This window comes from Aeromonas sp. TECH754 (genome assembly GCF_056279295.1).
The window spans coordinates 3,876,217-3,933,887 of sequence record NZ_JBWBRA010000001.1 but is presented as its reverse complement, the minus strand read 5'-3'; the positions used below and the strand labels follow the sequence as shown (position 1 = coordinate 3,933,887).

Sequence of the window (57,671 nt, the reverse complement as noted above, 5' to 3'; positions counted from 1 at the left end):
CACTGCCAAACAACGCGAAGCTGCCGACCCGGGTCAGCGGCTGCTCGCTGGACACACCCTGCGCATCGAGCACCTTGCCGGTGAACTGGGCAATCCGACCAGACTCACGGATCTCTTGCAGCAAGGTGGCGGGCAACAGGGCGAGGGCGGTGCGATCCGGTACCTGCTTGTCCTGCGCCAGCGCCTTCAGTGCGATCAGCCGATCCGGGTATTGACCCTGCACCGAGGAGTCATTCAACAACTTGACCGCATCGCTCGCACCCTGGCGAGTCACCGTGAAGATCTCGTTCATGTCGCCGGAGGCCTGCTCCCACTGGCCGTTCAGCGCCACCAGTTGCTTCTCGTTGTCGGCGAACTGGCTGGCCAGCTGTTTACTCAGGCTCTGGGCGGCGGCCAGCTTGGCGCGAGCACTGCTCAGTTCGGCCGAGACCGATGCCAGATCCTGCTGCGCCTGTTGCTCACGCGCCTGCTCCTGCGCCTGCCAGTCTTCATTGGCCAGTGCAAGCTGGGAGCCGAGGGAGAGGGAAATCAGAAGGGGAAACCATTTCATGACTGAGCCTCCTGGCTACGAGCGACAGACAGGGGCAGTTGCAACAGTTGCGGGACTCTCTTGTCGGCTGCCATCTCCAGCCCGTCGGCGATGGGAGAGAGCCACTGGCTGTCGAGAGCTTGCCATTGCCTGGCCTCGGCAGACCAGCGCCAGGCCTGACTGCGATCGGCCGTCATGGCCAGCAGGGAAACACGGCCAAGGGCCAGCACGTCGACCCGGCGCGAGACGCCATCCAGTTCCAGCTGGGCGGGATAAGTGTCCATCCGGCTGCCGTATTCGGCTTCGATCTGGTAGGCCTGCAGCAGTTGGCGGAATTTCTCGGCCTCGCTCACATCGGCGCGGGCCATGGTCAGCTTGAGCTGGGCGAGCCGTGCCAGGCGATCGTCCTTGCGCAGGGGAATGTCGTCCTGCACCAGTTGTTCCAAATCGGCCTGCATCTGCAGCATCAGCGGGATCAGCCCTTGCCGGGTCTGCTCCACTGCCGCCAGTTGCCGGGTCAGCTTGTCCAGCTCATTTTGCTGATCGGCCACCAGTGACTGCATGTAGCGGTTGTAGGCATCCAGATCGCGCAGTTGCAGCTGCGCATTCTGCAGCTCGGTCCTGGCCAAGACGGCCGCATCGGCTGCCTTTTCTACACGTTGTTGGGAGGATTTTCCGTCAGCGATGCTGTTTTTCAGTGCTGGTGCAACCAGCTCGTCGGCATTGGCGACGAAATGAACGGCCAGTGGCAATAAGGCCAGACCCCAGAGCTTTTTCATGGTACATAATCTTAACAATGATAACTATTCTCATTGTCTCAAACTGCAGTCTCAGAGGCAATCAGATGATTTTCTTGGCCTTCTGCCGAAAAAACAGGATAATTTTTAGACAAACACGGGATTTACTGGCGTTGGTTGTCACAACACCATACTAAATAACTAAAAAATATCTTTTCGATCAGGATGATAGAGGTCGAAAAAGGAGAGTGACATGTTTAACGATGCGATCTGGGAACACATAGATCGGTTCACCAAGGCCAAGAAGACCAGCGATATCCAGCAACAACTGGAGCGGTTCAGTCATCAGATGGGGTTTGATTATTTCCGTTTGCTGATTATTTTTCCCATCAGCATGCAAAAATCCCACGTAGCACTATTTAACAATTGCCCAACCAGCTGGTTCGAAGCCTATTCGGAGCGGCACTACCTGACTCAGGATCCGGTGGTCTTTCTGGGCCTGAAGCAGACCCAGCCCATCTTCTGGAACAAGCTTGACTGCGATTCTCCCTGGCTGCCCAGCGCCAGCCGGGAGGTCATGAATCTCGCGGCCGACTTCGGGGTGAGAAATGGCGTCTCCTTCCCGCTGCATACCCCGCAGGGGGAGCACGGCATCCTCTCCTTCATCAGCAAGGAAAGATCCAGTTCCGACCTGATGTTTGAAAACGTTCCCTTGCTGTCATTTTGTGCCAGCTACATCTTCAACTCGGCGCTGCAGCTGATAAAGAGCAGACCGGACCTGATGAAGCACCTGGCTGAGCTGTCGGATCGGGAGAAGGAGTGCCTGTTCTGGGCCAGCGAGGGCAAAACCTCCTGGGAGATTGCCACCATACTCGGCATCAGCGAACGCACGGTGAACTTCCACCTCAATCAGGTCACCAACAAGACGGATTCCAAGAACCGCAATCAGGCGATCGCCAAGAGCATCTCCAGCGGCATCATAGTGCCCTCACTGGATGATGTGACCATCACCAACCTGCGCCTGTCCTAGACCGCAGAGGGGGAAAAAAAGAGCCGCAATGCGGCTCTTTTCCATTCTGGGGCCATACCACCAACCATCTAATGCAAGCATCCGGTTCATCCTCGTTTCCAGATCAGCCCTCCAGCAGAGCCAGGGCGGCATCGAAGTCGTAGCGATCCACCTGTTGCGCGACCCGGGCCAGGCGCTCGGCCAAGACAGGCGCCAACGCGAGTGATCGCAGCTCAAACAACAGATCGACCGCCTCGCTGTCGCTGTCGGCCAGCAAACGGCCAAGCCGGATCAAACGCAACTGGAGGTCGGGATCGGGCGCTTGTACCGGCGGCTTAGGTGCAGAGTTCTCCTCTGACAGGCCGGCCAGCGCGCCGAGTACCAGCCCCAGGCTTAGCTCCACCTCGGCCAAGCCAGCCTGGATCAGCTCACCCGTCGCCCCTGTCTGGCAGAGCCGTTCCAGCTCGGCCGCTCTTTTCGCAACCTCGAGGGCGCCGATATTGCCGGCCGTCCCCTTCAGGCTGTGGGCGAGTCGGGCCGCCGCCGCAGGATCGGGGTCGGCAACTGCGACCTCGAACTGCTCGGCAAAGCCTCGATAAGCGGCAAGGAACTTGTGCAGCAGCCGCAGATAGAGCTCGGTATGCCCCTGACAGGTCGCCAATCCGGCGGCCTGATCGATGCCATCCAGCTCGGCGGGCAAGATGATGCCAGCATGCAATGCAACCTCTGCTACCTTAGCCGCCGGCAAACGGGCTCGCGGCCTGATCCACTTGGCCAGAGTGGCGAACATGGTGGCCACATTGAGCGGCTTGGCGATGTGGTCGTTCATGCCGCAAGCCAGTGCGCGCTCGCGATCCCCGCTGATGGCGTTGGCCGTCATGGCGATGATCGGCAGGGTGGCGAAACGTGGCTGCTGGCGGATCAGCCGGGTCGCGGTGTAACCGTCCATCACCGGCATCTGGCAATCCATCAATACGCCGTCGAAATCGGCGTCGTGCTCCAGCACGTCGAGCGCCTGCTGACCATCAAATGCCTGATACAACTCTATGCCCACCCCCTGCAACAGCTCGTTGACCAGCTCGCGGTTCAGCTCGTTGTCCTCCACCAGCAGCAGGCGGGTACCATGCAGGCTGGCGGTGGCGGTGGCGCTCTGCTCGCTGCGTTCTGCCATGCGGGTATCGAGTTGAGGCGTCTTGCCGAGTGCGCGGCCCAACGCCTCCAGCAAGGTGGAGGGAGTCACCGGCTTGGTCAGCACCATGGGTAACACAACACTGTGTTGTTCGGCCTGCTCGCGCACCTCCTCGCGACCAAAGGCGGTGACCATGATCACCGAGGGTGTTTGGACCAGATTGACCCCATGCATCTGCCGCACCGTCTCCACCCCATCCATGCCCGGCATGCGCCAGTCCATCAACACCAGGTCATAGGGCAAGTGCCTGCGCTCGGCCTCCACCAGCATCGCCAGGGCCATCCGGCCACTGTCGGCCACATCCACCTCGACCCCGAAGCTACTGGCCATGCCGTACAGGATCTCGCGGGCGCTGGCGTTGTCATCGACCACCAGCGCCCGCACCCCGCGCAGCTCATCCAGGGTAAACATGCGCCTTGGCAACAGCTCGCCCTGACGGCCGAAGATGGCCGTAAAATGGAAAGTGGAGCCGAGTCCCGGCACGCTGTCCACCCAGATGCGTCCCCCCATCAACGCGATCAGGCGTTTGGAGATGGATAGCCCCAGCCCGGTTCCCCCGTATTTGCGGGTGATCGAGCTGTCGGCCTGGCTAAAGGACTGGAATATCCCCTCGCACTGTTCGGTGTTCATGCCAATACCGGTATCGCGCACCCAGAAGTGCAGCGCCAGCCTGCCATCCTCTTCACCGATCAACTCGGCACCGACCACGATTTCGCCGTGCTCGGTGAACTTCACGGCATTGTTGCCAAGGTTGATCAGTATCTGCCCCAACCGCAGCGGATCCCCTACCAGCGCGGTCGGCAGATCGATGGCGGTGTTGAACAGCAGCTCAAGGCCCTTATCCTCGGCACGCAGGCCTATCATGTTGGCAAAATTATCCAGCACATCCTCCAGATGGAAGGGGATCAGCTCCAGATCCATCTTGCCGGCTTCGATCTTAGAGAAGTCGAGGATATCGTTGATGATACCGAGCAGGTTCTCCGCCGAACGATGCACCTTCTCGATGTAGTTGCGCTGACGGCGATCCAGCTCGGTACCCAATGCCAGATGGCTCATGCCGATGATGGCGTTCATCGGGGTACGGATCTCGTGGCTCATGTTGGCGAGAAAGGCGCTCTTGGCCTGGGTAGCCTCCTCCGCGACAGCGCGCGCCTCGGTCAGCGCCGTGACGTCGATGTTGACCCCGGTTGCCCGCAATGGCGCCCCTTCCGGGGTGCGGGTGAAGCGACACAGGGACTTGAAGGTGCGCACCGCCCCATCCCGCTGCCGCTGGATACGAAAATCGATCTCGAGTCGGTCATCGCCGTTGGCGATCGCCGTCTCGAAGGCAGTGCCCGCAAGCGCCGCATCGTCGGGGTGCAGCAGCGCCTTCCAGTGATCCAGGGTACCGCCGAAGCCGCCCGGTTCCAGCCCGAACATGTTCTCCAGCTGGGGCGTCCAGTAGCCATGGCCGGTCACGAGATCGATATCGAACAGACCTATGCCGCCAGCCTCCTGCGCCAGCGTCAGGCGCTCGCTGGCCGTGCGCAGCCTGGCCCCCAATGCCCGCCGTTCGCTGACATCCCGCACCGAGGCACAGACACAGGTGCCACGTCCGGCCAGCGTGGGCAGGTGGGACAAGCCGATCTCCACGGAGAACAGGCTGCCATCCTTGCGTACCCCTTGCAGATCTTCGATGTTGGCCCCCATCTGGCGGGTGCTGCCGTGAGCGATGAAATCATCGCGCAGAGTCACGTGAGAGCCACGGCCGCTCTCCGGCACCAGGCATTCGATGGACTGACCGATCAGCTCACCGCCGGCATAGCCGAACAGCTTGTCCATCTGCGGATTGGTGAGCAGGATGCGGCCATCGGCACCGATCACCAGCATGCCGTCCGGCGCAGCCTCTATGATGCCGCGATACCAGGCCTCGGTGGCACGCAGCGCCGTCTGCTGCGCCTCCAGTTCCACCGCCTGACGCTCCAGTTGCAGGGTTTGTGCCCCCATCTCGTCGGCCTGGCGCCGGGTCTCCTGCAACAGTGTCAGGGCGGCCTCGCTACGCTCCATGATGGTCATGGCGCTCGCCAGTCTGGGCAACACCTCCTGCAACAGCAGGGTCTCTATCTCCCCCTGTGAGCGAAGGCCGGCCAGTTCCAATACTCCGAGCAGGCGATCGCCACGCATCACGGGTTGCACCAGCAGATAGCTGGCTGGCGCGCCTCCCAACTGGGATCGCACGTGCCAGAATGACTCGGCCAGCCCCTCCAGCTGGCGCGGCTGGCGATCGACAGCACACTGGCCCAGCAGCCCCTCGCCGAGGGCAACCCTGGCAGCCAGTGGATGGGCAGGATCATTGGCATAACCGCCCAGCAGCTGCAGGCTGTTCGAGCCTTGATGCAGGCTGTAGAGTCCCCCCTGGCAGGTGCCCAGTGATGGCGCCACGTGAGCGAAGAACACTTGTGCCAGCTCTTGCGGGCTCTCTGCCTGCTGCAAGTCGACCTGCAAGCGCGAGACCAGGGTCTTGACCGTTCGCTGGCGCTCGAGCTGGCGCGCCTCAAGCTGCAAGGTGGCAATGGCTCGCGCCAGATCACCGGTCTCGTTATGCATGTCGGTATGGGGGATGGATTGATCCAGCTGCCCGGCGGCCAGCTGGTCCACCGCCTGGCGTACTCGCCTGAGCGGGTTGCTGATCGACTTGCTGACCAGCCAGGCCAACACCAGCGCCAGTGCCAGACCGCCCAGCAACAGGATGTAGGTGAGCACGCTGCTTCGATCGGCATAAACGGTGATCTGGGTAACCAGATCCCGCAGCGCGTTCTGCTTGAGCTGCGCAATTTGCTCCAGGATCGTATCGGCACGGGTATGGAGCCGCTCAAAATCGGTGCTGTTGAGCAGCAACTGTGCCTGCTCCTGATCACCCTGCTCGGCCAGCTGCAGGACTTGCTCGCCGATCTGCTGATGACGCTCGAGCAAGGATTCGAGCTCCGAGGAACGGACAAGGTTCTCGGTACGCCAGAGGGTTGGCTGGGCTAGGGCCAGTTGGTCCTGCAAATGCTGCCGGGCAGTCTGCACCAGCTTGAGTGCATCGAGACGCACGTGGGCGTCGTCGGTGTCGATGGCTTTATGCAGCGCCAGCACGATATGCGGCAGCTGCACCCGCGCCTCATGCAGATTGAGGGCTCCCACCAGCTCCTGGGTATAGAGATACTTGAGATCGCTGGCGAGCCTGGCCTGGGTACGCAGGCTCTGCACCCCGAGCGCCAGTGCCAACGCCAGCAGCACGGAAAATCCCAGTGTCAGTTTGTGCCGCAGCGCGAGGCGCTCGAGCGGGGTGAGCAGGCTCATCGAGGGCTCCTTGTCGGGATCTCAGGGTTGCTTGGGTGTAGGTGTCATGGCCGCCGGCAATTTGGCCATGTCCTGATCGCTGTCGGTAAAACGCTCGGCAATGGCGTGAAATTGGTCGCTGGAAGACAGGAAGGCAGCGCAGATGTCCGGATCGAAGTGCCAGCCACCGCCCTGACGGATGATATCCACCGCCTCTTGGTGAGGCATGCCCGGCTTGTACACCCGGCGGCTGATCAGCGCATCGTAGACATCTGCCACCGCCATCAGGCGGGCGCTGATGGGAATGGCATCTCCGGCCAGGCCCTGCGGGTAACCGCTGCCATCCCACTTCTCCTGATGGCTGTAGGCTATCTCCTTGGCCAGACGCAAGAAATCCACCGAAATACCCAGTTGATCCTCGGCCCGCTGGATGGCATCACGGCCCAGAGTGGTGTGAGTCATCATGATCTCGAACTCTTCTACCGTTAAACGGCCGGGTTTGAGCAGAATATGGTCCGGAATGCCGACCTTGCCGATGTCGTGCAAGGGCGCTGACTTGAACAACAACCCTATGGTCTCCTCATCGAGGAAGTGGCTAAAGCGCGGATGGGTGCGCAGCTGTTCGGCAAGCAGCCTGACGTAGTGCTGAGTGCGACGGATATGGTTGCCGGTCTCGTTGTCGCGGGTCTCCGCCAGCGAGGCCATGGCCTGGATGGTCACGTCCTGGATCGCCATCACCTCGCGGGTGCGACGCCGGACCTCCTGCTCGAGAAAGTCGTTCTGATCCCGCAGGAAATCGGCGGCCGCCTTGATCTTCAGCTGGGTATCGACCCGGGCCAGAACCCGTGACGGATTGATGGGCTTGGTGATGTAATCGACGGCACCCAGCGCCAGCCCCTGGATCTCGCTCTCCACGGCAGTCATGGCGGTGAGAAAAATGATGGGGATATCGCGGGTACGGGGGTCTTGCTGTAGCCGCTCGGCCACCTGATGGCCGGAGAGCCCAGGCATCATGACGTCGAGCAGGATCAGCTCGGGCAACGGATCCCCTTGCAGGATGCGCAACGCCTTCTCACCGCTGTTGGCCACCTTGACCCTGTACCTCTCCTTGAGCAAGGCGGCCATCAGCATCAGGTTGTCCGGGGTGTCGTCCACCACCAATATGGTTGCGGGCTGACGAAGAGCTTGGGGGCGACTCATGATGATCGGCACTCCTGCCAGATGATGAGCGGCGACCTTGCCACTCTGACTAGAAGCAGCTTACAAAACAATCGAGTAGCTTTCGAGAACCGGCTCCACAAAAAAGCCGGTGCGCCAGCCCGATTTGATGGGCATGGCAGACACCGGCTCGTGCGGACCATGAGATGAAGATCTCATCTCATGTGGGATAAAAATAAAGTGTCATCCTAACTAACGGCAAAAGCCGCCTGAATCGGTGGTTTTTTGTTCGAAACAAGGGGTAAAGTATCATCCTAAACCAGAGGCCGGGCGCACCTGCCGGTCGGATCCGTAGAAATAAAGTTTCATCCTTAGCGCTAAGAAAGCCTTAACGGCATACTGGTACGCCAACGCTTGGTACTACTTAACCTGCTGTTTGGCGCAGTCAAGCTCCTGGCTGCCGACAATGTTAAACGTTTTCAGGCCGCCCCTAAAGGTAAAATCAACCATCGCTAAATCTGTTAGGCAGAAGCCCTTGAATCAATCACACAAAGGCTGCTGTAACCCCAGCAGCCATGTTTGTGGCAAATAGTCTGAGAGCTCCCGCCCTAGAAATCAGGCGGCTCTCGATCTGAATGCCCACGATTTGCACGGCATCCACCACAGCCTTTTCAAAGACAGTGCACGCCCCTACGGGCTGCGGGGCATCGCCTGGTTGTGCTGGATAGGCTAGTGCCACTAGGTTGCATCCAGTAGCCTTGGAGAAGGCTAGGGCTTCGTAGATGTCAGCTTCACTGATGCGAAGCTGTCCCTTCTCCACGTGGCCCTTGTACTTGGCATCCAGCAGCATCCTGGGCCTTGTTCCATCGGACTCAATCACACAGTCTGGGTACACTGAAAGCTTGCTCACAGCACCGGTACTCATCCTGATCTTAGTGCCCAAGGGATAGCCCTGTTGGGGCACTACGGCACTGCGACCAAAGCCCAATCGTGCAGCCACCGTTAACAGATCTTCCCACACGCGCCAGGTATTCACTAAGTAACCAGGTGCATGGGCCTGTCCCTGCTTGTAGTTAAGCCCCAGGCCTCCGAGCACATCGATAGACAGCTCATGCAGTGGCTTCCACGCTCGGTGCCGTGCAGGAATGGGGTTTCGACGGTTAACAGCAACGTTCTGAGGCGAAAGGTCTTCAATCAAACGCACCAGCGAACTTGCGGCTGACGGGTCACTTACTTCAGGGAGTAACTCCTTGGCCGCTGCCACGATGTCTCCGTTCCAACCGTTCTTGCGATCAAAGCGAATGAGCTCTTGCTCAAAGCCATCAGGTGAAGGAAAGATGAGATCCACCGGATCAGGATCCCCATCGATGAAGAAGTCTGCTTCACGCACCCTACGATAGCTGCGCAGTGGCCGACGTTTACGGGCCTCGTACATGCTCGTGATAGAACGAGCTACTAGCGTAGACAAATCCCTTGGAGTACCACCTGATGCCGATAAACGTTCGGAAGCCAAGAGCCGCCCATGACGTGAAAGCGTGGAGAGGAAAAAGAAATCTTCGCGCCACGCTGCATCTGTGTCGTCGAGCCCCAAAAACTTGGGAGCAACTTCCAGTTCCAGTGAAGGTGCCAGGCGAATAAGGCCCGCAAAATCGATGGCACGTGTGCCCTTGGCATCCACACTGATAGGGTTGTAGCTAAGCCTCAAGCTCGACGCAGCCCGGCTCCCAGCCTCCAATAAAAGGCTGTTGGCCTTCGTGCGATCCACCCCAATCGCGTCAGCAATCGCACGGCTCAGGTCAACGGGTGTACCGTACTCAACAAGGGACAGCCGTGTTCGGGGGTTCACCACGTGTTAACCCCTCGGATTGGCAAATGCCCTGAGAGCCGCATAGATATTGTTCTCAGCAAAATTCGTGGGCCCTTCAAAACGAAAGCGTAAATCATCCGCAAAAGTTGTTTCGGTGAGCTTGAACGGATTAAAGGCTGGCCCATCGAGCGCATTAAGAGCCGCTGCAATTCCTCGTGTGTCCCCGAAGAACACCTCTTCCACGTGTGCACGCACCTTGGCCCACCCTACACACAGCGTGCCCAAAGCTTCATTAAGGCCCAATGTTTGCGGCTTCACATCCGACATCAGTACACCATGCCCGATCTGAAACTCGGGACCACGGCCCAGAGCAATTTGCGCGTTTATAGCAATCCAGGCACTCACCGAAGCCTCCAAGGCATCGTTCACGCTGGCAGGTACATCAGGCAATGCATTGACACCCTTGGCACCCAGACCGTAAAACGTCCGCAAAGCCGCTTCATCGGGCTCCAAGCGCATAGGTTCCCAACGACGCAAGAACGCGACATCCAAGGGCTCCACAGACGCATCGGCCTGATTCATCGCAGCCAAGATATAGAGGTCATGGGGCAGTGCGTATTCGATCACATCACCAGAGGCGGGATCGAGCATTTCAAAGAACTGCGTTTCAGCACGTTTGGCCCCATCAGAGGCCAAGCGTTTATCGGACTCAATGGCCACAATGGCACCACCGAACACCTGCACCGCAGGACCTCGGTTAATCTCATCAATGATCAACAGTGCAGCCCCATTGGCACCCTTCGCATGCTCACTCGCACGGTACAGAGTCCCCTTCACGATGGTGAAGTCTGGGTCTCCTGCTGCCTTGTTGACCGCAGGCGTGATGCCCGATAAGAAATCGCGGTACTTGGAGTTTTGGTGGAAGACCGTCCGAAAGACTTTGCGGTCCATCTTCATGGGAGCAGGAATGCCTTTAACAGCCCCAGCAGCAGGAGGAATCGGGATGCCGCCCATGGGATTGAGCTGCGGTGGGCTATCTGCAGGAGCAAGACCAAAGGCTGTTTCAAAGGCCAAAGCAACTTCGGCCAAGAGCTTGGACTTGCCCGTGCCAGGTGCACCAGACACCAGCACGTTGCGCGAACGTGCGAGTAGCTTTAACACCTGTTTGCAGTTTTCACTTGCCATTACAGTACTTTCCATGGTTAGTGAAGTCTCGGTAGCCTATCACTGCGCGATTAGCTGCACGTTTGGCATCCAAACAACCCAGTAATTCAGCAGCCACAACGGCATCCCATTTGCCCTGGATACGTAAAGTTTGTTCCTCTGCATAGTGAGGCCAAACAGATCCATCGTTTAACTGAATTAGCAAAAGCAAAACGCGGTTGCCTTCGCCACCTTTGGGTACTCGGCTGGTGTCAAAACAGCCGTATTCATGTACCCGAGCAATGCGACCTTCGGATGGCCGCACATCAGTTGGAGGCTCAAAGAACGAATCCTTACGCATAACCTGCCCGCTGGAGTCGTGCCAGAAAAACTCACCTTGGAACACGTCAATTTCTTCAACTACACCATCGCGTTTACGCTTTTCTTTGGCCTTATTAGGAAACATCAGCGTGATGACAGGCAGCAGTGTTCTAAAGGAGCCAAAACGAAAATCGCGGGCACCACCACCAGTCTCTGAATCATTTGACTGGGCAAGAATTTTTCTTAGGTCCCCAGCGACAATTTCTTTGTATAGAATTCGGGCAACATGCCCAGCACCACTAGCCATTACTTTTAGCTCCTTCTTCTTCCATTTCTTCACCTCCAAGGGCGAGCTCGGAGGGCACATAAGCTAGCGCCCCCAACGCACGAGCATCTGCCACACGATGCGACCAAACAGTTGACATGTTTCCAGTACGTTTTGCCATTGCAGCCAACGCACTATCCCGGGTTATTGTGGATTTTGCCTCACCTGGCAGGCACATTTGGCCCCGATCCAAAAGCGGGAAGTCTTGGAGCACTAACTCCATGTCCTTTAAATCGAGCCCATAGGCCACGGCCACTTCCGCATCAATCTCCCCACGAAGCTGCGCCATGCGCTCGTAGGTTTCACGAGTAGCCCCCGCACTGTCGAGTGTGCGCAATTCGCGTGCAGCACTCACCAGCCTCTTCCATGGCAAACCATCTTTGGCGAGTTTTGGCATGGGCACGCTTTGCAGCAGGAAGTAATTCACCGTCGTAGTGAGCACACGCCGAAGCATCCAGTCAAAGGCAAAACTGTTGGCGATGGACACCCACACCAGCAGCCGTTCTTCCGATGGGTCCTCAGGGAAAAGGATCGTGGGCACCTTATTGCCACAGACCACCCCAGCAGGAATTAACGAGGCCATGAGCGAACGCTCATTGGTCTGACCCGCAATGTCGCAAAAGCCCACACGCAGCACATCCGCACGGCGCTGGTTAGCACGGGGCACGTCGGAGGGGTGAATCCAAAACTGGGGGGCAAGGCGTGAGCCTCCGATGGCATAAGCCTCCCACAACGCACGGCGACCAGTGCCAGACACGTACCCTTTTACACCAAAGCGATGCGCCTGCACCATTCGACCTTCCACCAGTGGCAAAGCGCTAGGCGTGGCACGCCCCAGGAACTTTGGACGCTCCTTGGTCATATCAACTTCACGGCAAAACTTCGGGGTCCAGCCATAACCAGGCTCTTCCCACGAAACACCTGCTTCTCCGATCTTTGAGAAGAGCGTCCACTCAGACACGTTACGAACCTCGGGAAGGCTCAAATCGCCCCGAACACCCGCAAGTGCTGCACGCCCAATAGTGGCAGTTCCCGTAATCTCCAAGCCCGTAGGGGTGCCCCGCTCATGCATGAGAGTGATGGGATCACACTTGCTCTTTTCAGAGCCAGCCTTCGTGAGAGCCACGGCCAGGAACTTAAAGCGTGTGTCGATGGCAAAGAACCGTGCACGGTTATCAATGATCGACATGGACACGCTTTGGCTCGCATCAAAAATTTTCTGCCGCATGGCGCGGGTACCTTGCGAGCGAATGAGCCCACCGGGAATTAGTGCAGCCACCACACCCTGCTCTTTGCAGAGTTCAAAAAAGAGGTCCGTGAAAGCAATGTATAGGTCTGGCTCTCCATTACCCAAATCGGGATAGCGAGCCAACAGGCGACGAGAGTAGTTCGCTACCTCATCGCGCTGCTGGGCAAACAGCTCCTCATCAAGCCCATGAATTTGGGCCCCGTAGTGGCGCTTGGTGCCTGAGGACTTCAAGAATTCGTGCCGTGAGAGCTTGACCTTTTCCCATGGTGGGTTGCCGATCACCGCATCAAAACCCTCAGGGACCATGGCAGTCCAAACCTTGCGATCTGCCATCAAGCTATCGCCACAGTACCAACGTGCACGCATAGCTTTAAGAGTCGACACATCATCAGTGAACGAAGCAAGCGCAAGCAGTGCCGCACGCAAAGAGTTACCCGAAAGATCCGCTGCATACACACCGTGAGCCAACCAATGCGCAGTCTTGGCTCGATCCATCCCACAAACTGCGTGAGTCAGCGCTGCTAGCAAAATTCCTGCGCCGCAGGCAGGATCAATCACCTTGCTCTTGTGTGTGAGCTTGGGGGCAGCGAGCTTCGCCAGTCGTGTAGCTAGGCGAAAGTCCGTATGGTAGGCGCCCGTGCTTTTTCGGTCCTGCTCATGCAAGACCTCACGCGCCAGGACACTCAGTGCCAAAGCAGGGTGAATAGGTGAACGCTCGATGGCACTTGCTACAGGTGCCGCAAGCTCCAAAAGCTCTGATGCTGGGCGCTTGCTCTTGACTCCAAAAGCCTCGTGAAACGCCGTTAGGTCAAACCCGCCAAAACGCGCTGACGCTGCCTCCAAAACTTGAAGCCGAAGCTCAAAGCTAGTTGGGCCATAGTCCCCTCCCACAGCCCGAGTGAGTGCCGCTTCTGCTGGGGCTAGGTACTCTGCTTCAACAGGCCGAGGAGCACTCATGCATAGCTCCCCACGAGAACGGGTTTGATGGCTTTAACTGTTTTTGACTGGGCTTGGGGAAGCTGTGCCATGGACCTCTTCACGACCACCAAAAATTCGTTCACATCGGACGCCGAGCTACTGGCAACCTTGTTTGGGCGATATCGACCAATGGCGCCCAAAGGGTACATTGTGGACGAGCCGATCTTAGAAAGCTCAGCCTTCATGTCCTGCATGCAGATGTGTCCTTCACTACTGTACGAGAGCAGTACCCTTTGAGCCTTCAAGCCATGCACCAGACGCGAGAGTGTTTTGAGAGCACGGCTCTTGTAGCAAAAGTCAGAAGCCAAGGCCTTCCATGGACGAAGTCCCGCAACACCCTCCACCACAGGCTCATCGCCAAGAGCCACCGTTTCAAGGATGTGGTAATAGCTTGCGTATTGACGCTTGGTGTATGGGGGGTCCAAATACACGAGGTCGTGTGCAACATTCGGAACGTCGAACACATCACCCACGGTAGCCTCAACGCACACACCAGTTTCTTTGAGATCACGGCAACGCATGGCAATCTTGTTTTGAGATTGGCTTGTCCATTTGGAGAGGAAGCAGCCAAAAGTGCCCGCAATGTTGGCAACGCGGTTCAGTGCACCAAAGAGATCGGCAATCAACAGCCTCTCCTCAATTTCGTCAATATATCCGGCACCTTTCCACTCAACAATCAAGCAGCGCATAGCGTCGATCCGAGCTGCATTTTCTTCGGTGAAGTACCTACGCTCAATTCCACACGTATCGATCGAAGCGGGGCTATAAGTGCGCCACATAAAACCATGCAATGGCTTAACTGCGTTTAGCTTGCTAACAGCACCAGAGTACCCACCAAGTTTTTTGAAGGTCACCTGATCATGGCTAATAAGACGTGCTCCAGCAGAGATAACAGCTGAGTGCAAGCTATCATTAATCCGCACATTCCAACCATGCTCCGCAGCGGCCTCAGCTACAGCTCCAGTTCCACAAAAAGCATCCACAAAAAACGCGCCCTCTCTAGGCGGCCCAATGTGGGATGCTATCTTGTCGATGAGTCTAGATTTGGAGCCAATATAGCGAAAAGTCATATAGAAACCCCTACGTTTTTTTTACGGCCAGTTACTGCTCGACCCTGACCAAGTTCTTGGCTGGCTTCTGGGCTTGGCAACACAATACCTTTGCGGTCGCAATAGTCACAAAGGAGTACCTCAAGCATATTCACCATGCTCCGCTGCTCATGCTCCGCTGCCTCCTTTAAGGCCTGTTTGAACTTTCTGGAAACTCTTAGATTTAAGGTCTCACTTTTGAGGTCAGTGAATCGCATGAAAACGCCACGCATATGTCTGTGCAATTGCGTTATTGTATATATATACATACTGAATAGATACATTATGACAGGGATTCTAAACCTTACGTACAATGCAGCACTGTTTACTCGCGGACCAGACGGGATCCTTCATGGTTTCTCCTACTCCGAAGGCGAGCTATAGGGAAACCTGACTGCTTTAGCAATACATCTATCCAATTTTCGACGTATCGCGAGTCTTACCATCATGAGCGCACACACAGCAACAGGCGTTGTAGCCAGCTCTGTTGCCTCACAGTGAGGTTGTTGAAATCTTCTTTGGGATGATGTATTGGTTCATTGACATCACAAAACGTTTCGATACTCGCCGGCCATCGCAACGAGGCCTGTACTGTGTATTTCAATATCTGCAAGATTGCTTGGGAGGGATTAACGCCCGGCCTCATCCTGACGATACGTGTAGACAAGCGCTTCTTGTTATCGCTGGTATCCACCTCCAGCAAAAATTTTTCTTGCCCATTCTTTAACTTGAAGTGGGCTTTCAAGTAGCAACGATGAGACCCATCCTCCATCTTGTGATAACTACGATGGAGAACCTGTGGTAATGGCCCCACCTCCATCGCTACCGACTCGATGTCTGGCTGCTTGGCTATCTGCTTGATGATTTCTTTTAGTGACTCAAAGCGGTTGGGGAAAACTTCCGCCTCCTGCTGTTCTTCTTGTTGCCCTTCCAGTTGCTGGAACTCGACAGGGCTTATCTCCCCACCAGTTACGTCATCACACACCCCCAAGAGAGCGCCATTGCCAGAAAGTGCCTCACCTTCCAGTTTCTGACCAAAACGGCTTGCTCTCTGTCCTTGGTAGACGGCCCGCGTATGCCGCTGCCCACGGAAGGATACCCCTTCCATCGATAGGTCCAACAGTTGGCGGTCTTTATCCTCATTCGTATCCTCCTCACCATCCAATATGATGTCATCATTAGATGAACTTGGATTTCTGGTTCCTCCCCCCTCTCCACTAACTGAGAGCTTGAGTGCTGGGTGATGGAACGCTATAGGTTGAAAACAGTTCAACTCGAGCCCTTGTAGAGTCTTAATCTCCCAGACCAGCATTTCTTTACTGTCCCAATCTAAGGGACCAAGAACGTCCATGCTGACACCTGAAATGGTGGCCGGTGGCTCAAAGTTGAACTGCCAGCGTGTATATCGTCCGCCAGATGAACGCTGCTCCTGATTGAGGCATCGCCATATAGATTCGAAAGACTGCTTAACGCCATCACTTAGCAGCAGCCAACTGAAGAGATCACGATACGATTCCATCTGGAGCAGGCGGGCCGGAGCCCCTGTCTTAGCTGGGGTGTGGATATGGATGGCGTCCTGATCCCTCTGCACCGAGAAGATCATGTCCAAGCCACTGGGTTCAAAGGCTGACCGGGCCAGGAAACCGGCATGGAAGAAGAGCTTGCGAGCCAGCTCGAACTTGGGGAGCCAGACGGTGAGGCCATCCGCCTCAAACACGAAGCATCGTTGGCTGGCCACCTCAGGATTGTGGGCAAGCCTTCTGGACAAGCGGGGACATTCGCCCAGCAGCTTTTCGCACCATTCCGCTATCGGTGGTAGCTTGAGTTTTTTCTGGAAGCCATGCGAGCGATAAGGGACTTCATCTTCTGCGACAAACTCGCGGCCAATGCCCAAAATACAACTCATCTCCAAGCCGAACTGACGTTGCTCCATCTCGTTTTTTTGACTGAAAATCGATGCTAAATGCCACGATGATCCTGATGAATTAGCTCTGAAAAAATTACCTACGGCCAGCAACTTGGCATCTTTAGGGATCTGGCGGAACAAAATACGACTCAATCCAATCCTCCTATGCTTGTGATAAATGAGGCTGTCAGGGAAGCAATCTTGCCCTTCTGCAATCCACAGCGTCGTGCCAATTGCCAACCCCTTGAATGCTGGCCAGCCATAGCATCTTCGATCATGGCATTGGTCAAACGACGGATCTGGTACTCCCCTACAGACTCGGCATATCGCCCCAGATAAGCTCGACAAAGAGATAATTCATCTAGGTGGCGCTCGACGGATGCTCGATGAGGAAGCTGGCGCAGGAACCAACTACGACTCTTGCGTGGCTGACTTAGATCCGATTCAGAGCGTTCTCCTATTCTCACCAGAAGTCGCACTAGCTTTCTATCTCTGGCAGCCCAATTGATGCAGCTGTTGTTACCCTGCCGAGCATGCTTGGTCTTGTCGACATTTAGCAGCCATTCCCTGTCATGCCGGTAGATCCAGGCATAGGTGGCTTGGAAGCCTGCCCCCCTGGCTGCCTTAGCTCCATCATATGTATTGAGGGCAGCAAGCCACTGAGATCGGTACTTTTGCCTCACGTCAGCATCGGCAGGTAGTTGTGGCATAGATGGATGGGGAGCAATACCAGCCGAACAGACCATTACGTCAGCCATAATTTCATCGACGTTTTGCCCAGGCCTCAGACTTGTCCAAACAATGAGGTGTTGCAGGAAGCCAAACGCCTTGCGGTGCTTCCTGAACATGGATTGGAGCCAAGGCGGCGGTTTTGTCGCCCATAGGCCATTGACAGCAAGCCAGTCCCTCGGATAAAGCTCAAGGAGCCTTTCCCATATGCTCCAAGTCTTGATTTGCTGGCCCTTCATGACTCCGCATTCAGCTGCCAGATGCCGATAGAAGTTGGTCCACACCTCATAACCGGAGGGGATTGTTCCCCTGAAAGCTAGGAGCTGCGTTAATGCGCCCGCTAGCCTAGCAGCTCCTTCCCCACAGGGCTCGGCTGTGGCGCCATCGTGCAGGAACAGGGAAGAGGCTGCATGAAATTCGTGTCTCTGTGCTCGCCTGAATGGGATCGGCGAATCCACAAGTGCGCAACCATGAACCGGGCAGACGTCCACACCTTGGACCTGCCAGCTTCGCCGCCAATAGGGCTCCCCAAATTTCGCCACCATTTCCTCAAGACAGAGCGGGCAGTAACGTAACCACTCGGGCCATTTGACCAAGGCTGTCGAAGAGCCAGCTAGACCTATCACTCCGGACATGTCTGGAGCCAGCATGGCCTGGAGAAGTCTTTGTCGGCGATCCTGCGGGATGAAAGGCGAATAAAGCGGGAATAGGGTATGGTTGGCCACCAGATCACCTGCGTCCAAGCCTGTGTTGCTCGCCAGACTTTCCAAATGGCTGGGCAGGTCAGTAATCGCCGCTACTCTGGTATCGCCGAACAGCTCCCTCAACAGGCTCTTATGAGTGTCAACTCCCAAATGAACCCGGCAGCGAGCGATGGCGCTGTAGAGGAGTTCGTCTGGGTAAAGTCTGGGGAAATACATATCAGCTCGCCTTGCCCAGCAGTACTTGCAGGTCGAACACCAGACCAGCCTCTTTGAACCTGCCGTAAACTTCGCCCTCGGGTCCGCTGGTATAGCGTCGCCGCAAATCGCCTTGAGGTAACTGACCCCATTCAGTTCGCTTCACTCTGGAAAATCCAGAAGCTTTGGGTTTTTCCTGGACTAGGTAGGATGTCGCCTTGTGGATCAATGCTGCCAAAGGAATTTCGGGATACTTGGCCAACAGCTCGTCAGCCATGGGAATGGCAATATCCTTGGGGATCTCCATGCTCTCAAGCAAGGCTGCCAGCTTTTTAGCCCTGTCGTCGACCGGGGGTGCCAGTGGCTTGGACTCTGTAATTCTGTCCAATGACTGTGTAAGGGAGAGCAGTTTGCCTTCTATCTCTGGCATCAGCAGGTCATCGTATTTGGCGATGAGTTCCGGCCTGTTGCTCCTCAATGCTGCCAACATGGGATGGACCGGCTTGAACTCATCCTCGTAGACTTTGCGTAGTAACATTGGCTTGATACATTCAGCACCCGTCACTATGGCCCGGATCTGCGCCAGTGCGAACAGCTTGATGACGATATCCATGACCCCCTGAGTGAGCTCGTACATGGTTGCCTCAAGCTCGTCGCCCAAGGGGTAGGCATTCCGCACCCACTGGTACTTCCAAAGCCGTTTCAAGAGCCGTTTCCAGTGCTCGTCTCTTGGCAGCCTGTCCCAGCGGATACTGCCCAAGCCGGTGATGCGTCGAGCAGCCCTGAACGTGCGCTGGAAGAATTTGCTGGCCCGGTGTGTGCCCACCTGGATGATGGGCACCCCTATGGTGTTGACCAAAGACACGAAGAAATTGTGCATCTTCTCAGCCCCGCCAGACCTAGCCTCGTTGAGATTCTGAACCTCATCAATGATCAATACTCCAAGAGCATGAAGATTGGCGATCTGGCACATGCTGGCCAGCAGGCGCTTGGTACCCAGTTTCTTACGACCATGACTGCGGCTGTAATGAGTGCCCAGAACCCTGTCCACTTGGTTGAAAAAGCTCAGGCAAAGCTCGTCCAGATCGCCATCGATGGGGCAGTCAACTTTCAGGTAGGTCAGCTGAGTGATGTTGTAGTCATGATGATGGAGGGCTTGAGGGTACATGCCCAGTATCCGCTCTAAGGTACGGGTCTTACCACAGCCAGAGCAGCCGAACAGCGACAAACTGCTGGCCGTCGAAGAAACGCTCTGGTAGACCGCTGCCTCCAAATCCTCTTCCTCCACGCGGCGATAACCATTTTGAAGGTGGGAATACCAGGCACCGTTGGCAGGATTCCGACCGATGTAACCCTGGCGGATCATCAGGCTGATCTTGGCTTCCAACTCAAGGTGGTGGGTCAGAGGCTGGAAGAAACCATGCAGCAGGCGGGCAATGGCGTGGGCCCTGAGCCGCCCGTCAAGAAATGCCTCTTGAGGATCGAAGCTGGGTACGGCCTGGAGTTGGGTAACCACCTCTTGCAGGCCGGGTATGGGTGGCAAGGCGCTGATAAGCGGATTGTCCTGATATTCAGGCAGTTGTTGCTCAAGGTATTGGGCCAAGGGGATGGCGCCGCTGCGGATCTCATCAGTCATTGTCCCCCTCCCCGAAGATAAGATTGCCCAGATCCGGATAGGCATAATCGTCAGGTTTCTCACCCCTCAGCGGGACCACATCGGCGGGCTTGCCTGACTGCTCTCTCGCAGGCCTGAAAGCCCCTTGGCGACGCTCATGGCGCTTTTCATCCTGCTTGTTCTCGCGGATCTGGGTTCCCAGGTCCTTCTTGGACATGCCGGTTGTTATGGGACTGGCATCCTCCGCCAAAGCAGCGATAGACTCGATCTTCTCGAGTAGCTTGCCCCTTTCCCTCTGCCCCTCCATGGTGGCATTGGCATCGCTTCTACGCTCCTCCCTAGACAACAGCCAGACGTCCCAGAAGGTCATCCCCCGGAAACGCCTGCTGCGATCGGCAAGATCACAAATCCAATATTCTTTGAGGCTGTTGGAGGGACGAATGTAGATATGGTCTGCGCTGCGCGGGTCGTAAGCAACCATCACCTTTTCGGGTCTATGGCCTTGCCCCCGGTGGAACCAGCCAGACTTCAGAGCCTCTGGGCAGGTATAGAAGCACCCGAACAATCTGATACCCAACTCTGAAACTGTGGCCTGATCATGGGGCAGTAGATTGATGCGAACCAGATCTTGGGGGGCTGTTCGTAACCGGCCCGTCAGATTACCCAGCCCCCAATGCCACAACCTAGCTGGTATAGCGGGCAGGTCACCGGGCATACCGGCAGTCCTGTCGTATTTACTCAGGACGTGGAAGTTGTTGTGCCAGAGGACGCCAGCGATGATGCTCCTGGTGAATTCCGGCAGTGTCAGGCTGGCGCCAAGCCTGTAGTCATGGCCACCACGCTTGCGGCTGATTTGGCCCTCGACCACACCGCTGACGTAGGGCTTAAAACGTTCCTGCACAGTCCTGAACTGTCGCTCGACAATACCCTTGGCATCCCCACGTCTGGCTGGCGCATTCTCGATGCGAACTCCGAAGGATTCGGCGAACGCCTCGACCTTGGTGCCGTTCAGCTCACCTTTGTCCGCCAGCACCACATCGGGCAAGCCCTGCACAGGCCAATCTCCAGCGTCAATCTCCACACCATACTGGCGACAGTATTCCGCCTTATCGGCGATGGTATTAGCCAGGGCCATCATGGCACTAATCCAGGATGGCCCTTCAAACCCGACGTACATGCCCGTCACCATCCGGCTAAACACATCGATCACCATGTAAACAACTGGTCTACCGACGATCAGGCTGCGATCGTGCTCCGATACCAGGTAGATATCGGCTATGGTGGCATCGATCTGGTAGCGGTAACCTGGTCCCAGAGTCTCTGTCGTCGATGTCCCCCTGATCGGTCGGATGTCCTTGGCGAAATCTACCGCAGATGTCTGACGCTCCAAGATCTCGGTAAAGTGGTACTCACGTTTGTAGAAGTAGCGGAACTGCTCCAGCGTCGGCAGATCATGTGTCGGCAAGCCGGGAAACATGGCACCGAGCAGGTTAAGGCTGGAAGAATAGACGTCGGGAATCGGCGGATGTTTTTCCTTGAGCAGGCGCTCCTCTATGACGCGCCTGAAAAGACGCTCTATCTCGGGAGTGACATTACTTCCCCGCCCATCCCTGACCACCCTAGGCCGTCCCAGCTTGGCCTGATCTGGTTTGCGCCTCTTGCCACGACCTCCCGAGTTGGCGTAATCCGGTAGTAAGGAATTCTTGCACATGCCCCGTTGCCAGTAGCGCCTGAGAAGCCGGTATACTGTCTGTTTGGTGACGCCGTGGCGCTCAATTATGCCCTTGACGATTTCCCCTCTGGATCGGCGCTCAAACAGACCGGTGTCACGAACAGTCTCTGCCAGCATCTCCCAGGCAGAATCGCGCTTTTGCTGGTCACTTGACCCTTCCTCGACCTCCCGAAGGGTCACATCCAGAAAAGGGTCATCCATACGTCTCAGCTCCCCAGCTATAAGCAGCCTTTCCAACTCTGCTACTGGGGTCGATTCTGGAAATGCCAAACTCGAATCAATATCGATCCAGATAGCCTGCTCTGCGTCACACCAGAGCAAACGCCTGCGTACCTCACCCATCTGGAGTACCAAGTTAACCGGGAACATGGCGTATCTCCCGCTGTTCTTGATGAGGATTGCTGGATAAATCACCAGGCTTGAGCTCTCTGTAGAGCTTGTTGATATCGAAGAGAAAATAGTGACGAGCAAGTAACTGACGCAGCCAATAGAGCGCCAGCCCTGGTTCAAGCTCGTAAGCCACATCCAGGCTCTGGACAATGCTCGTCAGTGTCTGATCAGGGTGGCGTTGGAACTCGTACAGGAACAAGCTGTAGTAGCGTTCGAGGTCATTGAGGACAATATCTTCCTCAGCCTGGGCGGGGTAGAGCCACTGGATATTGGCGAATGCCGTCCGGGAGATCTCCCTCTCGGTGACAATGGCCCAGGAAATCTCTTTCTCTTCCCAGTAACGCCTTTCGAGCTCTAGGCGCTCGATGACTTCTGGCTTCTCGAGGTCTGCGCTGTACTTTGCTTGGAGCGCCATAGCCGGGTGTGTGGGATCCTCGAAGTCCACCAGAAAGTCGGAACTAAGCACCTGCGGGATTCCCTGAAACTTGCCGTGGGGAAGCCCATACGTTTCAGCAAGGCGGACTGTGTCCTCGACCCGAAGGGGAAATTGCTCCCGGATATCGATGACCTTTGGAGACCAATCCAGAGTGAGGAAGACGGCGAGTTCTAAATCGGAGAGGAGGTGGTGCATACGCCGGCATTTATTGCCGAACAAGCGGTGAGAACGCCCCAAAGAAGAGACGTCCCTAGTGTAGATGAACGGCTTGTAGTCAGATCCCCGGCCTTGACCGCGCCCCTCCTTCAGCCTTCTATCGATTTGAGCCTGAGTCAGGCCCTTGAATATTCCAGCCATAACAAAGCCAACGTCCTAGTTGATACCATCAACATAGCGCACGTTGGCTTAGGGTGAAACTCTATTTTCAAGGATGATACTTTATTTGTAGGGATGAAACTTTATTTTCACCCCACACCTCATGGACTCAGGGTTGGCGGTTTATTCCACCGTCACGGATTTTGCCAGGTTGCGCGGCTGATCCACGTCGGTGCCCTTGATCAGGGCGACGTGGTAGGAGAGCAACTGCATCGGCACCGTGTAGACGATGGGGGCGATGGCTTCCTCGACATGACTGAGGTTCATCACCCGCATGGTCTGGTCACTCTTGAAACCGGCCGCTGCATCGGCAAACACATAGAGGATACCGCCGCGAGCGCGCACCTCTTCCACGTTGGACTTCAGCTTCTCCAGCAGATCGTTGTTCGGCGCCACCACTATGATGGGCATCTCGGCATCGACCAACGCCAGCGGGCCGTGCTTGAGCTCACCCGCCGCATAGGCTTCGGCATGGATGTAGGAGATCTCTTTCAGCTTGAGCGCCCCCTCCATGGCGATGGGGTACTGGCTGCCACGTCCGAGGAACAGGCTGTGATGCTTGTCGGCAAACTCTTCCGCCAGGGTTTCGATCTCCTTGGCCAGTGCCAGACTCTCCTTGATGCGCTGCGGCAGAGTCTTCAGTGCCTTGACCAGGTCGGCCTCGGCGGCGGCGCTCAGGTTGCCACGGCAATGGCCGATGGCGGTTACCAGCATCAGCAGACCGGCCAGCTGAGTGGTAAATGCCTTGGTGGACGCGACCCCGATCTCGGTACCGGCCCGGGTCATGAAGGCGAGATCCGATTCCCGCACCAGGGAGGAGCCCGGCACGTTGCAGATCGCCAGGGAGCTCATGTAGCCAGACTCCTTGGCCAGGCGCAGGGCGGCCAGGGTATCCGCAGTCTCACCGCTCTGGGACAAGGTGATCAACAGGCTGTTGGGGCGCACCACCGACTTGCGATAGCGGAACTCGGAGGCGATCTCCACGTCGCAGGAGACACCGGCGATCTCTTCGAACCAGTAGCGGGCTACCATGCCGGAGTTGTAGGAGGTGCCGCAGGCGATGATCTGGACATGCTCGACCTGGTCGAAGATGGCGCGGGCACCGTTGCCAAACGACTCGACGATCACATGATCGCTGCCCAGACGGCCTTCCAGGGTGTTGGTGATGGCCTTGGGCTGCTCGTAGATCTCTTTGAGCATGTAGTGGCGGTATTCGCCCTTGTCACCGGCATCGTGGGAGAGCTCGGACTCCAGCTCCTCGCGCACCACGGCATCGCCGTTGGTATCGAAGATGTGCACGTCGCGGCGGGTCACCTCGGCCACGTCGCCCTCTTCCAGGAAGATGAAGCGACGGGTTACCGGCAGCAGCGCCATCTGGTCGGAGGCGATGAAGTTCTCGCCGATACCGCGGCCGATCACCAACGGGGAACCGGAGCGAGCCACCACCAGACGGCTGTCGTCATGGCTGTCCATTACCACTGTGCCATAGGCGCCGCGCAGCTGTTTCACTGTGGTCTGCATGGCGGCCAGCAGGCTGGGGGCAGATTTCAGCTCATGGTGCATCAGGTGAGCGATCACCTCGGTGTCGGTGTCCGAGCTGAACTCGTAACCCATCCCCTGCAGCCGGCTGCGCAGCTCTTCGTGGTTCTCGATGATGCCGTTGTGTACCACCACGATATGTTCGGAGACGTGGGGGTGGGCGTTGCGCTCGGACGGCTCGCCGTGGGTGGCCCAGCGGGTGTGGGCGATGCCGGTACCACCGTGCACGGACTGCTCCTCCAGCGCCTTGGCCAGCTCGGCGACCTTGCCGAGGCGACGCACCCGCTGCAGCGGCTGGTTGGCGCTGAACACCGCCACCCCGGCCGAGTCATAACCGCGATACTCGAGACGGCGCAAGCCTTCCACCAGAATTTCAGCCACATCACGTTGGGCGACGGCCCCGACGATGCCACACATAGACTTCTCCTCGATTGAATTCAGTAATGGGTTTGGATAATGGGATCGTTGATTGGCTATATCAGCCGGCCACAGGGGCACAGACAAGCTGGATCCCCCTGGCCTGAATCTGTTCTCTGGCCTCGATGGCCAGTCCCTCGTCGGTCACCAGGGTCTGGACGCTGCCCCAGGGCAGCTCCAGATTGGGGATCCTGCGACCGATCTTCTCGGACTCGACCATGACGATGACCTCCCGCGATACCTCGGCCATCACCCTGGACAGGCCCACCAGCTCGTTGAAGGTGGTGGTCCCCCGCTCCAGATCGATGCCATCGGCACCGATGAACAGCTGGTCGAAGTCGTAGGAGCGCAGCACCTGCTCCGCCACCTGACCCTGGAAGGATTCGGAGTGGGGATCCCAGGTGCCGCCGGTCATCAGCAGGGTGGGTTCATTCTCCAGCTCGCGCAGGGCACCCGCCACGTTGAGGGAGTTGGTCATGACGATGAGACCGCGCTTGCTGCCCAGCATGGGGATCATGGCGCTGGTGGTGCTGCCGCTGTCGATGATGACGCGATTGTGATCGCGGATCCGTTCGGCGGCGGCGCGGGCGATGGCCAGCTTTCGATTCGAAACTTGTTCGGGGTTGCTGTCCGCTACCATCTCGCTCGGCAGGGGTACGGCACCGCCGTAACGGCGCAGCAGCAGACCGCCGGTTTCCAGCACTGCCAGATCCTTGCGGATGGTCACTTCCGAGGTGGAGAAGTATTTGGCGAGGGTATCGACGCTCACTTCACCCTGTTCTTGCACCAGGGTCACTATGGTGTGGCGACGCTGCTGAGTGTTTCGCTTGGTCATCATTAAGTTTCGATTCGAAAGAATGTCGGAATGTTAGCGTCTTTTTTGGAAAAATAAAACCGCAAATAGGATCCGATTTGGTTCGATGCCAGAATGAGCAGGCCAATTTGCAACGAGAATGCCATGCAAAAACGAGTCATCTGGCTGGTGGAAGATGAGGCCAGCATCGCCGACACCCTGATCTATGCGCTGCAAACCGACGGTTTCGAGGTGGAGTGGTTTCCCCTCGGCCAGCCGTTATTGACGCGACTGGAACAGACGCGGCCCGACTTTCTGATCCTGGATGTGGGGTTGCCGGACATCAGCGGTTTCGAGCTGTGCAAACAGGTGCGGGCCCGCTGCGACACCCCGCTGATGTTTCTCACCGCTCGCAGCGAGGAGATAGACAGGCTGATCGGGCTGGAGATTGGGGCCGACGACTACGTGGCCAAGCCGTTCTCCCCGCGGGAGGTCTGTGCCCGGGTGCGGGTCATCCTGCGCCGCAGCCAACCCGCCATCCCCCAACCAAGCCAGTTGCTGGCACTGGACGAGGAGCGGGCCCGCATCTGTTTCCACGGTCAGGCGCTGGCCCTCACCCGCTATGAATATCTGCTGCTCAAGACCCTGATGCAGGCGCCGGGTCGGGTCTACTCCCGCCAGCAGCTGATGGATCTGGTGTGGAGCGGGGCCGAGGAGAGCCAGGATCGCACCGTCGATACCCATATCAAGACCCTGCGTGCCAAGCTGCGCGAGCGGGATCCTGCCGCCAACCTGATCCTGACCCATCGGGGGCTGGGCTACAGCCTGGAGCTGGCATGACCAGAAAACGGCAACGGAGGCAGGCATGAGAACAATAGAACTGCAACTACCTTGCTGCCGGGAGCGGATATGAGGATTGGACTGCAACTGCTGGGCGGACTGGTGCTGATCTTCGCGCTGGCCGCCTGGTTCGTGCTGGAGATCTTCGTCGAGGAGATAAAGCCCGGGGTGCGCAGCGCCACCGAAGATACCCTGGTGGACATGGCCCAGCTGCTGGCCCCGCTGGCGCTGGACGACTTGCAGGAAGGCAGGATGGCGGATGGCCGGCTCGCCAGCGCCTTCGCCCGCCTCAACCAGAACCCCATCAACGCCCTGATCGACGGCCACCTCAAGCAGCAGGCCGAGTACCGCATCTATGTGGTCGATGCCCAGGGCAAGGTAGTCTATGACTCGAGCGGCCAGGATCTGGGCAAGGACTATTCGCGCTGGAACGATGTCTACCGCACCCTGCGCGGTGAGTACGGCGCCCGCAGCACCCGCAGCGACCCCGATGACCCGGCAAGCTCGGTGATGCACGTGGCCGCGCCGCTGCGCTCGGGCGATCAGATCCTGGGCTCCCTCACCGTCGCCAAGCCCAACCGCACCCTGCTGCCCATGATAGAGCGCAGCGAACGCCAGCTGTTGCAGGGGGCGGCGCTGCTGCTGTGCCTCTCGCTGCTGATCGGCGCCCTGCTGGTATGGTGGCTCACCCGCGCCATCGGCAAACTGGTGCACTACGCCGATGCGGTCAGCCAGGGCAGGTCCGCCATCCTGCCCAGGCTCCATAGCCCGGAGCTGGACAGGCTCGGCCGCTCGCTGGAGACCATGCGTCGCCAGCTCGATGGCAAAGCCTATATCGAAGGCTATGTGCACAGCCTGACCCACGAGCTGAAAAGCCCGCTGGCGGCCATTCGCGGGGCAGGAGAGCTGCTGGCCGAGGCACCGCCGCCGAACGTCGCAAAGCGCTTTATCGGCAACATCAACCTGGAGACGGCCCGCATGCAGCAGCTGATCGAGCGCATGCTGCAACTGGCCAGGCTGGAGTCGGGACAGGGGCTGGATCGTCAGGCCATCGCTCCCGCCAGACTGGGCAGGCGAACGCTCGATGCCCGCCAGATAGTTGCAGAGCGCCGCCAGATAAGCCTGGAGGCCGAACTCAGTGAGGCCCCCAAACAGAAGTGGGATCCCCTGCTGGTGGAGCAGGCCCTCGGCAACCTGCTGGATAATGCCCTCGACTTTTCCCCTCAGGGAGGCCGGATCTGGCTGACCGGGGCCGTGGAGGCGGATGGCTATTGCTTCCGGGTGAGGGATGAGGGGCCCGGCATCCCGGACTATGCGCTGCCGCGGATCTTCGAGCGCTTCTACTCCCTGCCCAGGCCCGACAAAGGCAAGAGCAGCGGCCTCGGGCTCAGCTTCGCCAGCGAGGTGGCACGCCAGCATGGCGGCAGGCTGAATCTGAGCAACCGACTAGAGAGTGGGGTGCTGGCCGAACTCTGGCTACCCACAGTCTGAGTCGGGCGCAGACTTCACACTGAGCGCACAGAGCGGGGCTAAGCTGCGCCTCCTCGGGTCTCGTCCCGGAGCCTCGACACCCGTCCCAATGAATCAAGGAGATATTCATGCCCCGCCTTCTGTTGTCCGGCCTGCTCGCCGCAGGTCTGCTCTGTTCATTGCCCGCCAGCGCCGCCTCCGGCTGCCTGCTGTTTGCCGATGGCAGCGGCAAGCCGATTTTCAGCGAGGGGGATTGCGCCGCCCAGTTGCCGCCCGCCTCCACCTTCAAGATCCCGCTGGCACTGATGGGCTATGACAGCGGCTTCCTGGTCGATGAGCAACTGCCAGCCCTGCCGTTCAAACCCGGCGATGCCGACTTCCTGCCCGAATGGCGGGAGACCACCAGCCCGAGCAGCTGGATGAAGTTCTCGGTCATCTGGTACTCCCAGCGCCTCACCGAATGGTTGGGGATGGCGCGCCTGCAGCACTATGTCGACAGCTTCGACTACGGCAACCGGGATCTCTCCGGCAATCCGGGCAAGCACGACGGCCTGACCCAGGCCTGGCTCAGCGCCAGCCTCGCCATCAGCCCGCAAGAGCAGGCCCGCTTCCTCGGCAAGCTGGTGAGTGGCAAGCTGCCGGTCTCCGCCCAGACTCTACAGCACACGGCCAATATCCTGCGCCAGCCCGACATCGATGGCTGGCAGATCCACGGCAAGACCGGCATGGGGTATCCCAAGCTGCTGGATGGCAGCCTCAACCGGGATCAGCAGATCGGCTGGTTCGTCGGCTGGGCCAGCAAGCAGGACAAGAAGCTCATCTTCGTCCACACCGTCATCCAGAAACCGGGCAAGCAGTTTGCCTCCCTCAAGGCGAAAGAAGAGGTGTTCGCCGCCCTGCCGGCCCAGTTGAAGAAGATGTGATTGCACAACCGGCGCCCAGCGCCGGTTTTTTTATTCCCTTCACCCTGACTTCACAGGACCCCATTCCCCCTTCACCCGGACCCGGCACAGTCGCTCCCATCAACAAGGAGATGCGTCATGGTCAAACAGATACTCACCCACAAGATCGTCCTGCTACTGCTGCTCAGCCTGCTGCTGATGATCCCGGTTCACTCCATCATGGAGCTGAATCGGGAACGCCAGGCTTATCGCAGCCAGGCCATCCACAACATCATGGCCAGCAACAGCGGTCCGCAACGGCTGCTGGGGCCCGTGCTGGTGCAGCCCTACTCCCGGTCAGTGACGGTGGAGCAAGATGGCAAGCATTTCGTGCGCGAGGAGCGGGTCTACCGCTATCTGCTGCCGGATCAGCTGGATGTACGGGCCAGCATGGAAGTCACCCCGCGCAAGCTCGGCATCTATCAGGCTCAGGTGTATCAGACCCGCCTCTCCCTCTCCGGGCGTCTGCCAGCCAACCTGACCGACAAGACGCTGGTGGCCGGCAACCCTGACCTAAGTTTTGACGGTACGGCTCCCGCCCTTGTCCCGGGCAAGCCCTACCTCAGCCTGGTGCTGTCCGATGCCCGCGGCATCACCAGCGTGCCCGAGCTGCAGCTGGGGGAGGCGCGCATCCCCTTCGTCCCCGGCGCCCAACTGAGGGACGGGATGGCCGGCATCCATGCGCCACTCGATGCCTTGCCAGGGGAAGACGGTCGTTTTCACATCGAGCTGAACCTGCAGGGCATGAATGCACTGGAAGTGGTGCCCCTCGGTCAGGACAGTCGACTCAATCTGAACGGCAACTGGCCCCATCCCAACTTCATCGGTGATTTTCTGCCCGGCAGCCGCACCCTGAGCGAGCAGGGATTCGATGCCAGCTGGCAGACCAGCTGGTTTGCCACCGACATGGAGACCCGCTTCATCCGCCTGATGAAGGGGGTGGGGTCCAAGCTGCCGAGCTTCAGCGTCAGCCTGGTGCAGCCGGTGGATCACTATCAACTGAACGAGCGGGCCGCAAAGTATGCCCTGCTGTTTATCGGCCTCACCTTCCTCAGCTTCTTCATGTTCGAGCTGCTCAAGGGGTTGAGAGTGCACCCGATCCAGTACGCGCTGGTGGGCATGGGGCTGGCCATCTTCTACCTGGTGCTGCTGGCGCTGACCGAGCACCTGGGCTTCGCGCTGGCTTACCTGCTGGCGAGTCTGGCCAGCGTGACGCTCAATGGCTTCTACCTGAGCCACGTGCTGGGTGGGCCACGCCAAGGGCTCGGCTTCTCGGTCCTGCTCGGGTTGGTGTACGCCATTCTGTTCGGCTTGCTGCAAGCGGAAGAGATCGCCCTGCTGCTCGGTGCCCTGCTGCTGTTCGCCATCCTGGCGCTGATCATGATGCTGACCCGCAAGCTGGACTGGTATCAGCTGACGAGCCGAGCGGAGCAAGTCCTCTAAACAAACCGGCGCCCTCAGGCGCCGGTTTCAGTTCATGCGTTAGCCGGAACGGAGCCGGGCATCACTTCTTCTTGACCGGGCGGGCCCAGTGCTTGATGTGGCGCTGGGGCACCCGGGTGATCACCAGCTCATCCTCATCCACATCCTTGGTGATGGTGGAGCCCGCCCCCAGAGTCGCGCCCTTGCCGATGCGCACCGGCGCCACCAGCTGGGTATCGGAACCGACGAAGACATCGTCCTCGATGATGGTCTGGAACTTGTTCACCCCATCATAATTACAAGTGATGGTACCGGCACCTATGTTCACGCGGGCACCGATGTCCGCATCCCCCAGGTAGGTCAGATGTCCACACTTGGAGCCGACGCCGAGCCGGGACTTCTTCATCTCGACGAAGTTGCCGACATGAGCATCTTGCTCCAGCACGGCGCCAGGGCGCAGGCGGGCGAAGGGGCCGACCGAGCATTGATCGGCCACCAGTGCCCCCTCGATGACGGAGTAGGGTTTCACCTCGGTAAAGTCACCGATCTCGCAATCTTTCAGCACGGCACCGGCACCGATGCGCACATGGTTGCCGAGCTTCACCTTGCCCTCGATGATGACGTTGACGTCGATCACCACCTCTTCGCCGATCTCGAGCTCGCCGCGCAGATCGAAGCGGGCTGGATCGATCAGGGTCGCGCCGGCGATCATCAGCTTCTCGGCCTGCATCTTCTGGTAGCTGCGCTCGAGCTGGGCCAGCTGGACCCGGTTGTTGGCCCCTTCCACTTCCATGGCACCGTCCGGATGGACGGCGGCAATGGGACAGCCGTCGCCGTGGGCCATGGCGATCACGTCGGTGAGGTAGAACTCGCCCTGGGCATTCTTGTTGTCCAGCCGCGACAACCAGCTACGCAACTGGCCACCGTTGGCCACCAGTACGCCGGTGTTCACCTCGCGGATGGCGAGCTGCTCGGCATTGGCATCCTTCTGCTCGACGATGCCGACCACCTGACCATTGGCCCGTACGATGCGACCATAACCGGTGGGGTTGTCCAGCACCACGGTCAGCAGCGCCATGCCACCCGAGACCTTGGCGGCCAGCAGCCGTTGCAGGGTCTCTGGCTGGATCAGCGGAGTGTCGCCGTACAGCACCAGCACGTCGTCGTCGTCCTGCCAGAATGGAATGGCCTGGGCGACGGCGTGGCCGGTGCCCAGCTGCTGTGCCTGCAGCACCCAGTTCAGATCCGGTGCGGCGATCCGCTCCTTCAGCAATTCGGCGCCGTGGCCATAGACCAGGTGCAGCTGCTCGGCACCGATCTGGCGCGCCGTCTCGATGACATGGGAGACCATGGGCTTGTTGGCGACGGGGTGCAGTACTTTGGGCAAGGAGGAGCGCATACGAGTACCTTTACCCGCAGCGAGGATCACGACGTTGAGAGACATAGCCAGCCTTTGAAACTTGATGAAATACCCGGCGGAGTCTATCCAACGGATAAAAAAAAAGCGACCCGAAGGTCGCTTTTTGCATCACCGTAATTAACGGTAATTCTTTTTGACGATATCAATAACCCGCAGCTGGGCCATCGCTTTGGACAGCTCGGCAGATGCCTGCGCATAGTCGATATCACCATGGGAGCTGTGGATCCGCTCTTCGGCACGACGCTTGGCTTCCTGGGCTTTCGCCTCATCCAAGTCTTCGGCACGAATGGCGGTATCGGCCAGCACGGTCACGGATTCGGGTTGCACTTCCAGCATACCGCCGGAGATGTACAACACCTCTTCGCTACCATTTTGCTTGATCAAGCGGACTATGCCCGGCTTGATGGCAGTCAGCAACGGAGCATGACCGTGGCGGAGACCCAGCTCACCCTCGGAGCCTGTTACCTGAGCAGATTGCACGCGTCCGGAAAACAGTTTCCCTTCGGCGCTCACCACATCCAGGTGAAAGGAGATCATCTCAGCCATGGGCCCTCCTATCGAGGCTTACAGTTTCTTGGCTTTCTCGACGACTTCGTCGATGCTGCCAACCATGTAAAACGCCTGCTCGGGCAGATCGTCGTACTCGCCTTTCAGGATGCCCTGGAAACCACGGATGGTCTCTTTCAGCGGCACGTATTTGCCGGAAGAACCGGTAAATACTTCGGCCACGAAGAACGGCTGGGACAGGAAACGCTCGATCTTACGGGCACGGGATACGGTCAGTTTGTCTTCTTCTGACAGTTCATCCATACCCAGGATGGCGATGATGTCCTTCAGCTCTTTGTAGCGCTGCAGTACGATCTGCACACCACGAGCGGTGTCGTAGTGCTCCTTGCCAACCACCAGCGGATCCAGCTGACGGGAGGTGGAGTCCAGCGGGTCAACGGCCGGGTAGATACCCAGTGCCGCGATCTGACGGGACAGAACGATGGTCGCATCCAAGTGGGCGAAGGTGGTCGCCGGAGACGGGTCGGTCAAGTCATCCGCAGGCACGTAAACGGCCTGGACTGAGGTGATGGAACCGGTCTTGGTGGAGGTGATACGTTCCTGCAGAACACCCATCTCCTCGGCCAGGGTCGGCTGGTAACCTACTGCGGAGGGCATACGGCCCAGCAGTGCGGATACTTCGGTACCGGCCAGGGTGTAACGGTAGATGTTGTCCACGAAGAACAGTACGTCACGACCCTCGTCACGGAACTTCTCGGCCATGGTCAGGCCGGTCAGCGCCACGCGCAGACGGTTTCCGGGCGGCTCGTTCATCTGACCGTAAACCAGAGATACTTTGTCCAGTACGTTGGACTCCATCATCTCGTGGTAGAAGTCGTTACCCTCACGGGTACGCTCACCCACACCGGCGAACACGGAATAACCGCTGTGTTCGATCGCGATGTTACGGATCAGCTCCATCATGTTGACGGTCTTGCCGACACCGGCACCACCGAACAGACCGACCTTACCACCCTTGGCGAACGGACAAACCAGGTCGATAACCTTGATGCCGGTCTCCAGCAGCTCGGCGCTGTTGGACTGATCTTCGTAGCTGGGGGCTTCGCGGTGGATGGACCAACGCTCTTCTTCGCCGATCGGACCCTTCTCATCGATGGGTTCGCCCAGTACGTTCATGATACGGCCCAGGGTCGAGGTACCAACCGGTACCTGGATGGCCTTGCCGCTGTTAACTACTTCCAACCCACGACGCAGACCGTCGGAGGAACCCATGGTGATGCAACGAACGACGCCGCCGCCGATCTGTTGCTGAACTTCCAGTACCAGACCCTGGCCTTGGCCTTCGCTGATGACTTTCAGTGCATCGTACACCTGGGGCACGGCATCCTGCGGGAACTCGATGTCCACCACGGCGCCGATGATTTGGACGATGAAACCATTACTCATGTCAAATCCTCTAAACCTTTGATAACCCTTGCCTTACACCGCAGCAGCACCGGATACGATCTCTGTCAGTTCCTGGGTAATACTGGCCTGACGGGCCTTGTTGTACACCAGTTGCAGATCGTTAATCAGGTTACCGGCGTTGTCAGTCGCGGCTTGCATGGCAACCATTCGGGCTGCCTGTTCACTGGCCAAGTTTTCTACCACACCCTGGTACACCTGGGATTCGACGTAGCGAATCAACAAGGCATCCAGCAGTTGCTTGGGATCCGGCTCATAGAGGTAATCCCAGTGGTTCTTCTTGTTCAGTTTGCTGTCTTCTGTTACGGGCAAAGGCAGCAGTTGATCGACCTTTGGTTGCTGCACCATGGTGTTGACAAACTTGTTGTACACCAGATACAGCTTGTCAATCTCACCGTTGTCGTACGCCTTCAGCATGACCTTGACTGAACCAATCAGGTCATTGACGCTCGGGCTGTCACCCAGTCCGGAGACATGGGCTTTCACCTTGGCGCCGTGCCGCTCAAAGAAGTTGGAGGCCTTGCTACCGATCAGTGCCAGGTCAACCTTGGCCCCTTTCGCGCTCCAGTTCTTCATATCGTTGAGGGCGGCCTTGAACAGGTTGATGTTCAGACCCCCACACAGGCCACGGTCGGTGGAGACGACAATGTAACCCACTCGCTTGACCTCACGTTCGATGAGGTAGGGGTGCTTGTATTCCAAGTTCCCCTGAGCGATATGGCCGATCACCTTGCGCATGGTTTCAGCGTACGGACGGCTGGCAGACATGCGTTCCTGCGCACGGCGCATTTTGCTGGCTGCCACCATTTCCATAGCGCTGGTGATCTTCTGAGTGTTCTTCACACTCCCGATCTTGTTACGTATCTCTTTTGCGCCGGCCATCTCTTCTCTCCATCAGGTGGCAGCTTGCGCTGCCACACACGCTTACCAGGTCTGGGTTGCCTTGAAGTCATCCAGCAACGCAGTCAGCTTGCCAACGACAGCGTCGTTGTAGTCAGCCGAGGCATTGATTTCAGCCATCAGCGGACCATGCTGGGTATTGGCGTAAGAGAGCAGAGCGGCTTCGAAGTCGACGATCTTGGCGATTTCGACATCGGCGAGATAACCCTTCTCGGCAGCGAACAGCACCAGAGCCTGGTGAGCCACGCTCATCGGAGAGTACTGCTTCTGCTTCATCAGCTCAGTCACTTTCTGACCGTGATCCAGCTGCTTGCGAGTCGCATCGTCCAGATCGGAAGAGAACTGGGCGAAAGCCGCCAGCTCACGATACTGGGCCAGTGCGGTACGAATGCCACCGGACAGCTTCTTGATGATCTTGGTCTGAGCGGCGCCGCCTACACGGGATACGGAGATACCCGGGTCAACCGCCGGACGAATACCGGAGTTGAACAGCTGAGTGGTCAGGAAGATCTGGCCATCGGTGATGGAAATCACGTTGGTCGGAACGAACGCAGACACGTCACCCGCCTGGGTTTCGATGATCGGCAGCGCGGTCAGAGAACCGGTCTGGCCTTTCACTTCACCCTTGGTGAACTTCTCGACGTACTCGACGTTGACGCGGGAAGCACGCTCCAACAGACGGGAGTGCAGATAGAACACGTCGCCCGGGTAAGCTTCGCGTCCTGGCGGACGGCGCAGCAGCAGGGAGATCTGGCGATAGGCTACGGCCTGTTTGGACAGGTCATCATAGATGATCAGCGCGTCTTCACCGCGGTCACGGAAGTACTCACCCATGGAGCAACCGGCATAAGGTGCCAGGTACTGCAAGGCAGCGGCTTCGGAGGCAGAGGCAACCACCACAATGGTGTTGGCCAGTGCACCGTGCTCTTCCAGCTTGCGCACCACGTTGGCGATGGTAGAGGCCTTCTGGCCAATCGCAACGTAGACACACTTAATGCCGGAGTCTTTCTGGTTGATGATGGTGTCGATAGCGATAGCGGTCTTGCCTACCTGACGGTCACCGATGATCAGCTCACGCTGGCCACGACCGATAGGGATCATGGCATCAATGGCTTTCAGGCCGGTCTGGACTGGCTGGTCAACAGACTTACGCTCGATAACGCCAGGTGCAATGACTTCGATCGGCGAGAAGCCATCGTTGTCTATCGGACCCTTGCCGTCGATCGGCTGACCCAGGGTGTTGACCACCCGGCCCAACAGACCACGACCGACCGGTACTTCCAGAATACGGCCGGTACCTTTTACTTTCATCCCTTCCGCCAGGTTGGCATAGGGACCCATTACGACGGCACCAACGGAGTCACGCTCCAGGTTCAATGCCAGAGCGAAGCGGTTGCCCGGCAGCTCGATCATCTCACCCTGCATGGCATCGGCCAGGCCGTGGATACGAATGATACCGTCGCTCACAGAGACGATGGTACCTTCGTTACGCGCTTCGCTCTTGACATCAAACTGCGCGATGCGCTGCTTGATAAGCTCGGCGATTTCAGTGGAATTCAGTTGCATGCTCTAATACCCCAATCAAGATTGCAGCGCATCGGCCATGCGATCCAGCTTACCGCGGACTGTGCCGTCGATAACCAGATCACCGGCCTTGATGAGCACCCCGGCCATCAAGGACGCATCGATGCTGCACTTCAGCTTCACTTTGCGCGCGAGACGTTGTTCCAGAGAAGCCTGAAGTTTGGCTTTCTGCTGGTCGGTCAGTTCGATCGCCGAAATCACGTCAGCCTGAACTTCTTTGTCCAGTTCAGCCTTGAGCGCTACAAATTCAGCAACGACTGCCGGCAGCACACCCAAGCGACCATTCTCGGCCATCACCCGGATCAGGTTCTGACCATGCTCGTCGAGTTGCTCACCGCAGACGCCCACAAACAGGTTTGCGAGCTCTTCGGCAGCCACAGAGCCGTTCACCAGGTTGTGGATGGTGTCGTTCTCCGCTACTTGTGCAGCGAAGCCGAGCATCCCCAGCCATTGGTCAACCGCCTTGTGCTCAACGGCAAACTCGAAAGCAGCCTTGGCGTAGGGGCGAGCGATTGTAGTCAGTTCAGACATAGCCCCGTTCCCGTTACAGTTCTGCTACCAGTTTGTCGACGATGTCGCTGTTGGCAGCCTGGTCGATTTGGCGTGCCAGGATCTTCTCTGCACCCGCGATGGCAAGAGCAGCAACCTGCTTGCGCAGTTCTTCTTTGGCACGATGACGTTCAGCTTCGATCTCTGCACGGCCCTGAGCCAGGATTTTTTCCCGCTCAGTTTGAGCTCCGACAGCGGCTTCATCGATGATCTGGGCCTTGCGTTTGTTGGCCTGATCGATGATTTCAGCAGCCTGAAGCTTGGCTTCTTTCAGCTGATCGGTGGCGTTGGCCTTGGCCAAATCCAGATCTTTCTTGGCACGTTCGGCAGAAGAGAGACCATCAGCAATTTCTTTCTGACGGGCTTCGATGGCAGCGATCAACGGCGGCCATACGTACTTCATGCAAAACACTACGAAGATGAAAAAAGCAATTGCTTGGCCGAGGAGGGTGGCGTTGATATTCACAGCCGATGTCCTCTTAAGTTAGTTAATGGGTTCTGCGTGAGTCGAAACGACTTAGGCAACCGCAAACATCACATACAGACCCAGACCAACGGCGATCATCGGGATCGCATCTACCAGACCCATCACGATGAAGAACTGGGTACGCAGCACAGGGATCAGGTCCGGCTGACGAGCAGCACCTTCCAGGAACTTACCACCCAGGATGCCGATACCGATGGAGGCGCCGATAGCCGCCAGACCCATCATCATTGCAGCAGCGATGTACAGCAGGTCCATGTTCAAGTTTTCCATGAGGATCTCCATTTATTTAGATGTAATTGATTGTATAAGAACGATTATTTGAGTTGCATCATCAATGGTCTTCTTGTGCCATCGACAGATAGACGATGGTCAGAACCATGAAGATAAACGCCTGCAAAGTGATGATCAGGATGTGGAAAATTGCCCAAGGCACGGACAGGATCCACTGTGACCACCAGGGTAACAAACCCGCAATCAGGATAAAGATCAGTTCGCCAGCATACATGTTGCCGAACAGTCGCAGACCCAACGAAACAGGCTTGGAAATCAACGTGACGGTTTCAAGGATGAAGTTAACCGGGATGGCAGCGGGGTGATTGAAAGGCTGAAGCGTCAGCTCCTTCACGAATCCACTGATACCCTTGACCTTGATGCTGTAATACAGGATCAAGAAGAACACGCCCAAAGCCATGGACATGGTGATGTTAACGTCAGCAGAGGGAACCACACGCAGATAGGGAACACCCATCAACTGTGCAGCGTGAGGGATAAAGTCAACGGGGATCAGATCCATGAAGTTCATCAGGAAGATCCAGACAAACACTGTCAGTCCCAGCGGTGCGATGACCGGGTTCCGACCATGGAAGATGTCCTTGACGTTACCATTCACAAACTCGACCAGCATCTCCACAAAGCACTGCAGCTTACCGGGCACACCACTGGTAGCCTTGACGGCTACGCGGCGGAACGACCAGATAAACAGGGCGCCTAGCAAGACGGAAAATATCATGGAATCGATATTGACCGTCCAGAACCCGGACCCGACTTGCAGGTGGGTCAGGTGGTGGGAGATATATCCCTGAGGAGTCAGGACTTCTCCGGTTGCAGACATGAGTTTTCCTAATAGTGGTTGTTAAGCGTGAATGAAACTATCCACTGTACAACGAGGGCGAGGATATAAGTGGCGAAGAACGAGACGGTGTTGACCTCGATCCCGGAGCCAAACATCAGGGCGAAGAGTCCTGTTGTAGTAATGAGCTTAATCCCTGCCCCACCATAAAAGTCCCGCAAGACCAAGCCAACACTCTCTTTCGTCACCTTGCGGCGCAGAACCCAGAGTGTGAACAGGGCCTGAGGAACCCAGTACATTCCCCCCCCATAGAGAGAAGAACGTCCGGCAAACGCTCCCGCCAGATAAAACCAGACGGTACTGATCGCCAGGATCAGGATGAGCTGACAAACGAGCATAGCCAAGGCTAGCATCAAACCTTCCAAGGCTACTTTCTGTTTCACCAACCTACCCCTGAACATTACAGAACTGTAAAAAATCGGGATCCGAAGACCCCAGGTTCACAGCTCGAAAAGCCGGTCAAATTATACCCGTGAAGACGGCTATTGCAATATGGCAAAAATCCTTAATTTTTGCGGCTTTCCGCGCGAAATTAAGGTTATGTTCATATCGAAAGGAATGGATGTTTTATTACTACAAAAAGCGTAAAAATCACGATTCTGACAGGCCAAAATAGCACAGTAAGCGGTCCAAATCCGCTAAGTTATCGTAACTTATTACTAACTTACCGCTATCCTGCTTGCCCGGTTGAAGTTGTACCTGATTGCCAATTTTTTCTGAAATCTGGCGCTCGAGGTAACCAAACTGAGGATCGCGAGCAGGCTCAACTTTGGTTTTTGCCGGCTCCAACGTCTTTTGGACGAGTTTCTCGGTATCTCGCACCGTCAACCCCTTCTGGGCAACCAGCTTGGCCAGCTCGGATTGGGCCGGACCGCTCAGCGCCAACAGGGCGCGGGCATGGCCCATGTCGAGGTCGCCGTGTTCGACGAAGCGCTTCACGTCCTCGTTGAGCTGATTGAGCCGCAGCAGGTTGGTTACCGTAGTACGGGACTTGCCCACCGCCTCGGCGACCTGCTGATGGGTCAACTCGAATTCGGTCAGCAGCCGCTGCAGGGCGACCGCCTCTTCGATAGCGTTGAGATCCTCGCGCTGGATGTTCTCAATCAGCGCGATGGCCACCGCCGCCTCGTCGGGCACATCCCTGACGATACAGGGAACCACCTCGAGCCGGGCCAACTGGGAGGCCCGCCAGCGCCGCTCTCCGGCGATGATCTCGAAACGGTTCTCACCGATCGAGCGTACCACTATCGGCTGAATCACACCTTGCGCACGGATCGAGTTGGCCAGGTCTTCCAGCGCATCCTGCGACATGTCCTTGCGTGGTTGGTACTTGCCGGACTGCAACCACTCCACCGGCAGCTTGCGCAGCTCGCCTTGGTTGGTGGGAGCCATGGCCTGCTCGGTTCGCTGGTCGCTCATCACCTGTTTCTGGCGGGCGGCAGTGCTGGTGCTGAGCAGGGCATCCAGTCCCTTGCCCAGTCCACGTTTCTTCGGAGTCATAGGCTCTCTCGATCTGCGGTGGTCGGCTGATGTTCCTGTTCCTGGCGGCGCAGGATCTCGCCAGCCAGCGCCAGATAGGCCTTGGCCCCCACCGATGATTTGTCATAGTGCATGGCCGGAGCACCGAAGCTCGGCGCCTCAGCCAGTCTCACGTTGCGGGGAATGATGGTGCGATAGACCTTGTCCCCGAAGTGCTGTTTCAGCTGATCGGACACATCATTGGCCAGCCGGTTGCGATGATCGAACATGGTGCGCAGCACCCCTTCGATCTTCAGCTCCGGGTTGACCACGGCTGCCAGCTTGCTGATGGTGTCGACCAGGGCGGTGAGCCCTTCCAGCGCGTAATACTCGCACTGCATGGGCACCAGCACGGAATCGGCGGCGGCCATGGCGTTGACGGTCAGCATGTTGAGAGAAGGCGGGCAGTCGATGAAGACGTAGTCGTATTTGTCCCGTACCGAGGCCAGCGCATTGCGCAGGCGGATCTCGCGGGCGAAGAATTCCATCAGGCGAATTTCCGCCGCCGTGACGTCGGCGTTGGCGGCGATGAGGTGATAGCCCCCCGAGGTCTCGGGGATGATCACCTCGCCGATGGGGATGTCCTCGATCAGCAGTTCATAGGCAGTACGCTCGACTTCATACTTGTCGATGCCGCTGCCCATGGTGGCATTGCCCTGCGGATCCAGATCGATCACCAGTACCTTGCGCCGGGTGGCGGCCAGGGAGGCGGCCAGATTCACACAGGTGGTCGTTTTACCCACTCCCCCCTTCTGGTTGGCTATGGCAATGACTTTTCCCACACTATCCCCTAAATGAATACGGCGGCCCTATTCGGGCTGGATGGCTTTAAACTCCAGCAGATGACGCTCGCCTTCCAGCTCCGGCACCACCAGCTTGTGGGCGGCAACCAGACGGATGCTGGCGGGCAACTGAGCCAGCTCCTGCTCGGGGTATTGTCCCTTGAGCGCCAGGAAACTGCCCTCAGGTGACGGCAGATGATGACACCAGCCCAGCATGTCCTCAAGGGAGGCGAAGGCGCGGCTGAGCACCCCATCAAATCCCACCTCGGGCTGATACTCTTCCACCCGGGATTTAACCGGCGTCACATTGGTCAAGCCCAGCTCCAGGATCACCTGGCGGATAAAGTTGATTCGCTTGCCCAGACTGTCCAGCAGCACGAACTGCTTGTCCGGATTGATGATGGCCAGCGGCAGGCCGGGCAGGCCGGGGCCGGTGCCGACATCGATGAAACGCTCACCGTGCAGGTGAGGGCTCACCACCAGGCTGTCGAGGATGTGCTTGACCAGCATGGCGTCGGGATCACGCACCGAGGTGAGATTGTAAGCCTTGTTCCACTTGTGCAGCAACTCGACCAACTGTACCAACTGGCTCTTCTGGCTGTCGGTGATAACAATACCGGCCTGCACGAGCAGGCCGTTCAATCTTTCCAGCATGGGGATCCTCTAAGCGGTTTTACGCAGCAGGCCGTGTTTCTTCAGGTGAACCAGCAGGATGGAGATGGCCGCCGGGGTGATGCCGGAGATGCGAGAAGCCTGACCTATGGTCTGCGGTTTGGCATCGTTGAGCTTGGCTATCACTTCGTTGGAGAGACTGTTCACGTCGCGGTAGTCCATGTCCAGCGGCAACAGGGTGTTCTCGTTGCGCAGCTGCTTCTCAACCTCGTCGTGTTGACGCTCGATGTAGCCGGCGTACTTGATCTGGATCTCCACCTGATCGGCCGCCGCCGTATCTGCCAGCGCAGGACCTATCCCTTCGATGGCCATCAGGGCATCGTAGGTGACCTCCGGGCGGCGCAGCAGCTCTTCCAGGCTCTGCTCACGGGACAAGGGGGTGTTGACCAGGGCATTGACCGCCTCCAGAGACGGGTGTTGCGGGTGGATCCAGGTCGACCGCATGCGTTGACGCTCCAGCTCGACCTGTTCCATCTTGGCGTTGAATTTGCTCCAGCGGTGATCATCCACCAGACCCAGCTCACGGCCAATGGCGGTCAGACGCAGATCGGCGTTGTCTTCCCGCAGCAGCAGGCGATATTCGGCGCGGCTGGTGAACATGCGATAGGGCTCGCGCGTCCCCATGGTGGAAAGATCGTCCATCATCACGCCCATGTAGGCCTGATCCCGACGGGGATGCCAGGGATCCTTGCCCTGAGCACGCAGACCGGCGTTCAAACCGGCCATCAGACCCTGGGCTGCCGCCTCTTCGTAACCTGTGGTGCCGTTGATCTGGCCGGCGAAGAACAAGTTTTCTATGCACTTGCTCTCCATGTTGGCCTTGAGATCCCGCGGATCGAAGAAATCATATTCGATGGCATAGCCGGGGCGGGTGATATGGGCATTCTCGAAGCCACGGATCGAACGCACGATCTGCACCTGTACATCGAACGGCAGGCTGGTGGAGATCCCGTTCGGATAGAGTTCGTGGGTAGTCAGGCCTTCCGGCTCGACGAAGATCTGGTGCGCGGTCTTGTCCGCGAAGCGGGTGATCTTGTCCTCGATCGACGGGCAGTAGCGCGGGCCAATCCCCTCGATCACCCCGGCGTACATGGGGCTGCGGTCCAGGTTATTGCGGATCACCTCGTGGGTCTGCTCGTTGGTGTGAGCCACGTAGCAGGGCACCTGGCGCGGGTGTTGGCTGGCATCGCCGATAAACGAGAAGACCGGGCGAGGATCGTCACCATGTTGCTGCTGCATCACGGAAAAATCGACGGTACGGGCATCAATGCGCGGTGGTGTGCCGGTCTTGAGCCGGTTGATGCGCAGCGGCATCTCGCGCAAACGTTGTGCCAAAGCGATCGAGGGAGGATCCCCGGCGCGGCCGCCCTTGTAATTTTCCATGCCGATGTGGATCAAACCGTTCAGGAAGGTACCCACGGTCAGCACGACCGTCTTGCCACTGATGCGGATCCCGCTCTGGGTCACGACACCGGCGACACGATCCCCATCCATGATCAGATCGTCGCAGGCCTGCTGGAAGATCTTCAGGTTTGGATAGTTCTCCAGGGTCTGACGTACCACCGCCTTGTACAGCAGACGATCCGCCTGAGCACGGGTGGCACGCACGGCGGGCCCTTTGGAGGAGTTGAGCGTGCGGAACTGGATCCCGCCAAGATCGATGGCCTGCGCCATGATCCCGCCGAGTGCATCTACTTCCTTGACCAGGTGTCCCTTGCCGATCCCGCCGATCGCCGGATTACAGGACATGTGTCCCAGCGTATCGATGTTGTGGGTCAACAACAGGGTGTTGAGGCCCATACGGGCAGCTGCCGTTGCTGCCTCGGTGCCTGCGTGACCGCCACCGACGACGATCACATCAAATTGTTCATGGTATTGCATTGGGGATCACCTTGATCTGCACGCCTGAAGATCTGTATTTGCCTGGGCTCAGGGGCGGATCATTCTATCCGTTTCGCATCCTGAGGGGAACGTCTACTTCAGGATCAGTGTGGATGAAGGATCCGTTAAATAGATCTTAAGGATCTTTAGATCGATCTTTTATTGGATCTTTTATTAGGATCCAGGATTTCTGTTGATAAGCACTTTTTGATCATAAAGATCATCCGCTTAAAGACGATCCCAGCCTGTGGAAAAGCTTGGATCCCAGGGCCCTGAACGGGGGGATAACTAGGGGTTTTATACACAGGCGATAACTGGATTGGATCTCATACATGGATAACTATAGGTTTTACAGTGATTACTACCGTAGTTATACACAGATTCAAGCGATTTTTTCTCTCTGCTTCCCAAAAACTCTGGGCGCAGCCGGCTGTTAATAACATGGTGGATAGGGATCTGGGGATAAGCGGGGAGATCGGCATCCTGGTGAGCGGATCTCCCACGCCCTGATCAGGCGATCAATGTCATCCAATCGTGGATCCAGGCCTCGGCTGCATCTTCCGGGATCTCGTGCTGGGTCACATCGATATCGAGACGATCCCCGATCCGGCTGGCACCGCACTCGGTCAACAGACGATCCAGCGTCCTGCCGCCCTGGCAGAAGGTGTCATAACTGCGATCACCAAGCCCGATCACCCCATATTTCAAGCTCTTAAGATCCGGATGTTGCTCGGCAAGATCCTGTGCGAAGGGTTGCAGGTTATCGGGGACATCACCGGCACCATGGGTGGAGGTGATCACCAGCAGGATGGCATCCGGCTCTGCCAGCACCTCGGCAAGGCGCGCCGGGTTGTGGATCTTGGTCTGATGACCCGCCTGTTCCAGCAGGCTGGCGACATGATCTGCGACATATTCGGCGGCCCCCAGCATGGAACCGACGACGAGATTGAGTTTGGCCATGGAATGGATCCTGAAAAATCGGAACCCGGATTCTACCGCCAAAGGATGTGGATAAATATGGATAAAGCTTGGGGATAAAGGATCCTTTCGGCTTTTTGACGGGGAAACGGGATCCGCCACCTTTTTTGATCCTCTACCAACCCCTGTCAGCTTGCTAAGTGCATGTATGAGTCCCGTCGCTCAAAATCTCGCCTGATTGATACGTCAAGTAACAATACAGATGCAAATGATTAGCAATTATTGAATCGATTCGATCATGACTCCTGTAGTAGCATAATGCTGCTTTATTCGCCTAAGGAGTCGGGCTACCGGCAGTTTGGGCGCCAATAATAAGAAACCAACATATAACTCATTGATATTTGAGACACTTAATATGATTGCGCATAAAAATACCCCCAATGCAGTGGTACGAAAGAGGGCTGCACAGCTGTTGCCGCTCTCCTGTTTGCTGGTAGGGCTGCCGGTTCTGGCTGCGGAACAAACAGAGAAAGAGCAGGCTAAAACAAACGAAACCATGGTGGTGACCGGTACCGCCATGAAGATTGAAGTGCCCATGGCCGAGACGCCCCGCGCCGTCTCCGTGGTCAACCGTGAGGAGCTGGATCAGCACGCCGTGCAGCAGCTCGACGAGTCCGTGCGTTATCGCGCGGGTGTGCTCACCGGCCTCTATGGCTCTGACAACAACACCGACTGGTTCAAGGTCCGTGGCTTCGATGCCGCCTCCTATCTGGATGGCAACCGCCTGTTCAGCACCGGTTACTATGTCTGGACGCCCGAGCCGTTTGGCATGGAAAGCGTGGAATTGCTGAAGGGACCGGCCTCCATCCTCTACGGTGAGGCGCCTCCCGGCGGCGTGATCAACTCCATCAGCAAGCACCCCACCGAGACCCCTCAAGGCCTGGTCAATCTGCAACTGGGGAACCGGGATCTGCGTCAGGTCGGGGTCGATTTCTCCGACGAGCTGACCGAAAACAGCCGCTATCGCATGGTTGCGCTCTATAAAGAGCGGGACGGCGTGCTGGATGGCACCTATAACGAGCGAACCTATCTGGCACCGAGCGTGACCCTGGATATTTCGGATCGCACCAGCCTGACCCTGCTGGGCAGCTTCCTGCATGATGAAGGGGTGCCCACCAACGGCTTCTTCCCCGTCTACGGAACCCTGGACACCTCCGGTGGCCAGATCGATCCCAGCACCAACCTGAGTCAGCCGGATTACGATCGTAACCGCAACACCCAGATCTCCGCCGGTTACGAGCTGGCCCACCAGATCAGCCAGACCTGGGAGTTCAAGCAGAACGTCCGCTTCAACTACAACGATCTGTTGCTGCGCCAGACCTATATCTTCCCGACCTATCAGGGCACCACCGCCTACCGTGGTCTGATCTACCGTGATGGCGACACCAAGAGTGCCACCATGGACAACCAGATGGTGGGTTACTGGAACACGGATCGCACCGAGCAGACCCTGCTGATGGGGATCGATCTGCAGCGTCACGTGAATGAAGGGGTCGAGGCCGACAACTACGCCATGGGATCCATCGATACCATGAACCCGGATTACAGCGGCTTCCCCGGCTTCGATGAGTCCACCGCCACCTATCAGAAGAGCACCAAGGGCCAGACCGGCATCTATGCCCAGCACCAGATCCGCTGGGATGATCGCTGGCTGCTGACCGGCGGTGGTCGCTTCGACTATGTGGAAACCCACAACATCAGCGAAGCCAAGAGCAAGGACGAGAAACAGTACGACGACAACCTCTCGCTCTCCGGCAGCCTGATGTATCTGGCCGACAACGGCCTCTCTCCTTACTTCACCTATGCGGAGTCGTTCGAAGTGCTGGCGGGGATCGACCCCAATACCGGCAGCTCCTACAAGCCGCTGGAAGGCAAGTTGTATGAGACCGGCATCAAGTATGCGCCGAGCTTCCTCGATGGTTACATCAACCTGGCGCTGTTCGATCTGGAGCAGACCAACTCCCTGGTCTCCACCGGTTCCGGCCAGCAGACCCAGGCCGGTAAAGTGACTTCCCAGGGGGTCGAGCTGGAAGGGAGCGTGCAGGCGACCGCTGCACTGCGCCTGACCGCGGCTTATACCTACACAGACGCCAAGACCAACGATACCGGCAATGGCGATCGCCAGGCCAGTCTGATCCCGCGCCACCAAGCCTCCTTCTGGGGCAACTACAAGGTGCAGCAGGGTCCTGTCTCCGGGCTGGAAGTCGGTACCGGGGTGCGTTACATCGGCTCCAGTGTCGGTATCGGCGCCGTGGATGCCAACTACAACCCCATCTATGGTTCGGCTCAGGTGCCGGCCCAGACGGTGTGGGATGCGATGATCGGGTATGATTTTGCCAAGAACTGGCGTGCCCAGCTCAATGTCAACAACCTGCTGGACGACACCTATGTAGCGAGCTGTGATTACTACTGCTACTACGGTGAGCCGCGCAGCATAGTCGGCACCGTCAACTACCGCTGGTAAGATACAGGCCGGGCGGGAGCCTCAAGCTCCCGCCCTCCTTCTTTTTGTACACAGGCCTGTCATGGAACTCTTGTCACTCGTTTACCGCCAATATCGTTGGCCCTTTATCGTCATTACCCTGCTCAGCCTGCTCAGTGCCGTCAGCGGGATTGGCGTCATTGCCTTTATCAATCAATCTCTTATCGAATCAGTTGGGGATCCCTTATCGGTCCTTGGCCAGCTGATCGGCCTTATTCTGCTGCTGCTGGTGATCACTCTGGGCTCCCAGCTCGCGCTGACCACCCTCGGCCATCATTTCGTCTATCACCTGCGTGGTCGTCTGCTCAAGCAACTGCTGGATACCGATGTCGCCCGCATTCGCCAGATAGGGCAGGGGCCGCTGCTGGCTTCCCTCTCCAGCGACATCGGCCAGATCACCATCGCCTTCGTGCGTCTGCCGGAGCTGGTGCAGGGGCTGGTGCTCACCCTCGGCTCCACCCTCTACCTCGGCTGGCTGTCGCCGGCCCTGCTCGGCGTCACCGCACTCTGGGTCACCTTCACCATGGTGGTGGGCTGGCTGCTGGTGAACCGGGTCTATCGCCACCTGTCCCGCATGCGGCAGGCCGAAGACAAGCTCTATCAGAACTATCAGGCCATCATCGCCGGCAGCAAGGAGCTGGCGCTCAATCGCGAGCGGGCTCACTTCGTCTACCACCGGCTCTATGAGCAGAACGCAATCGACTATCGCCAGCACATCATCCGTGCCGACACCTATCACCTGAGCGCGGTGAACTGGTCGAACATCATGATGCTGGGGGCCATCGGTCTGGTGTTCTTCCTGGCCAACGGTCTGGGCTGGGCCAACACCAATGTGGCCGCCACCTTCGCCCTGACTCTGCTGTTCCTGCGGACCCCTCTATTGCAGGGCATAGGTGCCTTGCCGACCCTGATCGCCGCTCAGGTGGCGTTCGACAAGATAGCGACCCTGACCCTGGCAGAGCCGGATCCCGCCTTCCCGTTGCCGCCGGCCCCCCATGCCTGGCAGCGTATCCAGCTGGAGGAAGTGAGCTTCCACTATCAGGGAGAGGGCGGTTTCGTCGTGGGTCCGGTCAATCTCACCATCGAGAAAGGGGAGCAGATCTTCATAATCGGTGGCAACGGCTCCGGCAAGTCGACTCTGGCCATGCTGCTGACCGGCCTCTATCAGCCGGTCTCGGGCCGGATCCTGCTGGATGGCGAGCCCATCGCCGATCGCAACGCTTATCTGGCGCTGTTCTCCGCCATCTTCACCGACTATCACCTGTTCCAGCACCTGCTTGGGCCAGAGCCGAAGCAGGCACTGATCGCCGAGTGGCTGGATCGGCTGCAGATGGGCAGCAAGTTGCGTATCGAGGATGATTTCATCGCCGACATCGAGCTCTCCCAGGGTCAACGCAAGCGGGTCGCCCTGCTGCTGGCGCTGGCGGAGCAACGCGAGATCATGCTGTTTGACGAGTGGGCCGCGGATCAGGATCCCCAGTTCCGCCGCATCTTCTATCAGGTGCTGCTGCCGCGGCTCAAGGAGATGGGCAAGACGGTGATCGCCATCAGCCACGACGATCTCTACTTCGCCCAGGCCGATCGCCTGCTGGAGATGCGCCAGGGCCAGCTCACCGAGCTGGTTGGCGAACGGCGCGAACGGGTCAGTCAGGATGCCGTCGCCCATCTGGATAGCGAGGTGCCGGTCTGACACCGGCCGCAAGGGGGAGGTGAGAGCCTGCCCCCTTCAGTACAGGAATGAATCATGTTTGAGATGAAATCCGCCAGCTTTGCGGTGAACGACCGTCAGCTGCTGCAACCCACCAGCTTGCGTTTCGAACAGGGCCGGGTCTATGGCCTCATCGGCCACAACGGCTCCGGCAAATCCACACTGCTCAAGCTGCTGGCCCGCCAGCAACCGCTGAGTGCTGGCGAGATCCTGTTCGACGACAAGCCGCTGTCGGAGTGGGGCAACCGGGATTTTGCCCGCCAGGTCGCCTATCTGCCCCAGCATCTGCCGAGCGCCGAGAATCTGCTCGGCCGGGAGCTGGTGGAGATGGGTCGCTACCCCTGGCGTGGCCTGCTGGGCCGCATGGGGGAGGAGGATCACAACCAGGTCGACAAGGCCATCGCCCTCACCCATACCGAGCGCTTCGCCGATCGGCTGGTGGATACCCTGTCCGGTGGCGAGCGGGGGCGGGTCTGGCTGGCCATGCTGCTGGCTCAGGAGAGCCGCTTCATCCTGCTGGATGAGCCGCTGGCCGCGCTGGACGTGGCCCATCAGGTGGAGGTGCTCACGCTCATCAAGCGGTTGAGTCGCCAGCTCAACCTCGGGGTCATCATCGTCATTCACGACATCAACATGGCCTCCCGCTTCTGCGATCGGTTGGTGGCGCTGCACAGCGGCCGGCTGCTGACCCATGGCGAGCCGGCGCAGATCATGACCAGCGAGACCTTGCACGCCATCTATGGCATCCCCATGGAGGTCATTCGCCATCCGGCCCATGACCACGCCATCGCCATCGTTTAGACAAGGTTTGTTATCCCGATGAGTTATTTGTCCCCATATCACGACAAACCGGCGAGACCCTGCACCCCATGTATGGCATCCCCATGGAGGTCATTCGCCATCCGGCCCATGACCATGCCATCGCCATCGTTTAGACAAGGTTCGTTATCTTGAGATCTTCATTGAAAAAGGCGGGGTGGTTGCTCTGCCTGTTGGCGCCGCTGGCGTTGCAGGCTGGCCCGGCGAGTAACACTGTCGTCGGCGATACAGCTCGGTCTGGCGAGCACCTGGCCGTGCCCCGCATCGCCACCGTCGACTGGACCATTGCGGAAACCCTGCTGGCCCTTGGCGTGACCCCGCTGGCCATGGGGGATGTGGAGTCCTACCGTGCCTGGGTGGGCGAGCCCAGGCTGCCCGCCGAGGTGGTGGACATAGGCCTGCGCATGCAACCCAACCGCGAGTTGCTGGCGGAGCTCAAACCCGATCTTATCCTCATCTCGCCGCTGATGGCGTCGCTGGAGCCGACCCTGTCCCGCATCGCACCTGTGCAGTCCATCGCCCTCTATGAACCCGATACCGACCTGTGGCAACGGCTGCACGAGGCGACCCTGACCATAGCCGCGCTGGTGAATAGAACCGCCGAGGCCGAGCGTCAGCTCGCCGTGCTGGAGCAGGATCTGGCACAGATGAAGGCAAGTTTGCCCGCCGATCTGCCGCCCTTGTTGCTGGTGCAGTTTATCGACGAGCGCCATGTGCGGGTGTTTGGCCGTCACAGCCTGTTCGAGGCGGTGATGAACCGGCTGGGGCTGCGCAACGCCTGGCAGGGGGAGACCAATGCCTGGGGCTTCTCGGTGGTCAGCCTTGAGCAGTTTCTGGCCCTGCCACAGGCTCGGCTGGTGGTGGTCGATCCCATCCCGGTCGGGGTGAACGAGCGTCTGCAGGAGCCGGGGTTGTGGCAGCATCTACCCCTGGTGAAGCAGGGCAAGGTGTTGCATCTGCCCGCCGTCTGGAGCTTCGGCGGCCTGCTCGCCGCCCGTCGCTTCGCCGATCTGCTGAGTGGCACCTTGCAGGAGGAACTGTCCTCCGATCCGGCGACCCAGGTGACCGTCAAGGGGGCCGCCCAATGAACGCTATTCTTCCCACCTCCCTGCTGCGACCCGGCCTCTTCCTGCTGTTGCTCATCGGCGCGCTGGCCGGCTGGGATCTGGCCCACCAGCTGCCGCAGGCACTCTGGTGGCAGGCCCTGTTCTCGCCACAACTGGACGATGCCCGCCAGGCGGTGATCCACTTCAGCTGGTTGCCGAGGCTGGCGATCTGCCTGCTGGCCGGCGCCGCCCTCGGCCTGGCCGGCACCCTGATGCAGCAGGTGTTGCGCAATCCGCTCGCATCCCCTACCACCCTGGGGGTTGCCTCAGGTGCCCAGCTGGCATTGATGGTAGTGACCTTGTTTGCCCCGAGCTGGCTGCTGATCGGGCGAGAGTGGATCGCCATGCTGGGGGGGAGCCTCGCCATGGGGCTGGTGTTTGCCCTGGCCTGGCGTCGTCAGCTCAACCCCGTGGTCATCGTGTTCGCGGGCCTGGTGATCAACCTTTACCTCGCTGCCATCAGCCTGGGACTCTTGCTGTTCTTCCAGGAGGAACTCAAGGGCCTGCTGGTGTGGGGCAGCGGCTCATTGGCCCAGACCAGCTGGAGTGGTGTCGGCTACCTGTTGCCACGGCTGCTGGTGGCCTGCGTGCTGGCGGCGCTGCTGACCCGTCCCCTGGCGGTGCTGGAGCTGGATGATGCCAGTGCCCGCAGCCTGGGGGTTTCTCTCAAGCACCTGCGCTTCGCCGGTCTCGGTCTCTCGGTCTTCATCACGGCTTGCGTGGTGAGCGTGGTAGGGCTCATCGGTTTCATCGGGCTGGCGGCCCCCGTCATGGTGCGGATGCTGGGGGTGAGGCGGCTCGGCCTGCGCCTGCTGTGGGCGCCCGTGCTGGGGGCTCTGCTGCTGGCGGCCACCGATCTGCTGCTGCAATCCCTGACCCGCTTCTGGCCCGTGCTGATCCCGACCGGTGCCATGACGGCCCTGCTGGGGGCGCCGCTGCTGCTCTGGCTGATCCCGCGCCTCACCTTCAAGTCGTCGACGCCTAAATCGGCCAGCGGACTGGTGGTGGAGCGGCATCCGGCACCGGCCCGCTTCATCGGCTTGCTGGTGGCCGCGCTGCTGGTAGCCATGCTGGCCTCCCTGTTGTTCGGGCAGGGGATGCACGGCTGGGACTGGCCGAGCTGGCTCAGATGGCAGGCCCAGCTGGAGTGGCGTCTGCCGCGCACCCTGGCGGCCGGTGCGGCCGGCGTGCTGCTGGCGCTGGCGGGTACCCTGCTGCAGCGCGTCAGCAACAACCCCATGGCGAGCCCGGAGCTGCTGGGGGTGAGCGGTGGCACCTTCATGGGGGTGATTGCGACGGCCTTGCTGTTGCCGGCTTTGCCGCTCCCCATGATGCTGTTGGGTGGGCTGGTGGGCGCCTTTGGCTGCCTGCTGCTACTGGTGCTGATCAACCGCAAGCATGGCTTCCAGCCTGAGCGAATTTTGCTGTCCGGCATCGCCATCACGGCGCTGTTCGAGCCGCTGCAGGCCATCGCGCTGGCCAACGGCGATCTGCGGGTGCAACAACTGCTCTCCTGGATGTCCGGCTCCACCTATTACGTCACCCAACCGGTGGCCGTGGCGCTGGCGGTGCTGGCGCTGCTGATGCTGGGGGTCTGTCTGCTGGTGAGCCGCTGGCTCGATCTGATGCCGATGGGGCCGGCGGTGGCGACGGCGCTCGGCATTCGGCTGAGCCGCGCCCAGCTCGTCATCCTGCTGCTGGTGGCCGTGCTGACCGCCAGTGCGACCATGGTGATAGGCCCGCTCTCCTTCGCCGGCCTGCTGGCGCCGCACATGGCCAAGCTGATGGGGCTGGTGCGGGCGCGCTGGCACCTGCTCGGGGCGGCGGGGTGCGGTGCCTTGTTGATGGTCTCGGCGGATTGGATAGGTCAGCAAGTCCTGTTCCCGCAAGAAGTGCCGGTCGGGCTGGTTTCCACCCTGTTAGGGGGCGCTTACTTCATGTGGTGCCTGCGTCGCCTCTAACAGGTCTGGCCGCCGGGCGACGTTGGACAATGAGCGAGCAGAAAGCGGGATGGCATGGCCATCCCGCTTTATTTTTAACTGCTTTTGCTTGCCCTGGCAGCAGCAATCAATCCCTTAAGCCACTGATCATGGCCATTTATCATGGGGTTTGGCTCGGCGATCGCCAGGGTCTGGGCCGGTTTGCCTCGTTGGGTCTCCTGGGTCAGGATCCGCAACCGGTTGTGTGACAGCTCCTCCAGCAGCCAGGCATGGTGTACGTCGAGCCGCTCATCGCTGCCTTCCTCTCCGGCCCAGCCATGCCAGGCAATCTGTGCCGGCTGACCCGCTGCAGGGGGCTGATGCTCGACGACCCTGGCATCGACCGGGAAGCCGAAGGTTTCGAAGTAGAAACGCACCCCCTTGGCCAGCGCTGGCCCTTTGCCATCATGAATGCGGATGTTGGCGGAGTTGGGGTAGTAACCGGGCCACAGGGCAGGGGTGTTCAGCAGGGGCCAGACATCGGCCACCTTGAGGTTGGCCACGATAACCTCATTGGAGGCGAAGTTATCGGTCAATCCGGGTAGGTAGCCCTCTGGCCAGACGATCTCGTTCATCTCTTTTTCCTCATGCAGACGGGGGGCGGTGACCCTGGCGGGGCCGCCGTGGATGGCCCTAGGATGGGAAAAACGGTGATATAAGTAAAATCGTCATTTAGTATGTTTCATATTATTAATATTAATATCTTGGGTGCAGGGCACGGCGTCTCGCTGATATTGATCCTGCTGATGGGAGTCATCAGTAATGGCGCTTTGCTATTGTGCCCCGGCTTTTTGCATGATGATCTTCTTTTTTGGCTGTGCCAGCCATCAGTTGCATCAGGAGAAACCATGTCTGCTCTGTTCACCCCCTTTACCCTCAAGGATGTGACCCTTCGCAACCGCATCGCCGTGCCCCCCATGTGCCAATACAGCGCGACCGACGGGCTCGCCAACGAGTGGCACCTGTCCCACTACGCCAACCTGGCCCGGGGGGGCGCGGGGCTGGTGATCGTCGAGGCGACCGCCGTCTCCCCTGAGGGGCGCATCAGCCCGGCCTGTCTGGGGCTGTGGAACGATGAGCAGGCCAGCGAGCTGGCCAGGATAGCCAGTGCCATCAAGGCGGCGGGCGCCGTCCCCGGCATCCAGATCGCCCATGCCGGCCGCAAGGCCAACGCCAACAAGCCGTGGGAAGGGGATGATCATATCGCCGCCGAGGATCCCCGCGGCTGGGAGATCCTCTCTCCCTCTGCCATTCCCTTCGGCCAGCAGTTGTCTCGGATGCCGCGGGCCATGAGCTTGGCGGATATCACCAGGGTGCAGGCCGACTTTGCCGCCGCCGCCAAGCGAGCGAAGAAGGCCGGTTTCGAGTGGCTGGAGCTGCACTTCGCTCACGGCTATCTAGCCCAGAGCTTCTTCTCGGTGCATGCCAACCGGCGCGAGGATGAATACGGTGGCGACTGGCACGGCCGTAGCCGCTTCCTGCTGGAGACCCTGGGGGCGGTGCGTGCGGTCTGGCCGGAGCGGCTGCCGTTGACTGCCCGCTTTGGCGTGATCGAATACGATGGCCGGGATGAGGAGACGCTGCAGGAGTCCATCGCCCTGGCCAAGGCCATGGGAGAGGCCGGGCTCGACATGCTGAGCGTCAGCATGGGCTTCTCCACCCCGGATACCCAAATCCCCTGGGGGCCGGCCTTCCTCGCGCCGATCGCCGGGCGGGTGCGCCAGGAGACCGGCCTGCCGGTGGCCTCCTCCTGGGGCATCGACAATCCCCACAACGCCGAGGCGACCGTGGCGGACGGGCTGCTGGATCTGGTGATGATTGGCCGGGTCCATCTGGCCAACCCCCACTGGCCCTATCAGGCGGCCCTCGCCCTTGGCATCGAGCGCCCCTCCTGGGTGTTGCCCGCCCCCTATGCCCATTGGCTCGAGCGTTATCGCCCGAGTTGATCCCATGAAAAAGGCGCCTATCGGCGCCTTTTTGTTAACTGGCTTGGCTGGTGGTCTGGATCAGCTGCCGCAGCCAGCACTGGGCCGGATCCTTGTGGGTGCGCTCATGCCAGGCCATCGACTTGGTGAAGCCGGGCACGGTGAGCGGGATCTGCAGCTCGGCCAGTCCCAGCTCTCGGGAAATCAGGCGGCGCGGCATCATGGCCACCAGATCGCTGCTGCGCAGCACCTCCATCAGGATCAGGAAGCTTGGGACCGAGAGGGCCACCCTGCGCTCTCGCCCCAAGGCCGCCAGGGCCTGATCGGTCACCCCGGTCAAACCGCCGCCGCTGTAGGAGACCAGCCCGTGGTCCAGGGCGCAGAAGCTCTCCAGCGACAGCTCTCCTTCCCGGGTGACCGGGTGTCCCTCCCGCACCACGCAGACGTACTCCTCCTGATAGAGGGGGCGTAGATGCAGGTTGCCCGGGGTGGAGTCCGGGGTCATCAGGGCCAGATCCAGCTCCCCGCGCTCCAGCTGGCCGTAGACCGACTGATCATCGATCGGATGAGCGACGACCTGGATGCCGGGGGCCTGCTGGCGCAGTTCCCGCAGGAAAGGGAGCAGCACGGCTTGCAGCGCATAGTCGGTGGCGGCCACCGACCAGCGCAAGGTGGCCGTCGCCGGATCGAAGTGGCTGGGTTGCAGCATGAGCTGGATGTCGCCAAGCACCCGCTTGAGGGTGGGGGCCAGCTCCAGCGCCCGCTGGGTCGGCACCACGCCACGGGCGGTGCGCACGAACAGGGGATCGTCGAAGTTGTCCCGCAGCCGGGTCAGCATGCCGCTGACCGCGGGCTGGGTCAGGGAGAGCCGGGCAGCCGCCAGGGTCACGCTGCGCTCGTCGAGCAAGGCATCGAATGCCTTGAGCAGATTCAGATCCAGCTTGCGAATGTCGGTCATGGCCCTGCCGTGTGTGGGGGGAGGAGTGTGTCACTCAACTTGTCATCGACCCCGCCTGATTGGGCAGCATCGATGACAAGTTTTCTTATTTTTAGTGGGTGTTTGTACTAAAAAAACCTATTTACCAATACAAAAACTGGAGAAAATGCGACCCAGCAGATCGTCCGAGCTGAACTCACCGGTGATCTCGCTCAAGGACTCCTGCGCCAGGCGCAGTTCCTCGGCCACCAGCTCGCCGGCGACATAGACCTCGAGCTGCTCCTTGGCCACCAGCAGCCGCTCGGCGGCGCGTTCCAGCGCATCCAGGTGGCGACGACGGGCCATGAAGCCGCCCTCGGTGTTGCCCTGGAAGCCCATGCAGGCCTTGAGGTGCTCGCGCAGGGCGGGCAGCCCCAGCTCGGTCTTGGCGGAGATGCGGTAGACGGCGTGACCCAGCTCCTGGCTCGGTGCCAGATCTTCGCCGGTCAGATCGGCCTTGTTGCGCACCACGGTGAGGCCGATGTTTTTTGGCAACCGATCAACAAATTCCGGCCAGATCTCGTGGGGGTCTATGGCGTTTGTCGTTGTGCCATCCACCATGAACAGCACCCGATCGGCCTGCTCTATCTCGGCCCAGGCGCGCTCTATGCCGATCTGTTCCACCTTGTCCTGGGTGTCGCGCAGGCCGGCGGTGTCGATGATGTGCAGCGGCATGCCATCCAGGTGGATGTGCTCGCGCAGCACGTCACGGGTGGTACCGGCGATCTCGGTGACGATGGCGGACTCGCGCCCGGCCAGGGCGTTGAGCAGGCTCGACTTGCCGGCGTTGGGACGACCGGCGATCACCACCTTCATCCCCTCCCGCAGCAGGGCGCCCTGCTTGGCTTCCCCGCGCACGGCATCCAGCTCGTCCATGATGGCGTACAGATCGCCGGCCACCTTGCCGTCGGAGAGAAAATCGATCTCCTCGTCCGGGAAGTCGATGGCGGCCTCCACATAGATCCGCAACCGGGTGAGACTCTCCACCAGTTGCTGGATCTTGCCGGAGAACTGGCCCTGCAGGGAGTGCATGGCGCTGCGAGCGGCCTGCTCGCTGGAGGCTTCGATCAGATCGGCGATGGCCTCGGCCTGGGCCAGATCCAGCTTGTCGTTGAGGAAGGCGCGTTCGCTGAACTCGCCGGGGCGAGCGGGGCGGATGCCCTCGATCTGCAGGATGCGGCGGATCAGCATGTCCAGGATGACGGGGCCGCCGTGACCCTGCAGTTCCAGCACGTCTTCGCCGGTGAAGCTGTTGGGGGCCTTGAACAGCAGGGCTATGCCCTGATCCAGTGGCTGGCCCTGCTCATCGTTGAACGGCAGATATTCGGCATAACGCACTCGGGGGAGCCTGCCGAGCACGGCTTCGGCGACCCGCTCGGCGGCGGGGCCCGAGACCCGGACTATGCCGACGCCACCCCGGCCGGGAGCGGTGGCCTGAGCCACTATTGTATCTGTTGTCATTTGCTTGACTCGTCTGTTCGGTGATTGCGGACATTGTAATAAAAAAGGCGGCCCGAAGGCCGCCTCTTTTGTCATCGGGGAAGATTAGCTGCGGGTGTGCAGGCCTTTCTTCTCCAGCTGACGATAGATGATGGTCTGCTGGGTGATGGAGATGACGTTACTCACCAGCCAGTACAGGGTCAGACCAGCCGGGAACCAGAGGAACATGAAGGTGAAGATGATCGGCATGAACTGCATCACTTTCTGCTGCATCGGGTCGGTGATGGTGGTCGGGCTCATCTTCTGCAGATACCACATGGAGGCACCCATGAGGATCGGCAGCACGAAGAAGGGGTCCTTCACCGACAGGTCGGTGATCCACAGGGCGAACGGCGCATGACGCAGCTCAACCGATTCCATCAGTGCCCAGTAGAGGGCGATGAAGATCGGCATCTGCACCAGGATCGGCAGACAGCCACCGAGCGGGTTGACCTTCTCCTTCTTGTACAGCTCCATCATGCCCTGGGACATCTTCTGGCGATCGTCACCGAAGCGTTCCTTGAGCGCGGCCAGCTTGGGCTGCAGCATGCGCATCTTGGCCATGGAGGTGTACTGGGCCTTGGTCAGCGGGAACATGATGCCGCGAACCAGCAGGGTCAGCATGATGATGGCCACACCCCAGTTCTGGACGAAACCGTGGAACACGGTCAGCAGCCAGTGCAGCGGTTGGGCGATGAACCAGAGCCAGCCGTAGTCGACAGTCAGGTCGAGGTGGTTTGCCACCTTGGCCATCTGGTCTTGCAGCTTGGGACCGACCCACAGCTTGCTGCCCACTTCGGCTTGCTGGCCGGCGGCCACGTCAACCAGCGGCGCCTTGTAGCCGATGATGGCCTGGTCTTTACCCGGGATCACGCGGCTGTAGAAGCTGTTGTTGTCGTCGGCATTCGGTGCCCAGGCAGAGACGAAGTAGTGTTGCAGCATGGCGACCCAACCACCTTTGGTGGTCTTGTTCAGGTCGGCATCCT

The 57,671-nt window shown here is 58.9% G+C and carries 46 protein-coding genes (2 of these 46 only partly in view); 11 read left to right on the top strand and 35 right to left on the bottom strand.

Going from position 1 to position 57,671, the window contains the following annotated elements:
* Both ACZ9IL_RS17965 and ACZ9IL_RS17960 read right to left on the bottom strand, forming a co-directional pair.
* A protein-coding gene (locus tag ACZ9IL_RS17965) for a MotA/TolQ/ExbB proton channel family protein (RefSeq protein WP_476004693.1) crosses the window boundary here: on the bottom strand, positions 1-550 show its 5' portion. 746 nt of this gene lie to the left of the window's left edge; only the first 550 of its 1,296 coding nucleotides appear in the window; its start codon is at positions 548-550; its stop codon lies off the left edge, out of view.
* The gene (locus ACZ9IL_RS17960; RefSeq protein WP_476004692.1) at positions 547-1,308 is read right to left on the bottom strand and encodes a DUF3450 domain-containing protein; all 762 of its coding nucleotides are present in this window, start codon (positions 1,306-1,308) and stop codon (positions 547-549) included. Before ACZ9IL_RS17960 ends, ACZ9IL_RS17965 begins: the two co-directional genes overlap by 4 nt.
* A 211-nt stretch (positions 1,309-1,519) precedes the next feature.
* Here ACZ9IL_RS17960 and ACZ9IL_RS17955 point away from each other — a divergent pair, with 211 nt between their 5' ends.
* The gene (locus ACZ9IL_RS17955; protein ID WP_476004691.1) at positions 1,520-2,296 is read left to right on the top strand and encodes a LuxR family transcriptional regulator; all 777 of its coding nucleotides are present in this window, start codon (positions 1,520-1,522) and stop codon (positions 2,294-2,296) included.
* A 103-nt stretch (positions 2,297-2,399) separates the two neighbouring features.
* On the opposite strand, the gene ACZ9IL_RS17950 is transcribed toward ACZ9IL_RS17955, so the two are convergent.
* The 14 genes from ACZ9IL_RS17950 to ACZ9IL_RS17885 all read right to left on the bottom strand — a co-directional run bounded on the left by ACZ9IL_RS17950 (position 2,400) and on the right by ACZ9IL_RS17885 (position 25,709).
* A complete protein-coding gene (locus ACZ9IL_RS17950) occupies positions 2,400-6,788 on the bottom strand; it encodes a response regulator (RefSeq protein WP_476004690.1) in 4,389 nt (1,462 codons plus the stop codon).
* A gap of 21 nt (positions 6,789-6,809) precedes the next feature.
* Positions 6,810-7,967 carry a response regulator gene (locus ACZ9IL_RS17945; protein WP_476004689.1) on the bottom strand — a complete coding sequence of 386 codons (1,158 nt, stop codon included), beginning with the start codon at positions 7,965-7,967 and terminating at the stop codon, positions 6,810-6,812.
* Positions 7,968-8,469: 502 nt separating this feature from the next.
* A complete protein-coding gene (locus ACZ9IL_RS17940) occupies positions 8,470-9,774 on the bottom strand; it encodes a 5-methylcytosine restriction system specificity protein McrC (protein WP_476004688.1) in 1,305 nt (434 codons plus the stop codon).
* A 3-nt stretch (positions 9,775-9,777) separates the two neighbouring features.
* Entirely contained in the window at positions 9,778-10,932 is a 1,155-nt protein-coding gene (locus ACZ9IL_RS17935) for an AAA family ATPase (protein ID WP_476004687.1), read from the bottom strand.
* A complete protein-coding gene (locus tag ACZ9IL_RS17930) occupies positions 10,907-11,503 on the bottom strand; it encodes a hypothetical protein (protein WP_476004686.1) in 597 nt (198 codons plus the stop codon). Before ACZ9IL_RS17930 ends, ACZ9IL_RS17935 begins: the two co-directional genes overlap by 26 nt.
* Positions 11,496-13,727, bottom strand: a complete 2,232-nt coding sequence (locus ACZ9IL_RS17925; RefSeq protein ID WP_476004685.1) for an Eco57I restriction-modification methylase domain-containing protein — start codon at positions 13,725-13,727, stop codon at positions 11,496-11,498. Before ACZ9IL_RS17925 ends, ACZ9IL_RS17930 begins: the two co-directional genes overlap by 8 nt.
* Entirely contained in the window at positions 13,724-14,818 is a 1,095-nt protein-coding gene (locus ACZ9IL_RS17920; protein ID WP_476004684.1) for a DNA adenine methylase, read from the bottom strand. Before ACZ9IL_RS17920 ends, ACZ9IL_RS17925 begins: the two co-directional genes overlap by 4 nt.
* A 463-nt stretch (positions 14,819-15,281) precedes the next feature.
* On the bottom strand, positions 15,282-16,895 hold the full coding sequence (locus tag ACZ9IL_RS17915; protein ID WP_476004683.1) for a Tn7-like element transposition protein TnsE: 1,614 nt from the start codon (positions 16,893-16,895) through the stop codon (positions 15,282-15,284).
* A complete protein-coding gene (locus ACZ9IL_RS17910) occupies positions 16,892-18,391 on the bottom strand; it encodes a TniQ family protein (RefSeq protein WP_476004682.1) in 1,500 nt (499 codons plus the stop codon). The genes ACZ9IL_RS17915 and ACZ9IL_RS17910 overlap by 4 nt, the downstream gene beginning before the upstream one ends.
* Before the next feature lies 1 nt (position 18,392).
* Positions 18,393-20,006 (bottom strand): ATP-binding protein, encoded by a 1,614-nt coding sequence (locus ACZ9IL_RS17905; protein WP_476004681.1) that lies wholly within the window; start codon positions 20,004-20,006, stop codon positions 18,393-18,395.
* A complete protein-coding gene (locus tag ACZ9IL_RS17900; protein ID WP_476004680.1) occupies positions 19,999-22,086 on the bottom strand; it encodes a Mu transposase C-terminal domain-containing protein in 2,088 nt (695 codons plus the stop codon). Before ACZ9IL_RS17900 ends, ACZ9IL_RS17905 begins: the two co-directional genes overlap by 8 nt.
* The gene (locus ACZ9IL_RS17895) at positions 22,073-22,900 is read right to left on the bottom strand and encodes a TnsA endonuclease C-terminal domain-containing protein (RefSeq protein WP_476004679.1); all 828 of its coding nucleotides are present in this window, start codon (positions 22,898-22,900) and stop codon (positions 22,073-22,075) included. The genes ACZ9IL_RS17900 and ACZ9IL_RS17895 overlap by 14 nt, the downstream gene beginning before the upstream one ends.
* Positions 22,901-23,041: 141 nt before the next feature.
* Complete coding sequence (gene glmS, locus ACZ9IL_RS17890) at positions 23,042-24,874, bottom strand: glutamine--fructose-6-phosphate transaminase (isomerizing) (protein WP_476004678.1); 1,833 nt, start codon at positions 24,872-24,874, stop codon at positions 23,042-23,044.
* Positions 24,875-24,935: 61 nt separating this feature from the next.
* Positions 24,936-25,709 carry a DeoR/GlpR family DNA-binding transcription regulator gene (locus tag ACZ9IL_RS17885; protein ID WP_476005375.1) on the bottom strand — a complete coding sequence of 258 codons (774 nt, stop codon included), beginning with the start codon at positions 25,707-25,709 and terminating at the stop codon, positions 24,936-24,938.
* A gap of 123 nt (positions 25,710-25,832) precedes the next feature.
* Between ACZ9IL_RS17885 and blrA the strand changes: the two genes are divergently transcribed.
* The 4 genes from blrA (at position 25,833) to creD (ending at position 30,361) form a co-directional block, all read left to right on the top strand.
* The gene (blrA, locus tag ACZ9IL_RS17880; RefSeq protein WP_476004677.1) at positions 25,833-26,507 is read left to right on the top strand and encodes a beta-lactam response regulator transcription factor BlrA; all 675 of its coding nucleotides are present in this window, start codon (positions 25,833-25,835) and stop codon (positions 26,505-26,507) included.
* A 69-nt stretch (positions 26,508-26,576) separates the two neighbouring features.
* Positions 26,577-27,998: a beta-lactam sensor histidine kinase BlrB gene (gene blrB / locus ACZ9IL_RS17875; RefSeq protein WP_476004676.1), complete on the top strand. Its 1,422-nt coding sequence runs from the start codon at positions 26,577-26,579 to the stop codon at positions 27,996-27,998.
* Positions 27,999-28,105: 107 nt separating this feature from the next.
* Positions 28,106-28,900, top strand: a complete 795-nt coding sequence (gene blaOXA / locus ACZ9IL_RS17870) for a class D beta-lactamase (protein WP_476004675.1) — start codon at positions 28,106-28,108, stop codon at positions 28,898-28,900.
* Between the two features lie 117 nt (positions 28,901-29,017).
* Entirely contained in the window at positions 29,018-30,361 is a 1,344-nt protein-coding gene (gene creD / locus ACZ9IL_RS17865; protein WP_476004674.1) for a cell envelope integrity protein CreD, read from the top strand.
* A gap of 61 nt (positions 30,362-30,422) precedes the next feature.
* Here the strand turns inward: creD and glmU are convergent, their stop codons facing one another.
* The 15 genes from glmU to mioC form a co-directional block, all read right to left on the bottom strand.
* Positions 30,423-31,784 carry a bifunctional UDP-N-acetylglucosamine diphosphorylase/glucosamine-1-phosphate N-acetyltransferase GlmU gene (gene glmU / locus ACZ9IL_RS17860; protein WP_476004673.1) on the bottom strand — a complete coding sequence of 454 codons (1,362 nt, stop codon included), beginning with the start codon at positions 31,782-31,784 and terminating at the stop codon, positions 30,423-30,425.
* Between the two features lie 93 nt (positions 31,785-31,877).
* Positions 31,878-32,306 carry a F0F1 ATP synthase subunit epsilon gene (locus tag ACZ9IL_RS17855; RefSeq protein WP_476004672.1) on the bottom strand — a complete coding sequence of 143 codons (429 nt, stop codon included), beginning with the start codon at positions 32,304-32,306 and terminating at the stop codon, positions 31,878-31,880.
* 18 nt (positions 32,307-32,324) lie between these two features.
* On the bottom strand, positions 32,325-33,713 hold the full coding sequence (gene atpD, locus ACZ9IL_RS17850) for a F0F1 ATP synthase subunit beta (protein ID WP_476004671.1): 1,389 nt from the start codon (positions 33,711-33,713) through the stop codon (positions 32,325-32,327).
* Between the two features lie 33 nt (positions 33,714-33,746).
* Entirely contained in the window at positions 33,747-34,613 is an 867-nt protein-coding gene (gene atpG, locus ACZ9IL_RS17845; RefSeq protein ID WP_476004670.1) for a F0F1 ATP synthase subunit gamma, read from the bottom strand.
* Between the two features lie 42 nt (positions 34,614-34,655).
* Positions 34,656-36,197: a F0F1 ATP synthase subunit alpha gene (gene atpA / locus ACZ9IL_RS17840; protein ID WP_476004669.1), complete on the bottom strand. Its 1,542-nt coding sequence runs from the start codon at positions 36,195-36,197 to the stop codon at positions 34,656-34,658.
* Positions 36,198-36,212: 15 nt separating this feature from the next.
* Positions 36,213-36,746 carry a F0F1 ATP synthase subunit delta gene (gene atpH / locus ACZ9IL_RS17835; RefSeq protein WP_050718243.1) on the bottom strand — a complete coding sequence of 178 codons (534 nt, stop codon included), beginning with the start codon at positions 36,744-36,746 and terminating at the stop codon, positions 36,213-36,215.
* Between the two features lie 13 nt (positions 36,747-36,759).
* A complete protein-coding gene (gene atpF, locus ACZ9IL_RS17830; protein ID WP_476004668.1) occupies positions 36,760-37,230 on the bottom strand; it encodes a F0F1 ATP synthase subunit B in 471 nt (156 codons plus the stop codon).
* 51 nt (positions 37,231-37,281) lie between these two features.
* Positions 37,282-37,521: a F0F1 ATP synthase subunit C gene (gene atpE / locus ACZ9IL_RS17825; RefSeq protein WP_010672265.1), complete on the bottom strand. Its 240-nt coding sequence runs from the start codon at positions 37,519-37,521 to the stop codon at positions 37,282-37,284.
* 61 nt (positions 37,522-37,582) lie between these two features.
* Complete coding sequence (gene atpB, locus ACZ9IL_RS17820; RefSeq protein ID WP_033129664.1) at positions 37,583-38,362, bottom strand: F0F1 ATP synthase subunit A; 780 nt, start codon at positions 38,360-38,362, stop codon at positions 37,583-37,585.
* Between the two features lie 8 nt (positions 38,363-38,370).
* A complete protein-coding gene (locus tag ACZ9IL_RS17815) occupies positions 38,371-38,781 on the bottom strand; it encodes an ATP synthase subunit I (protein WP_476004667.1) in 411 nt (136 codons plus the stop codon).
* A gap of 190 nt (positions 38,782-38,971) precedes the next feature.
* A complete protein-coding gene (locus ACZ9IL_RS17810; protein WP_476004666.1) occupies positions 38,972-39,880 on the bottom strand; it encodes a ParB/RepB/Spo0J family partition protein in 909 nt (302 codons plus the stop codon).
* Positions 39,877-40,680 (bottom strand): ParA family protein, encoded by an 804-nt coding sequence (locus tag ACZ9IL_RS17805; RefSeq protein WP_476004665.1) that lies wholly within the window; start codon positions 40,678-40,680, stop codon positions 39,877-39,879. Before ACZ9IL_RS17805 ends, ACZ9IL_RS17810 begins: the two co-directional genes overlap by 4 nt.
* Before the next feature lie 27 nt (positions 40,681-40,707).
* Positions 40,708-41,334: a 16S rRNA (guanine(527)-N(7))-methyltransferase RsmG gene (rsmG, locus tag ACZ9IL_RS17800; protein ID WP_476004664.1), complete on the bottom strand. Its 627-nt coding sequence runs from the start codon at positions 41,332-41,334 to the stop codon at positions 40,708-40,710.
* A gap of 9 nt (positions 41,335-41,343) precedes the next feature.
* On the bottom strand, positions 41,344-43,233 hold the full coding sequence (gene mnmG / locus ACZ9IL_RS17795; RefSeq protein ID WP_476004663.1) for a tRNA uridine-5-carboxymethylaminomethyl(34) synthesis enzyme MnmG: 1,890 nt from the start codon (positions 43,231-43,233) through the stop codon (positions 41,344-41,346).
* A gap of 510 nt (positions 43,234-43,743) precedes the next feature.
* Complete coding sequence (gene mioC, locus ACZ9IL_RS17790; RefSeq protein WP_476004662.1) at positions 43,744-44,193, bottom strand: FMN-binding protein MioC; 450 nt, start codon at positions 44,191-44,193, stop codon at positions 43,744-43,746.
* Between the two features lie 373 nt (positions 44,194-44,566).
* On the opposite strand from mioC, the gene ACZ9IL_RS17785 reads away from it, so the two are divergent.
* From ACZ9IL_RS17785 to fhuB, 5 genes are all read left to right on the top strand, one after another.
* Positions 44,567-46,675 carry a TonB-dependent siderophore receptor gene (locus ACZ9IL_RS17785; RefSeq protein WP_476004661.1) on the top strand — a complete coding sequence of 703 codons (2,109 nt, stop codon included), beginning with the start codon at positions 44,567-44,569 and terminating at the stop codon, positions 46,673-46,675.
* Between the two features lie 61 nt (positions 46,676-46,736).
* Positions 46,737-48,383 carry a multidrug ABC transporter permease/ATP-binding protein gene (locus tag ACZ9IL_RS17780; protein WP_476004660.1) on the top strand — a complete coding sequence of 549 codons (1,647 nt, stop codon included), beginning with the start codon at positions 46,737-46,739 and terminating at the stop codon, positions 48,381-48,383.
* A 54-nt stretch (positions 48,384-48,437) separates the two neighbouring features.
* Positions 48,438-49,202, top strand: a complete 765-nt coding sequence (locus ACZ9IL_RS17775) for an ATP-binding cassette domain-containing protein (RefSeq protein WP_476004659.1) — start codon at positions 48,438-48,440, stop codon at positions 49,200-49,202.
* 149 nt (positions 49,203-49,351) lie between these two features.
* Positions 49,352-50,308 carry an ABC transporter substrate-binding protein gene (locus tag ACZ9IL_RS17770; protein ID WP_476004658.1) on the top strand — a complete coding sequence of 319 codons (957 nt, stop codon included), beginning with the start codon at positions 49,352-49,354 and terminating at the stop codon, positions 50,306-50,308.
* Complete coding sequence (gene fhuB, locus ACZ9IL_RS17765; protein WP_476004657.1) at positions 50,305-52,287, top strand: Fe(3+)-hydroxamate ABC transporter permease FhuB; 1,983 nt, start codon at positions 50,305-50,307, stop codon at positions 52,285-52,287. Before ACZ9IL_RS17770 ends, fhuB begins: the two co-directional genes overlap by 4 nt.
* A gap of 74 nt (positions 52,288-52,361) precedes the next feature.
* On the opposite strand, the gene ACZ9IL_RS17760 is transcribed toward fhuB, so the two are convergent.
* Positions 52,362-52,880, bottom strand: a complete 519-nt coding sequence (locus tag ACZ9IL_RS17760) for an SRPBCC family protein (protein WP_476004656.1) — start codon at positions 52,878-52,880, stop codon at positions 52,362-52,364.
* Between the two features lie 273 nt (positions 52,881-53,153).
* Here ACZ9IL_RS17760 and ACZ9IL_RS17755 point away from each other — a divergent pair, with 273 nt between their 5' ends.
* Entirely contained in the window at positions 53,154-54,251 is a 1,098-nt protein-coding gene (locus ACZ9IL_RS17755; RefSeq protein ID WP_476004655.1) for an NADH:flavin oxidoreductase/NADH oxidase, read from the top strand.
* 34 nt (positions 54,252-54,285) lie between these two features.
* On the opposite strand, the gene ACZ9IL_RS17750 is transcribed toward ACZ9IL_RS17755, so the two are convergent.
* From ACZ9IL_RS17750 to yidC, 3 genes are all read right to left on the bottom strand, one after another.
* Complete coding sequence (locus ACZ9IL_RS17750; RefSeq protein WP_476004654.1) at positions 54,286-55,188, bottom strand: LysR family transcriptional regulator; 903 nt, start codon at positions 55,186-55,188, stop codon at positions 54,286-54,288.
* A 117-nt stretch (positions 55,189-55,305) separates the two neighbouring features.
* On the bottom strand, positions 55,306-56,667 hold the full coding sequence (gene mnmE, locus ACZ9IL_RS17745) for a tRNA uridine-5-carboxymethylaminomethyl(34) synthesis GTPase MnmE (RefSeq protein WP_476004653.1): 1,362 nt from the start codon (positions 56,665-56,667) through the stop codon (positions 55,306-55,308).
* 84 nt (positions 56,668-56,751) lie between these two features.
* On the bottom strand, positions 56,752-57,671 hold the 3' portion of the coding sequence (gene yidC / locus ACZ9IL_RS17740; protein WP_476004652.1) for a membrane protein insertase YidC. It continues 727 nt past the right edge of the window; only the last 920 of its 1,647 coding nucleotides appear in the window; its start codon lies beyond the right edge, outside the window; it ends in the stop codon at positions 56,752-56,754.

What these genes read in the sequence shown, in the direction of transcription:
- ACZ9IL_RS17960 (WP_476004692.1), bottom strand. Translation starts at nt 1,308, where the DNA reads ATGAAAAAGCTCTGGGGTCTGGCCTTATTGCCACTGGCCGTTCATTTC.
- ACZ9IL_RS17955 (WP_476004691.1), top strand. Translation starts at nt 1,520, where the DNA reads ATGTTTAACGATGCGATCTGGGAACACATAGATCGGTTCACCAAGGCC.
- ACZ9IL_RS17950 (WP_476004690.1), bottom strand. Translation starts at nt 6,788, where the DNA reads ATGAGCCTGCTCACCCCGCTCGAGCGCCTCGCGCTGCGGCACAAACTG.
- ACZ9IL_RS17945 (WP_476004689.1), bottom strand. Translation starts at nt 7,967, where the DNA reads ATGAGTCGCCCCCAAGCTCTTCGTCAGCCCGCAACCATATTGGTGGTG.
- ACZ9IL_RS17935 (WP_476004687.1), bottom strand. Translation starts at nt 10,932, where the DNA reads ATGGAAAGTACTGTAATGGCAAGTGAAAACTGCAAACAGGTGTTAAAG.
- ACZ9IL_RS17930 (WP_476004686.1), bottom strand. Translation starts at nt 11,503, where the DNA reads ATGGCTAGTGGTGCTGGGCATGTTGCCCGAATTCTATACAAAGAAATT.
- ACZ9IL_RS17925 (WP_476004685.1), bottom strand. Translation starts at nt 13,727, where the DNA reads ATGAGTGCTCCTCGGCCTGTTGAAGCAGAGTACCTAGCCCCAGCAGAA.
- ACZ9IL_RS17920 (WP_476004684.1), bottom strand. Translation starts at nt 14,818, where the DNA reads ATGACTTTTCGCTATATTGGCTCCAAATCTAGACTCATCGACAAGATA.
- ACZ9IL_RS17910 (WP_476004682.1), bottom strand. Translation starts at nt 18,391, where the DNA reads ATGTATTTCCCCAGACTTTACCCAGACGAACTCCTCTACAGCGCCATC.
- ACZ9IL_RS17905 (WP_476004681.1), bottom strand. Translation starts at nt 20,006, where the DNA reads ATGACTGATGAGATCCGCAGCGGCGCCATCCCCTTGGCCCAATACCTT.
- ACZ9IL_RS17900 (WP_476004680.1), bottom strand. Translation starts at nt 22,086, where the DNA reads ATGTTCCCGGTTAACTTGGTACTCCAGATGGGTGAGGTACGCAGGCGT.
- ACZ9IL_RS17895 (WP_476004679.1), bottom strand. Translation starts at nt 22,900, where the DNA reads ATGGCTGGAATATTCAAGGGCCTGACTCAGGCTCAAATCGATAGAAGG.
- glmS (WP_476004678.1), bottom strand. Translation starts at nt 24,874, where the DNA reads ATGTGTGGCATCGTCGGGGCCGTCGCCCAACGTGATGTGGCTGAAATT.
- ACZ9IL_RS17885 (WP_476005375.1), bottom strand. Translation starts at nt 25,709, where the DNA reads ATGACCAAGCGAAACACTCAGCAGCGTCGCCACACCATAGTGACCCTG.
- blrA (WP_476004677.1), top strand. Translation starts at nt 25,833, where the DNA reads ATGCAAAAACGAGTCATCTGGCTGGTGGAAGATGAGGCCAGCATCGCC.
- blrB (WP_476004676.1), top strand. Translation starts at nt 26,577, where the DNA reads ATGAGGATTGGACTGCAACTGCTGGGCGGACTGGTGCTGATCTTCGCG.
- blaOXA (WP_476004675.1), top strand. Translation starts at nt 28,106, where the DNA reads ATGCCCCGCCTTCTGTTGTCCGGCCTGCTCGCCGCAGGTCTGCTCTGT.
- creD (WP_476004674.1), top strand. Translation starts at nt 29,018, where the DNA reads ATGGTCAAACAGATACTCACCCACAAGATCGTCCTGCTACTGCTGCTC.
- glmU (WP_476004673.1), bottom strand. Translation starts at nt 31,784, where the DNA reads ATGTCTCTCAACGTCGTGATCCTCGCTGCGGGTAAAGGTACTCGTATG.
- ACZ9IL_RS17855 (WP_476004672.1), bottom strand. Translation starts at nt 32,306, where the DNA reads ATGGCTGAGATGATCTCCTTTCACCTGGATGTGGTGAGCGCCGAAGGG.
- atpD (WP_476004671.1), bottom strand. Translation starts at nt 33,713, where the DNA reads ATGAGTAATGGTTTCATCGTCCAAATCATCGGCGCCGTGGTGGACATC.
- atpG (WP_476004670.1), bottom strand. Translation starts at nt 34,613, where the DNA reads ATGGCCGGCGCAAAAGAGATACGTAACAAGATCGGGAGTGTGAAGAAC.
- atpA (WP_476004669.1), bottom strand. Translation starts at nt 36,197, where the DNA reads ATGCAACTGAATTCCACTGAAATCGCCGAGCTTATCAAGCAGCGCATC.
- atpH (WP_050718243.1), bottom strand. Translation starts at nt 36,746, where the DNA reads ATGTCTGAACTGACTACAATCGCTCGCCCCTACGCCAAGGCTGCTTTC.
- atpE (WP_010672265.1), bottom strand. Translation starts at nt 37,521, where the DNA reads ATGGAAAACTTGAACATGGACCTGCTGTACATCGCTGCTGCAATGATG.
- atpB (WP_033129664.1), bottom strand. Translation starts at nt 38,362, where the DNA reads ATGTCTGCAACCGGAGAAGTCCTGACTCCTCAGGGATATATCTCCCAC.
- ACZ9IL_RS17815 (WP_476004667.1), bottom strand. Translation starts at nt 38,781, where the DNA reads ATGTTCAGGGGTAGGTTGGTGAAACAGAAAGTAGCCTTGGAAGGTTTG.
- ACZ9IL_RS17810 (WP_476004666.1), bottom strand. Translation starts at nt 39,880, where the DNA reads ATGACTCCGAAGAAACGTGGACTGGGCAAGGGACTGGATGCCCTGCTC.
- rsmG (WP_476004664.1), bottom strand. Translation starts at nt 41,334, where the DNA reads ATGCTGGAAAGATTGAACGGCCTGCTCGTGCAGGCCGGTATTGTTATC.
- mnmG (WP_476004663.1), bottom strand. Translation starts at nt 43,233, where the DNA reads ATGCAATACCATGAACAATTTGATGTGATCGTCGTCGGTGGCGGTCAC.
- mioC (WP_476004662.1), bottom strand. Translation starts at nt 44,193, where the DNA reads ATGGCCAAACTCAATCTCGTCGTCGGTTCCATGCTGGGGGCCGCCGAA.
- ACZ9IL_RS17785 (WP_476004661.1), top strand. Translation starts at nt 44,567, where the DNA reads ATGATTGCGCATAAAAATACCCCCAATGCAGTGGTACGAAAGAGGGCT.
- ACZ9IL_RS17780 (WP_476004660.1), top strand. Translation starts at nt 46,737, where the DNA reads ATGGAACTCTTGTCACTCGTTTACCGCCAATATCGTTGGCCCTTTATC.
- ACZ9IL_RS17775 (WP_476004659.1), top strand. Translation starts at nt 48,438, where the DNA reads ATGTTTGAGATGAAATCCGCCAGCTTTGCGGTGAACGACCGTCAGCTG.
- fhuB (WP_476004657.1), top strand. Translation starts at nt 50,305, where the DNA reads ATGAACGCTATTCTTCCCACCTCCCTGCTGCGACCCGGCCTCTTCCTG.
- ACZ9IL_RS17760 (WP_476004656.1), bottom strand. Translation starts at nt 52,880, where the DNA reads ATGAACGAGATCGTCTGGCCAGAGGGCTACCTACCCGGATTGACCGAT.
- ACZ9IL_RS17755 (WP_476004655.1), top strand. Translation starts at nt 53,154, where the DNA reads ATGTCTGCTCTGTTCACCCCCTTTACCCTCAAGGATGTGACCCTTCGC.
- ACZ9IL_RS17750 (WP_476004654.1), bottom strand. Translation starts at nt 55,188, where the DNA reads ATGACCGACATTCGCAAGCTGGATCTGAATCTGCTCAAGGCATTCGAT.
- mnmE (WP_476004653.1), bottom strand. Translation starts at nt 56,667, where the DNA reads ATGACAACAGATACAATAGTGGCTCAGGCCACCGCTCCCGGCCGGGGT.